The organism is Jannaschia faecimaris (assembly GCF_900107415.1).
Classification (GTDB): domain Bacteria; phylum Pseudomonadota; class Alphaproteobacteria; order Rhodobacterales; family Rhodobacteraceae; genus Jannaschia; species Jannaschia faecimaris.
Genome location: NZ_FNPX01000012.1, coordinates 1 through 55,420, shown reverse-complemented (window position 1 = coordinate 55,420; position 55,420 = coordinate 1). Strand labels below are relative to the sequence as shown.

The 55,420-nt window shown below is 61.4% G+C and carries 56 protein-coding genes and 5 tRNA genes; 30 read left to right on the top strand and 31 right to left on the bottom strand.

The features are described 5' to 3' along the window. Positions 1–31 precede the first annotated feature (31 nt). Positions 32–108 (top strand) — tRNA-Ile (locus tag BLV27_RS12945). A gap of 431 nt (positions 109–539) precedes the next feature. Here BLV27_RS12945 and BLV27_RS12940 read toward each other — a convergent pair. Then, positions 540–1,820: an ATP-binding protein gene (locus BLV27_RS12940; protein WP_092646645.1), complete on the bottom strand. Its 1,281-nt coding sequence runs from the start codon at positions 1,818–1,820 to the stop codon at positions 540–542. Here BLV27_RS12940 and BLV27_RS12935 point away from each other — a divergent pair. The 3 genes from BLV27_RS12935 to BLV27_RS12925 all read left to right on the top strand — a co-directional run bounded on the left by BLV27_RS12935 (position 1,819) and on the right by BLV27_RS12925 (position 3,675). Next, a complete protein-coding gene (locus BLV27_RS12935) occupies positions 1,819–2,706 on the top strand; it encodes an MBL fold metallo-hydrolase (RefSeq protein WP_244504657.1) in 888 nt (295 codons plus the stop codon). The genes BLV27_RS12940 and BLV27_RS12935 overlap by 2 nt on opposite strands. 59 nt (positions 2,707–2,765) lie before the next feature. After that, positions 2,766–2,840 (top strand) — tRNA-Asn (locus tag BLV27_RS12930). 352 nt (positions 2,841–3,192) lie between these two features. Continuing rightward, the gene (locus BLV27_RS12925; RefSeq protein ID WP_092646641.1) at positions 3,193–3,675 is read left to right on the top strand and encodes an acyl-CoA thioesterase; all 483 of its coding nucleotides are present in this window, start codon (positions 3,193–3,195) and stop codon (positions 3,673–3,675) included. A gap of 45 nt (positions 3,676–3,720) precedes the next feature. Here BLV27_RS12925 and pgi read toward each other — a convergent pair whose 3' ends face one another. From pgi to BLV27_RS12905, 4 genes are read right to left on the bottom strand one after another with little or no spacing between them, the layout of a single operon-like run. Continuing rightward, positions 3,721–5,310: a glucose-6-phosphate isomerase gene (gene pgi / locus BLV27_RS12920; protein WP_092646639.1), complete on the bottom strand. Its 1,590-nt coding sequence runs from the start codon at positions 5,308–5,310 to the stop codon at positions 3,721–3,723. 11 nt (positions 5,311–5,321) lie between these two features. Beyond that, a complete protein-coding gene (pgl, locus tag BLV27_RS12915; RefSeq protein ID WP_342024948.1) occupies positions 5,322–5,996 on the bottom strand; it encodes a 6-phosphogluconolactonase in 675 nt (224 codons plus the stop codon). Further along, the gene (gene zwf / locus BLV27_RS12910) at positions 5,993–7,447 is read right to left on the bottom strand and encodes a glucose-6-phosphate dehydrogenase (protein ID WP_092646637.1); all 1,455 of its coding nucleotides are present in this window, start codon (positions 7,445–7,447) and stop codon (positions 5,993–5,995) included. The genes pgl and zwf overlap by 4 nt, the downstream gene beginning before the upstream one ends. A 26-nt stretch (positions 7,448–7,473) precedes the next feature. Further along, on the bottom strand, positions 7,474–8,619 hold the full coding sequence (locus tag BLV27_RS12905; protein ID WP_092646635.1) for an anhydro-N-acetylmuramic acid kinase: 1,146 nt from the start codon (positions 8,617–8,619) through the stop codon (positions 7,474–7,476). A 66-nt stretch (positions 8,620–8,685) separates the two neighbouring features. On the opposite strand from BLV27_RS12905, the gene tyrS reads away from it, so the two are divergent. Beyond that, complete coding sequence (gene tyrS / locus BLV27_RS12900; RefSeq protein WP_092646633.1) at positions 8,686–9,939, top strand: tyrosine--tRNA ligase; 1,254 nt, start codon at positions 8,686–8,688, stop codon at positions 9,937–9,939. Positions 9,940–10,018: 79 nt separating this feature from the next. After that, the gene (locus BLV27_RS12895; RefSeq protein ID WP_092646631.1) at positions 10,019–10,228 is read left to right on the top strand and encodes a hypothetical protein; all 210 of its coding nucleotides are present in this window, start codon (positions 10,019–10,021) and stop codon (positions 10,226–10,228) included. Between the two features lie 84 nt (positions 10,229–10,312). On the opposite strand, the gene BLV27_RS12890 is transcribed toward BLV27_RS12895, so the two are convergent. The 5 genes from BLV27_RS12890 to BLV27_RS12870 all read right to left on the bottom strand — a co-directional run bounded on the left by BLV27_RS12890 (position 10,313) and on the right by BLV27_RS12870 (position 16,337). Next, positions 10,313–10,864 carry a peptidylprolyl isomerase gene (locus BLV27_RS12890; protein WP_092646629.1) on the bottom strand — a complete coding sequence of 184 codons (552 nt, stop codon included), beginning with the start codon at positions 10,862–10,864 and terminating at the stop codon, positions 10,313–10,315. Then, a complete protein-coding gene (locus BLV27_RS12885; RefSeq protein ID WP_092646627.1) occupies positions 10,857–11,357 on the bottom strand; it encodes a peptidylprolyl isomerase in 501 nt (166 codons plus the stop codon). The genes BLV27_RS12890 and BLV27_RS12885 overlap by 8 nt, the downstream gene beginning before the upstream one ends. 248 nt (positions 11,358–11,605) lie before the next feature. Then, positions 11,606–13,957: a TRAP transporter large permease gene (locus BLV27_RS12880; protein ID WP_092646625.1), complete on the bottom strand. Its 2,352-nt coding sequence runs from the start codon at positions 13,955–13,957 to the stop codon at positions 11,606–11,608. Positions 13,958–14,058: 101 nt separating this feature from the next. Then, positions 14,059–15,081 (bottom strand): TRAP transporter small permease subunit, encoded by a 1,023-nt coding sequence (locus tag BLV27_RS12875; RefSeq protein ID WP_092646623.1) that lies wholly within the window; start codon positions 15,079–15,081, stop codon positions 14,059–14,061. 170 nt (positions 15,082–15,251) lie between these two features. Further along, positions 15,252–16,337 carry a TRAP transporter substrate-binding protein gene (locus BLV27_RS12870; RefSeq protein WP_092646621.1) on the bottom strand — a complete coding sequence of 362 codons (1,086 nt, stop codon included), beginning with the start codon at positions 16,335–16,337 and terminating at the stop codon, positions 15,252–15,254. A gap of 372 nt (positions 16,338–16,709) precedes the next feature. Between BLV27_RS12870 and BLV27_RS12865 the strand changes: the two genes are divergently transcribed. The 3 genes from BLV27_RS12865 (at position 16,710) to BLV27_RS12855 (ending at position 19,568) form a co-directional block, all read left to right on the top strand. Next, entirely contained in the window at positions 16,710–16,913 is a 204-nt protein-coding gene (locus tag BLV27_RS12865) for a hypothetical protein (protein ID WP_092646619.1), read from the top strand. A gap of 141 nt (positions 16,914–17,054) precedes the next feature. Continuing rightward, positions 17,055–18,470, top strand: a complete 1,416-nt coding sequence (locus tag BLV27_RS12860; RefSeq protein ID WP_092646617.1) for a cache domain-containing protein — start codon at positions 17,055–17,057, stop codon at positions 18,468–18,470. A gap of 459 nt (positions 18,471–18,929) precedes the next feature. Further along, positions 18,930–19,568 carry a response regulator gene (locus BLV27_RS12855; RefSeq protein WP_092646615.1) on the top strand — a complete coding sequence of 213 codons (639 nt, stop codon included), beginning with the start codon at positions 18,930–18,932 and terminating at the stop codon, positions 19,566–19,568. 27 nt (positions 19,569–19,595) lie between these two features. Here BLV27_RS12855 and BLV27_RS12850 read toward each other — a convergent pair whose 3' ends face one another. Continuing rightward, complete coding sequence (locus BLV27_RS12850; protein WP_092646613.1) at positions 19,596–20,195, bottom strand: lytic transglycosylase domain-containing protein; 600 nt, start codon at positions 20,193–20,195, stop codon at positions 19,596–19,598. A gap of 192 nt (positions 20,196–20,387) precedes the next feature. Between BLV27_RS12850 and ssb the strand changes: the two genes are divergently transcribed. The 4 genes from ssb to trpE all read left to right on the top strand — a co-directional run bounded on the left by ssb (position 20,388) and on the right by trpE (position 25,721). After that, on the top strand, positions 20,388–20,894 hold the full coding sequence (ssb, locus tag BLV27_RS12845; protein WP_092646611.1) for a single-stranded DNA-binding protein: 507 nt from the start codon (positions 20,388–20,390) through the stop codon (positions 20,892–20,894). Between the two features lie 174 nt (positions 20,895–21,068). Further along, entirely contained in the window at positions 21,069–22,265 is a 1,197-nt protein-coding gene (locus BLV27_RS12840; protein WP_092646609.1) for an aminotransferase, read from the top strand. A gap of 67 nt (positions 22,266–22,332) precedes the next feature. Further along, on the top strand, positions 22,333–24,219 hold the full coding sequence (locus tag BLV27_RS12835; RefSeq protein WP_092646607.1) for a peptidylprolyl isomerase: 1,887 nt from the start codon (positions 22,333–22,335) through the stop codon (positions 24,217–24,219). Further along, positions 24,219–25,721: an anthranilate synthase component I gene (gene trpE / locus BLV27_RS12830; RefSeq protein WP_244504656.1), complete on the top strand. Its 1,503-nt coding sequence runs from the start codon at positions 24,219–24,221 to the stop codon at positions 25,719–25,721. The genes BLV27_RS12835 and trpE overlap by 1 nt, the downstream gene beginning before the upstream one ends. Before the next feature lie 75 nt (positions 25,722–25,796). Here the strand turns inward: trpE and BLV27_RS12825 are convergent, their stop codons facing one another. The 3 genes from BLV27_RS12825 to BLV27_RS12815 are packed head-to-tail and all read right to left on the bottom strand — an operon-like array spanning position 25,797 to position 27,921. Further along, complete coding sequence (locus tag BLV27_RS12825) at positions 25,797–26,261, bottom strand: YaiI/YqxD family protein (protein ID WP_092646603.1); 465 nt, start codon at positions 26,259–26,261, stop codon at positions 25,797–25,799. Beyond that, a complete protein-coding gene (locus BLV27_RS12820; RefSeq protein ID WP_092646601.1) occupies positions 26,258–27,211 on the bottom strand; it encodes an aldose epimerase family protein in 954 nt (317 codons plus the stop codon). The genes BLV27_RS12825 and BLV27_RS12820 overlap by 4 nt, the downstream gene beginning before the upstream one ends. Beyond that, on the bottom strand, positions 27,208–27,921 hold the full coding sequence (locus BLV27_RS12815; protein WP_092646737.1) for an HpcH/HpaI aldolase family protein: 714 nt from the start codon (positions 27,919–27,921) through the stop codon (positions 27,208–27,210). The genes BLV27_RS12820 and BLV27_RS12815 overlap by 4 nt, the downstream gene beginning before the upstream one ends. Positions 27,922–28,145: 224 nt before the next feature. Here BLV27_RS12815 and BLV27_RS12810 point away from each other — a divergent pair, with 224 nt between their 5' ends. The 5 genes from BLV27_RS12810 (at position 28,146) to BLV27_RS12790 (ending at position 34,078) form a co-directional block, all read left to right on the top strand. Further along, positions 28,146–29,156 (top strand): C4-dicarboxylate TRAP transporter substrate-binding protein, encoded by a 1,011-nt coding sequence (locus BLV27_RS12810; protein ID WP_092646599.1) that lies wholly within the window; start codon positions 28,146–28,148, stop codon positions 29,154–29,156. An 87-nt stretch (positions 29,157–29,243) separates the two neighbouring features. Further along, on the top strand, positions 29,244–29,873 hold the full coding sequence (locus BLV27_RS12805) for a TRAP transporter small permease subunit (RefSeq protein WP_092646597.1): 630 nt from the start codon (positions 29,244–29,246) through the stop codon (positions 29,871–29,873). Then, positions 29,873–31,288, top strand: coding sequence for a TRAP transporter large permease (locus tag BLV27_RS12800; RefSeq protein WP_092646595.1), 1,416 nt, complete (start codon positions 29,873–29,875; stop codon positions 31,286–31,288). The genes BLV27_RS12805 and BLV27_RS12800 overlap by 1 nt, the downstream gene beginning before the upstream one ends. A 320-nt stretch (positions 31,289–31,608) precedes the next feature. Then, positions 31,609–33,363 (top strand): acetolactate synthase 3 large subunit, encoded by a 1,755-nt coding sequence (locus BLV27_RS12795; RefSeq protein WP_092646593.1) that lies wholly within the window; start codon positions 31,609–31,611, stop codon positions 33,361–33,363. A gap of 100 nt (positions 33,364–33,463) precedes the next feature. After that, positions 33,464–34,078 (top strand): LysE family translocator, encoded by a 615-nt coding sequence (locus BLV27_RS12790; protein WP_092646591.1) that lies wholly within the window; start codon positions 33,464–33,466, stop codon positions 34,076–34,078. Between the two features lie 25 nt (positions 34,079–34,103). Here the strand turns inward: BLV27_RS12790 and BLV27_RS19385 are convergent, their stop codons facing one another. Beyond that, positions 34,104–34,484, bottom strand: a complete 381-nt coding sequence (locus BLV27_RS19385) for an EF-hand domain-containing protein (protein WP_092646588.1) — start codon at positions 34,482–34,484, stop codon at positions 34,104–34,106. 279 nt (positions 34,485–34,763) lie between these two features. On the opposite strand from BLV27_RS19385, the gene ilvN reads away from it, so the two are divergent. Further along, a complete protein-coding gene (ilvN, locus tag BLV27_RS12780; RefSeq protein ID WP_092646586.1) occupies positions 34,764–35,327 on the top strand; it encodes an acetolactate synthase small subunit in 564 nt (187 codons plus the stop codon). A gap of 21 nt (positions 35,328–35,348) precedes the next feature. Here ilvN and coaD read toward each other — a convergent pair whose 3' ends face one another. Both coaD and BLV27_RS12770 read right to left on the bottom strand, forming a co-directional pair. Continuing rightward, positions 35,349–35,843, bottom strand: a complete 495-nt coding sequence (gene coaD / locus BLV27_RS12775) for a pantetheine-phosphate adenylyltransferase (RefSeq protein ID WP_092646584.1) — start codon at positions 35,841–35,843, stop codon at positions 35,349–35,351. 322 nt (positions 35,844–36,165) lie between these two features. Further along, positions 36,166–36,600, bottom strand: a complete 435-nt coding sequence (locus tag BLV27_RS12770) for a CBS domain-containing protein (protein WP_092646582.1) — start codon at positions 36,598–36,600, stop codon at positions 36,166–36,168. Positions 36,601–36,713: 113 nt separating this feature from the next. On the opposite strand from BLV27_RS12770, the gene BLV27_RS19380 reads away from it, so the two are divergent. Further along, the gene (locus tag BLV27_RS19380) at positions 36,714–36,881 is read left to right on the top strand and encodes a hypothetical protein (protein WP_170831447.1); all 168 of its coding nucleotides are present in this window, start codon (positions 36,714–36,716) and stop codon (positions 36,879–36,881) included. 283 nt (positions 36,882–37,164) lie between these two features. Here the strand turns inward: BLV27_RS19380 and BLV27_RS19375 are convergent, their stop codons facing one another. Continuing rightward, the gene (locus tag BLV27_RS19375) at positions 37,165–37,512 is read right to left on the bottom strand and encodes a hypothetical protein (protein ID WP_092646580.1); all 348 of its coding nucleotides are present in this window, start codon (positions 37,510–37,512) and stop codon (positions 37,165–37,167) included. A gap of 23 nt (positions 37,513–37,535) precedes the next feature. Next, positions 37,536–38,441: a LysR family transcriptional regulator gene (locus BLV27_RS12760; RefSeq protein WP_244504655.1), complete on the bottom strand. Its 906-nt coding sequence runs from the start codon at positions 38,439–38,441 to the stop codon at positions 37,536–37,538. A 90-nt stretch (positions 38,442–38,531) separates the two neighbouring features. Between BLV27_RS12760 and BLV27_RS12755 the strand changes: the two genes are divergently transcribed. Continuing rightward, positions 38,532–40,028 (top strand): CoA-acylating methylmalonate-semialdehyde dehydrogenase, encoded by a 1,497-nt coding sequence (locus BLV27_RS12755; RefSeq protein ID WP_092646578.1) that lies wholly within the window; start codon positions 38,532–38,534, stop codon positions 40,026–40,028. Between the two features lie 37 nt (positions 40,029–40,065). On the opposite strand, the gene BLV27_RS12750 is transcribed toward BLV27_RS12755, so the two are convergent. Together BLV27_RS12750 and BLV27_RS12745 are read right to left on the bottom strand one after the other, a co-directional pair. Next, positions 40,066–40,569 (bottom strand): VOC family protein, encoded by a 504-nt coding sequence (locus tag BLV27_RS12750; protein WP_092646576.1) that lies wholly within the window; start codon positions 40,567–40,569, stop codon positions 40,066–40,068. Positions 40,570–40,770: 201 nt separating this feature from the next. Beyond that, the gene (locus tag BLV27_RS12745) at positions 40,771–41,346 is read right to left on the bottom strand and encodes a DUF805 domain-containing protein (RefSeq protein ID WP_170831446.1); all 576 of its coding nucleotides are present in this window, start codon (positions 41,344–41,346) and stop codon (positions 40,771–40,773) included. A gap of 205 nt (positions 41,347–41,551) precedes the next feature. Between BLV27_RS12745 and BLV27_RS12740 the strand changes: the two genes are divergently transcribed. The 5 genes from BLV27_RS12740 to mmsB all read left to right on the top strand — a co-directional run bounded on the left by BLV27_RS12740 (position 41,552) and on the right by mmsB (position 46,547). Then, positions 41,552–42,142: a L,D-transpeptidase gene (locus BLV27_RS12740; protein ID WP_092646572.1), complete on the top strand. Its 591-nt coding sequence runs from the start codon at positions 41,552–41,554 to the stop codon at positions 42,140–42,142. 88 nt (positions 42,143–42,230) lie between these two features. Then, entirely contained in the window at positions 42,231–43,364 is a 1,134-nt protein-coding gene (locus BLV27_RS12735) for a carboxylate-amine ligase (protein ID WP_092646570.1), read from the top strand. Positions 43,365–43,434: 70 nt separating this feature from the next. Continuing rightward, a complete protein-coding gene (locus BLV27_RS12730; protein ID WP_092646568.1) occupies positions 43,435–44,574 on the top strand; it encodes an acyl-CoA dehydrogenase family protein in 1,140 nt (379 codons plus the stop codon). A gap of 75 nt (positions 44,575–44,649) precedes the next feature. Continuing rightward, positions 44,650–45,681 carry an enoyl-CoA hydratase/isomerase family protein gene (locus BLV27_RS12725; protein ID WP_092646566.1) on the top strand — a complete coding sequence of 344 codons (1,032 nt, stop codon included), beginning with the start codon at positions 44,650–44,652 and terminating at the stop codon, positions 45,679–45,681. Then, the gene (mmsB, locus tag BLV27_RS12720; protein ID WP_092646563.1) at positions 45,678–46,547 is read left to right on the top strand and encodes a 3-hydroxyisobutyrate dehydrogenase; all 870 of its coding nucleotides are present in this window, start codon (positions 45,678–45,680) and stop codon (positions 46,545–46,547) included. Before BLV27_RS12725 ends, mmsB begins: the two co-directional genes overlap by 4 nt. A gap of 66 nt (positions 46,548–46,613) precedes the next feature. Here the strand turns inward: mmsB and BLV27_RS12715 are convergent. Continuing rightward, positions 46,614–46,690: transfer RNA gene (locus tag BLV27_RS12715), tRNA-Asp, on the bottom strand. A 58-nt stretch (positions 46,691–46,748) separates the two neighbouring features. Here BLV27_RS12715 and BLV27_RS19570 point away from each other — a divergent pair. Continuing rightward, on the top strand, positions 46,749–47,225 hold the full coding sequence (locus tag BLV27_RS19570) for a class I SAM-dependent methyltransferase (RefSeq protein ID WP_211605512.1): 477 nt from the start codon (positions 46,749–46,751) through the stop codon (positions 47,223–47,225). A gap of 17 nt (positions 47,226–47,242) precedes the next feature. Continuing rightward, a complete protein-coding gene (locus tag BLV27_RS19565) occupies positions 47,243–47,536 on the top strand; it encodes a hypothetical protein (RefSeq protein ID WP_211605511.1) in 294 nt (97 codons plus the stop codon). 82 nt (positions 47,537–47,618) lie between these two features. On the opposite strand, the gene BLV27_RS12705 is transcribed toward BLV27_RS19565, so the two are convergent. Then, positions 47,619–47,695: transfer RNA gene (locus tag BLV27_RS12705), tRNA-Asp, on the bottom strand. A gap of 120 nt (positions 47,696–47,815) precedes the next feature. Beyond that, complete coding sequence (locus BLV27_RS12700; protein WP_092646561.1) at positions 47,816–48,754, bottom strand: pirin family protein; 939 nt, start codon at positions 48,752–48,754, stop codon at positions 47,816–47,818. 159 nt (positions 48,755–48,913) lie between these two features. Between BLV27_RS12700 and BLV27_RS12695 the strand changes: the two genes are divergently transcribed. Beyond that, positions 48,914–49,663: an SDR family NAD(P)-dependent oxidoreductase gene (locus BLV27_RS12695; RefSeq protein WP_092646559.1), complete on the top strand. Its 750-nt coding sequence runs from the start codon at positions 48,914–48,916 to the stop codon at positions 49,661–49,663. A gap of 121 nt (positions 49,664–49,784) precedes the next feature. Here the strand turns inward: BLV27_RS12695 and BLV27_RS12690 are convergent. The 3 genes from BLV27_RS12690 to BLV27_RS19110 all read right to left on the bottom strand — a co-directional run bounded on the left by BLV27_RS12690 (position 49,785) and on the right by BLV27_RS19110 (position 51,694). After that, positions 49,785–49,860: transfer RNA gene (locus tag BLV27_RS12690), tRNA-Val, on the bottom strand. A 39-nt stretch (positions 49,861–49,899) separates the two neighbouring features. Continuing rightward, the gene (locus BLV27_RS12685; RefSeq protein WP_092646557.1) at positions 49,900–50,430 is read right to left on the bottom strand and encodes a histidine phosphatase family protein; all 531 of its coding nucleotides are present in this window, start codon (positions 50,428–50,430) and stop codon (positions 49,900–49,902) included. Between the two features lie 667 nt (positions 50,431–51,097). After that, positions 51,098–51,694, bottom strand: a complete 597-nt coding sequence (locus BLV27_RS19110) for a hypothetical protein (protein ID WP_139176630.1) — start codon at positions 51,692–51,694, stop codon at positions 51,098–51,100. Positions 51,695–52,091: 397 nt separating this feature from the next. Here BLV27_RS19110 and BLV27_RS19105 point away from each other — a divergent pair, with 397 nt between their 5' ends. Beyond that, on the top strand, positions 52,092–52,514 hold the full coding sequence (locus BLV27_RS19105; protein WP_139176628.1) for a hypothetical protein: 423 nt from the start codon (positions 52,092–52,094) through the stop codon (positions 52,512–52,514). Here the strand turns inward: BLV27_RS19105 and BLV27_RS12670 are convergent. The 4 genes from BLV27_RS12670 to BLV27_RS12655 are packed head-to-tail and all read right to left on the bottom strand — an operon-like array spanning position 52,474 to position 55,101. Continuing rightward, the gene (locus BLV27_RS12670; RefSeq protein ID WP_092646552.1) at positions 52,474–53,076 is read right to left on the bottom strand and encodes a DNA-3-methyladenine glycosylase I; all 603 of its coding nucleotides are present in this window, start codon (positions 53,074–53,076) and stop codon (positions 52,474–52,476) included. The genes BLV27_RS19105 and BLV27_RS12670 overlap by 41 nt on opposite strands. Next, positions 53,073–53,369 carry a YciI family protein gene (locus BLV27_RS12665; protein ID WP_092646550.1) on the bottom strand — a complete coding sequence of 99 codons (297 nt, stop codon included), beginning with the start codon at positions 53,367–53,369 and terminating at the stop codon, positions 53,073–53,075. Before BLV27_RS12665 ends, BLV27_RS12670 begins: the two co-directional genes overlap by 4 nt. 2 nt (positions 53,370–53,371) lie before the next feature. Further along, positions 53,372–53,965, bottom strand: a complete 594-nt coding sequence (locus BLV27_RS12660; RefSeq protein WP_092646548.1) for a TetR/AcrR family transcriptional regulator — start codon at positions 53,963–53,965, stop codon at positions 53,372–53,374. Positions 53,966–53,991: 26 nt separating this feature from the next. Next, positions 53,992–55,101 (bottom strand): alkene reductase, encoded by a 1,110-nt coding sequence (locus BLV27_RS12655; RefSeq protein WP_092646546.1) that lies wholly within the window; start codon positions 55,099–55,101, stop codon positions 53,992–53,994. Positions 55,102–55,420 lie beyond the last annotated feature (319 nt).

Here is a 55,420-nt window from a genome sequence, read left to right as displayed (position 1 = left end):
CGCGGCACGTCTGATACGCCCTAGCGGACGGGGGCCTGTAGCTCAATTGGTTAGAGCAGAGCGCTCATAACGCTTTGGTTGCGGGTTCGAGTCCTGCCGGGCCTACCAAAACTCCGTTTTTCCTTTATGAACAAGCATATAAGGCGGGCCATGCTTACCGCATGGGCCGCTATCCGACTCAACGGCTTACAAGGCGCGTGCCCCACGCCATTAGCCCAGAGTGCACCTGTGCAATAAGTCAACTTGCTATGACCCAAGGTCTTCCACGCCCTACAATTCCTCTCAAAACGAAGCTGTCATCCCTTTCGGAACACTGCCTTTGCAATTCCCTGCCGGGCGCTGAACCCGCGGCACCCCATGGCTCTTGGTAAGTAAGGCCGAAGCTACGCAAGCTGAGCTTCGCTCAGCCGGTACAAGTCGCTCATGTCGCGCCCCCGAAGTTGGGGACTTGAACCAGGCAACCTCGGCAGCCGTAACCAAATCGATGGGTCCTGATCCACAAAGTCCTGTTATATATATTTTTTTTGATCCTGCCGGGCCTACCATTTTCCGTCCCGCGATTGCGGCAGCACGAGTTCTGCCTTCAGGCCACCCATATCCGATTTGCCAAGACGCAGCGCACCACCATGCGCCCGGGCCACGTCACGTACGATGCTCAGGCCCAGGCCAACATTTCCGGCCGTGTTCGACCGCGCGTTGTCAAGGCGCGCGAAGGGCCGCATGGCCTCCTCCCGGTCGCTTTCGGGGATGCCGGGGCCGTCGTCCTCCACGATGATCACCACAACCGACGTCCCGGCCTGAACCGACACCTGCACCCGATTGCCATAACGCAATGCATTCTTCACCAAGTTCGTGACCGCGCGTTGCAGCCCGTCAGGATAGACGTCGGCCTGAACCGGCGCGCCATCGACGGTAATTCCCTGGCCCGGTGCCGCCATGTCTACGGCAGCCTGCACCAGAGGCAAAAGGTCAGCGTTCTTTCGTTCGTCATTTGAGCTTTCGCGCGCGAATTCCAGGAAGGTGTCGATGATCCTCTCCATCGCGGTAACGTCATCGGCCAAGGCTGACGCCTCGGGAGCATCCATCATCGACAGTTCAAGCTTCATCCGCGTGAGCGGCGTACGCAGGTCGTGGCTGACCCCTGACAAAAGCAATGTCCGCTGTTCGATGTGCCGCTCAATCCGGGCGCGCATTTCAAGGAATGCCATCCCTGCAGCGCGCACTTCCGTGGCACCCGAAGGCCGGAAATCTGCGGCTTGGCCCCGCCCAAACGCCTGTGCCGCGCGCGCCAGCCGCCGAATCGGCCGAATTTGCCCACGCATGAACAACGCCGAAACCGCAGTCATGATCAGCGCCGTCGCCATCATCAGGACCAGAAGCTGGTGCGGGTTGGCCGCCGACACGTCGGAACGCGCGAATTGCAGCCCCACGCCGTCCCCGAACCCAAGAACCACGGCCTTGTCTGATGAAACGGTATCTACGGACAGCAGGTCGGGGAACCGCTGCATTAATTCCTCGCGCATGGCGCGACCCGACAGATCCCACGCCCTCACGCGCATCGCCTCGGGCGGATCCACCAAACTGATCTGCAACTCCGACGCCAAGTCGGGGCGCGCACGGACCAATTCGATTTCCCGGCTCATGTTCGACGTCATCTGGACAGTGACATCTTCGTAATGGCGTTGCAGGAACATCACCGCCACGGCAAGTTGCAGCGTGACGACCGGCAGGATCAGGATCAGCGCCGCGCGCGCATAGAAGCTGCGCGGAAGCCAACGCCGCGATGCCGCCCGCCTGAAGGGATCATTGGAGATGGACATGGACGAAGGCTATCCTTCGGGCGAGAGCAAGGAAAGCGGGCTGATCCGCGTGCTGGCCCCGAACCCCTCGCCGATGACATACGGCGGCACGAATTCCTTTGTGTTGGGCCATGACGATGTTGCCGTGATCGACCCCGGCCCTGCAATCCCGGCGCATTTGGACGCGCTTCAGACGGCGATCGCGGGCCGCCCGGTGCGCGCGATCCTCGTTACCCATTCGCACTTGGACCACTCGCCCGGGGCCGAACCACTACGGTCGCGGCTGGGCAATATTCCGGTCTTGGCCTTCGGCGCGTCGCACACCGGGCGCTCCGCGACGATGACTCGCCTGACCCACCTTGGCGGCGGGGAGGGCCTGGACCACAGCTTTGCTCCAGATGCACTGCTGGCCCAGGGCGACGAGGTGGCAGGCGACGGCTGGACGCTGCGCGCGCACCACACGCCTGGTCACATGGCGAATCATCTGAGTTTTGAATGGTCCGAGACGCGCGCCGTCTTTACCGGTGACACGATCATGGGCTGGGCCAGCACGATGATCTCACCTCCGGATGGCGACCTTGGACAGTTCATGGCATCGCTCGACATTCTTGAGGCGCTGGACGCAGCCACCTTCCACTGCGGCCACGGCGGCCCCGTGGGTGACCCAACGGCCCGTTGCCGCGCACTGCGCGCGCACCGTCTGACACGGGAGGCCTCAATATTCGCGGCCCTGCCCGATGCCCCCACGATTCCCGAGCTGGTCGCCCGGATCTACGCCGATACCCCAGCCGCATTGCACGGCGCTGCGGCGCGTAACGTTCTGGCCCATCTGATTCACTTGGTCGAGACCAAGCGCGCCGTCGCCTTCCCAGACGTCGGCCCCGACGCCACATACGAACAATCGTGAAAAAAACACGCGACCCCCTTGCGCGGCACCGCGCCCTTGGCTAATCCCGCCCTCGGTATTCCGGCGTAGCTCAGCGGTAGAGCAGTTGACTGTTAATCAATTGGTCGTAGGTTCGATCCCTACCGCCGGAGCCAAGCATTTGAAGCACTTAGCGCATAACCGCTAAGTGCTTCTTGGTTTTGACGCTCCCCGTTCCCAAAATGGCGTGGCCTGTATGGCCCATCAACGCAGCGCACGTCGTGCTTGCCTGCAAGGCCAGATGCCGCGCTGAGAGCTACTGGGTATTTTTACTCGAGACGAATACAGTCCGGATTCTCAAAGCGAGACTGAGTGGGTTAATTTCGTTGATCCAAAAGGTCGGACTGATCCCCGGAACGATGCTCGCGCCGTTCGCTTCGATCTGCATGACCTGCCCATCGTTGCGAAGACTTGAAAGACAATCCCAATGCGGTTGCGCCGCAGGACCGCTGCGCTAGAAGCGGGGGCATGGATTTTCCACTCCTGACTCCGTTGTCAATCGCGCATCTGCGCGACCAAGGCATCCCCGCGCCGTTCGCTTTCGGCATGGGCGACCGCGTGCGGTTTCATGAACTCGACGTCCTCGAACACGTAAACAACGCCCGATACCTTAGCTGGTTCGAGACAGCCCGCATCGCCTACCTACGCGCCTATGGCATCGGCGATTACTCCCGTACCGGGGAGCGGCCGGTGCTCGTCCTGAAATCCGTGGCCGTCGACTACAAGGTTCCCTTGCACCTTGAGGATGTCTACATCGTGGCCGGCCGCACACGCGCCTTCCGCAACACATCGTGGACGATGGAGTATGGCGTTTGGCACGATAAAAAACTCTGCGCGACAAGCACAGCGGTGATCGTCTTGATGGAGGCGGATTTCGTGACCCGAAAACGGCTGCCCGACAGCTATACGCGCGCATTCAAGGAACGGGATGGTTCGATCTTCGAGGGTTGAGCCGGGGGCAGCCGTGAACCCCGGCATATCATCAAGTCAACGGCGTTAAGTCCGCCATGCCAAAAGCTGGCCAAGCAGAGCTTGCGTCGACGCATCCTTATCCGACGCATCGCCGCCATCCACCAGCGGACCGAGCGAGGTTGCCAGTTCCTTGCCTAACTCCACGCCCCACTGGTCAAAACTGTTGATGTCTAGCATCACGCCCTCGACGAAGACCCGATGTTCATAAAGCGCTATGATCCCGCCAAGCACGTCGGGGGTAAGGCGTGGATAGATAAGCGTGGTGGACGGGCGGTTGCCCTCGAAAACGCGATGTGCTGCCTGACGCTCCAGTTCATCGCCCGAGAACCGGTCGGCGATCAGCGCACGGGCCTCGGCATGACTCCGCCCCTTGAGCAAGGCCTCCGATTGCGCCAGGCAATTCGCAATGAGCAATTTGTGGTGATGGTCCAACCCCGGTTCCGCCCCCATGGCGGCGACCATGAATTCGCATGGTACGGGCGTCTTCCCTTGGTGGATCAACTGGTAGAAGGCGTGCTGCCCGTTCGTTCCCGGCTCTCCCCAGACGACGGGGCCGGCGGGGCCGGGCAGCGGATCGCCGGCCATTGTCACGCTTTTGCCGTTGCTCTCCATCTCCAGTTGCTGAAGATAGGCTGGCAGACGCGACAGCCGGTTATCATATGGCAGAACGGCGCGTGTCGGGTAGCCGCAGACCTGGTGGTGCCAGATCCCCTGAAGTGCCAATAGCACCGGCAGGTTTTCGGCCAAGGGGGCAGTGCGGAAGTGGTCGTCCATCTCCCTTGCGCCCTTGAGAAAAGCGTCGAAATTGCCCGGCCCGATCGCCAGCATCAACGACAGGCCGATCGGCCCCCAGACGGAGTAGCGTCCGCCGACCCAATCCTCGAATCCAAACACCCGCGACGGGTCGATACCAAAGGCACCGGTCTTGTCCTGCGCGGTCGACAGCGCGGCGAATTGTGCGGTCGGATCATCCACCGTATCAGCCATCCAATCGCGCGCGGTATTGGCGTTCGTCAGCGTCTCTATGGTGGTGAATGTCTTGGAGGCCACGATCACAAGCGTTGTGGCCGGGTCAAGCGTCTTGGCCGTATCCTCCCAGTCGGCCCCATCCACGTTCGAAACGAAATGACAACGGGGGCCATCGTGGAACGGGGCGAGCGCCAGAACCGCCATCGCCGGACCCAGGTCCGAGCCGCCGATGCCGATGTTCACCACATCCGTGATGCGCCCGCCCTGCCCCTGAAAGGTGCCGTCCCGCACGTCGGCGGCGAAGTCCCGCATCCGCTCCAGGGTGGCATGCACGCCCGGCATCACGTCCTGCCCATCGACCACCACGGGACGGTTGCCGCGCAACGCGGTGTGCAGGACGGCCCTGTCTTCAGTCGCGTTGATCCTGTCGCCCGCAAACATCGCGTCGCGCCGGCCCGGCACCCCTGAGGCCATATTCAAGAGCGCATCGAGCGCCTCGGCAGTCAGCGCCGTCTTGGACATATCGAACATAAAAGGCCCGAATTCAGCCTTCATTCTCGCAGTTCTGTTATAATTAGCCAATAAATCGGAAATGCGCGCCTTGGGCTGCGCGCGGAGGGTTTCGATCCCGGTCCAGAAATCCATCGTGTCTCTCCTCAGGGGGCCCAGTGAACCACGGCATCCTTCAGGAAGGCCGCAATCGGGGCATCCATCGGGTCTTGGTTGCGCGCGCGCTCCAACACGGTTCGTTTTTCGTCACCCATGATCAGGACATGGGTTTCCATTGCATCGGCCAGCACGCGGCGCGACAGAGTGATCCGCGGCTCTCCGGCCCTCTCGGCGCGCATCGGCACAAGGATCGGCGCATCGGCCGACATGGCAAGGTCGAGTTTGTCGGCACCGGGGAAAAGGCTGGCGGTGTGCATGTCCGCGCCCATACCGAGAAGCAGCACTGAAATCGGCAGTTCGGACGCAAACCCGGCCTCCAGCGCGGGGATGCCTTCCTCAGGCGTATCGGCATCGTTCACCATCGGCACCAGCTTTGCCTTAGATGCCCGATCAGTCAGCAACGTCGCCCGGAGCAGGCTGGTATTTGAGCGGTCGTGGCCCTCGGGAACCCAACGTTCGTCGTTCAGGAACACGTGCACGCGATCCCAGTCGAGCGCGACGCCAGAAAGCATGCGGAACGTATCTCCCGGCGATGTGCCGCCTGGGACACAGAGGCTAACCCAGTCATGCGTCAGCAGACAGTTTTTGAGGTCGCTGGCCAGTGCGTCGGCCAGCCCCATCGCCAGGAGTTCACGGTCAGGATAGCTTCGAAATTCCATCATCCAGTCTCCAGATCACGCCAGCGACGCCCGTCGCGCAACATCATGGCCAAGGCCTCCTCGGGCCCAGACGAGCCTTGCGCATAGGGTTGCGGCTTATCCCCCCGCGCCTCCCAGGCATCGATGATCGGATCGGTCCAAGCCCAAGCGGCCTCGACCTCGTCACCGCGCATGAACAAGGTCTGGTTGCCGCGGATCACATCCATGATCAGCCGCTCATATGCGTCAGGGATTTCTTCCCCGTCCGGGCCAAGAGCGTCGGCAAAACTCATGTCCAACGGCACATTAACCAGCCGCATGCCGCCCGGCCCCGGCTCTTTGATGGTAACCGACAGGTCCATACCCTCGTCCGGCTGGAGCCGAATCGTCAAGGCATTCGCGGTCGAACCTTCGTCACGATCAAAAATGGAATGCGGGGTTTCCTTGAACTGCACCACGATCTCGGACATGCGCTTGCTCATCCGCTTGCCGGTGCGAAGGTAGAACGGCGTGTGTTTCCAGCGCCAGTTCGAAATGCAGACTTTCATCGCGATGTAGCATTCGGTCTTGCTGTCGGGGTTTTCCGCATCTTCGAGGTATGACGGATCCGGCCCCGCCTTGTACTGTCCGCGCACGATATTCTTGGGCGCGACAGGATCCAGCGCGCGGATCACCTTGAGCTTTTCGTCGCGCAGGCGGTCCGGATCAAAGGCCGCAGGCGGCTCCATCGCCGTCAGGCACAGCAGCTGCATCAGGTGGTTCTGCACCATATCGCGCATCGCGCCCGACTTGTCATAGTACGATCCGCGCCCACCGACGCCAACAGTCTCGGCCACCGTGATCTGCACGTGATCGATATACCGTTCGTTCCAAAGCGGCTCGAACAGAACGTTGGCAAAGCGGACGGCCATCAGGTTCTGCACCGTTTCCTTACCCAGAAAATGGTCGATACGGTAGATTTGTGTCTCGTGGAAACTGGCAGCCAGGTCATCGTTGAGCTTTTTGGCCGTCTCCAAGTCGATGCCGAACGGCTTCTCGACCACCAGGCGGCTGTTTTCGCAGGCAATTCCATGGCTTCGAAGCTTTTCGGCCAAGGGCCCGAAAATCGCTGGCGCGACCGAAAAATAAAACGCTTTCACCACTTCGTCGCGGACGCTGGTCTTCAGTTCTTCCCATCCACCTTCGCCCTTCGCGTCGATCGCGATATAGGAGCACTGCGCAATGAAAGCGTCGATCGTGGCGGCGTCCTTCATGGTGTCAGATACGTAGGCCTCGATCGCGTCGCGCACCAGCGTGTGAAATTCGTCTTGCGACAATTCCGACCGGGCCGCCCCGATGACGCGCGCGTCGGTCGGCATCTGCCCGGCAGTGAACCGTCGGTAGAGTGACGGCAGGATCTTGCGCTTGGCGAGATCGCCGGTCGCCCCGAACAGGACCAGGTCAAAGGGATCTACGGGGATCGTGCGGGAGACCATGGATGCTTCTCCGAATTGTGTTACCGCTAACGGGGTTTCGTTACCTGTCGCGTCCCCGCGTGTCTAGCGCTGTTGGGCAGGCTGTCCAAGATGCCAGCCCGGCGGCTGACCTCGCCGCCGCCGACATTTGCCGATACACCGGTCGTTCCGGGAAAACTGGTTGGAAGGCCGCGCAGCACACGCACTGCGAGAAAGGCAAAGGCCTGCGCCTCCAGCATGTCGCCGTTCAAGCCCGCCGCCTCGATAGGGTCGACCCGGGTTGGCAAACCCGCAAGTGCCTCCATGATCGCCGGGTTCAACCGCCCCCCGCCCGTCACCAGCAGGCGTGTCGGCACCGTTGGGCATTGATCGAGGGCGTGGGCCACGCTTGCGGCGATGACAGCCACCCACGTCGCCGCTGCGTGACTTGGCGGCAAAGCGTCTATCGCGGCCCCCGCCTGCCGAAAAGAGTCGCGGTCGAGGGACTTGGGCGGCATTCGAAAAAAATACCCGTTTTCCATCAATTGCGAGACAAGGTCCGCATCAGCCACGCCTTCGCGCGCCAGCGCCCCATCGCGGTCGAACGGTTGGCCAAGCCAATCCATGCAAAGGTCGTTGATCGGCGCGTTCGCGGGCCCGGTGTCGAAGGCCAAAAGCGCGCCCTCGGCCTCCATCGGCTTACCGGGATCAATCCAAGTCAGATTGCCCACGCCTCCGAGGTTCAGAATGGCAAGCGGCTCCGTTGCACCGATCCAACGCGCGCAGGCATGGTGATACGCCGGGGCCAGGGGTGCCCCCTCCCCACCCAAAGTGACATCGGTCGTGCGAAAATCCCAGACAACGGGAATTTCCAGAACTTCGGCCAAGACCGCACCATCGCCCGCCTGATGGGTGCGCCGGTTCGCGGGGTCGTGGGCCAGCGTTTGACCGTGAAACCCCACGACATCCGCGTCAAACCGCGACAACAGCCGCGCATGGCATGTTTCCACTACCTCGGCTGCGGCGGCCACGTCCGGATCTCCCTGCCACTGTCCCACGGCGCGGGCGATGGCGGCGCGGTCATCGGTAGAATATTCCAAGTATCCGTGCGGGCCGAACCCGGCGATGCTCTCGCCGTCGGTCATAACAACGGCAGCATCCACGCCGTCCATCGACGTTCCGGACATCGCCCCTAGCGCACGGATCTGCTCCATCTGGGTTCCCCTCGGCCCTTGCCCGCGCTAAGGCGGGTCACCGCATAGAAATGGACCGAAAGACCCATGACCTACCACCCCAAATCAGACTTCATGCGCGTGATGATGGAGCGCGGCTTCCTGGCCGACTGCACCGACTATCAGGCGTTGGACGAGGCCTTGGTCGCTGGTGTGGTGCCGGGATATATCGGCTTTGACGCGACTGCGACGTCGCTGCACGTAGGATCGCTCATCCAGATCATGATGCTGCGCTGGCTGCAAAAGACAGGGCACAAGCCGATCGTCCTTATGGGCGGCGGCACCACCAAGGTAGGTGACCCCAGCTTTCGCGCAGACGAACGCCCCCTACTGACGCCCGAGCAGATCGACAGCAACATCGAAGGGATCAAGGCGGCGTTCGCCCCTTATGTCACCTTTGGAGATGCACCGACCGACGCGGTAATGGTGAACAACGCCGAGTGGCTGGACGGATTGAACTATTTGGAGTTCCTGCGCGACGTGGGGCGGCATTTTTCGGTCAACCGGATGCTGGCATTCGAGAGCGTGAAATCCCGTCTGGACCGCGAGCAATCACTGTCGTTCCTGGAATTCAACTACATGATCCTTCAGGCCTACGACTTCATGGAACTGCATCGCCGCTACGGTTGCCTGCTCCAGATGGGCGGCAGCGATCAGTGGGGCAACATCGTCAACGGTATAGACCTGACCCGGCGCATTCTGGATGATCAGGTCTTCGGCCTGACCTCCCCGCTGCTGACCACGTCGGACGGCAAGAAAATGGGCAAATCGCAGCACGGCGCGATCTGGCTGAACTCCGATCTGCTGTCGCCCTATGAGTTCTGGCAATTCTGGCGCAACACGACTGACGCGGACGTGGGACGGTTCCTGAAGCTCTATACTGAACTGGATATTGCCGAGTGCGACCGATTGGGCGCGCTTGAAGGGTCCACCATAAACGACGCCAAGATCCGGCTTGCCAACGAGGTGACGACCCTCTTGCACGGGGCCGAAGCCGCCGCAGCCGCCGAGGCCACGGCGCGCGAAGTCTTCGAAAAGGGCGGCGCAGGCGATGATCTGCCGACTGCCACGGTCACGACGGCAGAGGCGGCTGATGGTATCTCCGTGGTGCAACTGATCGTGCGCGCGGGGCTTGCCAAGTCGGGCAAGGAAGCCAAGCGCCTGATCGCGGAGGGCGGTGCCAGACTGAACGACGACACCGTGACGGACGCCGGTCTGGTGCTGGACGCCGCCACACTGTCTGGTCAAGTGAAGCTTTCGGCGGGGCGCAAACGCCACGCCCTCGTAAAAGTTCAAGACTGATCGGAACAAAAACCGGGGTCATCGGTTTTACTATTTGGACGCGCAACACTCACGTACAAAAATTCGAAGGAGGATCGCCATGAGCGCCCCCGACACAAATCTTGAGAAACAAGCGAAAAACCACTTCGGCCCGATCATTGGTATCGCGGCTGGCGTGGTGTTCGTAGGCATACTCCTGATCGCCTATCTGTTCTTCATCGTCTCGCCCGAAGAAAACATGTCGACCGGAGCCGCAGTGCAGACCGACGGCGATGTCACAATCACCGAAAGCGCCGCAGCCACGGAGTAGAACCTAGCAGCGATTGATCCGCTTCATCGAATCATGAAAAAGGCCGCCTCTCAGGGCGGCCTTATGCTTTGTCTGTTGACGAGATCAGTCGGTGACGCGCACGTCCGACATTACGTCCGGCGCGCCGACGACCGCGCCATTGCGACCTTCTCCACGCTTGATGCTGTCGACAACGTCCTGCCCGCCCGTGACGCGGCCAACGACCGTATACTGCCCGTTCAGGTGCGGCGCGGGTCCGAACATGATGAAGAACTGGCTGTTGGCCGAATTCGGGTTCGACGACCGGGCCATGCCGACCACGCCTTGCTCGAACGAAACATCCGAGAATTCTGCCTGCAGGTCGGGACGATCGCTCGCCCCCGTCCCAGCCAGCGACATGTCACCGCCGACGCGCCCATGCTGAACATCGCCGGTCTGGGCCATGAACCCGTCGATAACGCGGTGAAAGACGACGCCGTCATAGGCTCCCGCCTCGGCCAGTGCGGTGATCTGGTCGACGTGACCCGGGGCCACGTCTTCCAGCAAGTCGATGGTGATGGTGCCGTTTGCCTCGCCGGTGACGTCGATTTCCAGCCCAGTCGCGCCGGCCTGACCGGCAAGCGCGACCAGGACGATCGATGCGAGCGTCTTACGCATCGGCGGCGACTTTCACCGAGATCATCTTGTCGGGATTTGCGGGCGGCTCGCCACGGGCGATCTTGTCCACGTGCTCCATCCCCTCGATCACGCGACCATAGACAGTATACTGGCGGTTCAGGAAATGGTTGTCGCCGAAGTTGATGAAGAATTGCGAGTTGGCCGAATCGGGGCTGGCCGATCGCGCCGCGCCAAGCGTTCCGCGATCGTGCGGCACGCCAGAGAACTCCGCCTTCAGGTCCGGCTTGTCCGAGCCGCCGGTGCCGGCGCGCGATGTGTTGCCACCGCCCTTGCCATGTTCTACGTCGCCGGTCTGGGCCATGAAGCCCTCGATCACGCGGTGAAAGACGACGTCGTCGTAGGCACCTTCACGGGCCAATTCCTTCATCCGCGCGCAATGGCCGGGGGCCACGTCGGGCAGCAACTCGATATGGACCAAGCCGTCCTTTAGTTCGATGATAATGGTATTTTCGGGATCTTTGATGTCGGCCATCAGAGCCTCCTGGTGTTGAGTCCGCGCGACATTAATGCGGCGACACGGGATATGAAAGCCGATGTATTTCATTCCCCGCGTCAGGCCCGAACATGCCTGGGCCCGCGCGTCCTGACACGTGCCAACACCGTTTCGTGCGCCAGCATTCACCCCGCTGGACGCAGGAAAGCCCCCATTGCCCAAAGGCCAATCAGCAACGCAGGCACCAGCCGGCCCCTGAAAGAGCCGGTCCGATCAGGAAATCACCTTTAGGGTAAAAGATTCGGCACGATCGTCACGATCGACGGGAACATCCACAGAATCGCCAAGCCAAGCCCTTGGATCATGACAAAGGGAACGACACCACGATAGATGTGCCGGGTTGTCACCTCCGCCGGAGCGACGCCCCGCAGATAAAACAGCGCGAACCCGAAGGGCGGCGTCAGGAACGACGTCTGCAGGTTCACGGCAATCATGATCGTAACCCATTTCGGATCGAAGGTGCCGCCGTAAATAACAGGACCGACAATCGGAATGACGATGTAAATGATCTCCAGGAAATCCAGGACGAAGCCCAGGATGAACAGGACCAGCATGACGATCAGGAACACCTTCAGCTCGCTGTCGAAGCTTTGCAGGAACTGCTGGATGTAATGCTCCCCCCCAAAGGAGATCAGCACAAGGTTCAGCAACTGCGAGCCGATCAAGATGGTAAAGACCATCGACGTTACCTTGGCCGTTTCCCGCACGACCGGCCCCAGGACGCCCGACCGCAACAGAACCCAACTGGCAAAAAGAAGGCCGAGGAACGCCCCGTGAAAGGCCGCCTGCGCGATGAGCAGGGCGATCCAGTCGGCGACCGTTGTCGTATCGAGGCCGGTTCGAAGGTCAAAGTTCACCCCAAAAAGCAGCATCACCACGATGGCGAGCGAGGCCAGCAGGATCGGCGTACCCGCGCGCCCTTCTTCTTGCAGTTTGCGGTAGGCGGCCAACATGATTGCGCCGCCGGCCCCCAAGGCCGCGGCGGGCGTCGGGTTGGTGATGCCCCCAAGGATGGAACCAAGAACAGCCACGATCAGAACCAAGGGCGGAAAGACGACCCGGATCAGATCGTTCTGCGCCAAACGCTTGAACGCGGGCCAGACGCCAACCAGCGTGATCGCAAGCGGCACGGCCATAAGGACGAACGTCGTCCCAGCGGAAGTCGTGGGCGTGATCAGCAACGCGTCGATCACGAAGGCAAGGACGACGCCGCCGGCCCCGATCAGCAAAGGCTTCTCGTCGGCCAGTGGGTTGATACCCTGCGCGGCAGCCAGAACCATTCCCATGCCGATGAACAGTATGGCGATGCCGGTGCCGATGGGCGCGGCCACTGAAACGGCGAGGTTACGGGCTTCGATCAACTCCTCCGCAGTCAACTCGCGGGCCAGCTGTGCACCGCCCGAGGCGTCGATCGCAGCCTGCTGCGCGATGGCCGCGTCCCATGCGCCCTGCCCGTGCAACTCGATCATGGCCGCCTGGCACATCTGGGAGACATTGGTCCGCAGCGACGACGCCTCACCCGCCTCGCTGTACGTGCTTACGGCCACATCCTGTGTACCGATGACCCCGACCATGCCGAGAACGATCCCCCCGATGACCAGGGCCACGGGAACCGCCACGAGCCAGGTCAAGGCATCCCGCTTGGTCGTTGTCGAAACTTGCCCGTCGCCCAACTGCACCGCGGGTGCCTTCGATGGATTCAGAAGCGCAAAGCCGAAGGCATAGGCCCCATAAAGGAATGCGAGAAAGATACCCGGCAGCAGCGCCGCCTGGAACAGAGTGCCGACCGAAACGACCGCCGGTTCGCCCAGGTAGGTCAGAGCATCTGAACAGCCGACGGCGGCGGCACGGTTTTCCTGCGCAGTGGAATAGATATCTCCCGCCAGCGTCCCCAGCAGAACGATCACGATCGAGGGCGGAATGATCTGGCCCAGCGTACCCGAGGCGGCGATCACGCCCGTCGCAAGCTCCGGTGAGTAGTTGTTGCGCAACATCGTGGGCAAGGCCAGCAGGCCCATGGTCACAACGGTCGCGCCGACGATACCGGTGGAAGCAGCAAGGAAGGCCCCCACGATCACGATCGAAACGGCCAAGCCGCCCGGCAGCGGGCCGAAGACGCGCGCCATCGTGGTCAAAAGGTCGTTCGCGATCTTGGAGCGCTCCAACGTGATGCCCATCATCACGAACATCAGCACGGCCAGCAGGGTCTCAATAGAAGCACCGGCGATCACACGCTCGTTCATGCGGTTGACGATAAAGCCGATGTTGCGATCAAGCGCGGTTTCCCATCCCTGCGGGAACAGGGCAACGGCTTCGCGCGGCAATTCGGGATACCTGAAGACAGAGATACTTTCGCGCGCCACGCCCTCGGCAACGAGGGCCGCATACTCGGCACTGCCCGTATCGATCGTCTGGTGGATCAGGATCCCCGCAGAATCAAGCGCGGCGATGATGGCGAAACTGATTGTGCCCGCACCAGCGATGGCAAAGGCCACCGGGAAACCCGACATGATCCCGCCGAACAGGCACAGGAAGACGATGATCAGGCCGATTTCGACCCCGTCCAATCCGAAAAGCATCTCGTCTCTCCCTGCGCGCCCGGCGCGCCCTTGTGTCGTGGGGGGCATTCCGCCCCGCTTGTCGTCGGACCGTTCGGCCCCTGCATTGCCCGACCTTCAGGTCAGTGAATGTTGGCGGCCAATTCGGCGTCTTCGTCGCCCAATATGTCCTTGTCGTGATAGCGGCCGGCGCTCAGCTCGCCCTCCCTCATTTCCAGCCAGCTGCGCCAGAAGAAAACGTAGGCCTGCGCAAAGGCGGTCGCCACGAAGAGCAGGATCAAGATCTTGAACAGGAAGTATGCGTCGAAACCGTTTGGACTGAACCCGATTGTCTCCACATTCCAGCGCATCGCGCGGGACTTGAGCAACAACCGGTCCAAACCATCCGACGCGGACGTGGCGGGTGTAATCAAGCTGCGCCAAAGGAAGAACCAGCTATAGAGCCAGATCAGGATAAGGGCGGGCATCATGAACACGATGCTGCCAACCATGTCGATGATCCGCTTAGTGCGATGTCCAACGGCGGAATAGACGAGATCGACGCGCACGTGCCCGCCCTGGATGAAGGTCCAGGCCACGCAAAGGCAAACGATGATCGCATTGTAGAGCTTAAGCTCTTCCGAATACCACGACAGATCACGGGTGAAGACGGTGCCGAAGGGGCCGGCGCTAATTTCCGAAACGCGGAAAATGCGTTGCAGGAAGACGATAAGTATTTGCTGCATCACCATAAGAAAACCGGCCCAGGCGGCGATCCGGCCCGTCCAGTTCAGCACAAATTCCGACCCGCGCACGACGCCCCACCCAAAGCCACGAGACAGGCCAATGCCGATCGTGACCGCCGCCAGAGTAGTGAAAATGACGAAGAACAGCTCCTCGCTGGCCCCGTAGTACACAAAGCGCATGACCGCTTCCTTGTCGCTCCAATCGAGCCACATGGACGGGTGCGAGACGGCGTAGAAGACGTTGTAGAACGCCTCCAGAACATTACCGATCAGATAGCCCAACGCCCCCAGAAGACCGGACACTAAGCCCATAGCCTCGGCTTCGGTGCCTTCGGGCACGGGGGAATTACCCTGAAGTTTTTCAAGAAACGCCTGCAGCCCGTTTTCATAGGGCCAGAGCGGTGCGGCTTCGTTTTCCATGGATACCCCCCGGTATCGCGACCCTCAGGTCCGCGTCTGACCCGACCGGCGCAAAGCCGGACGGGTCGGTTATTTCGTCGATTTAAGTCGACCGGCTACACGCTTTTAGGCGTCGACCTGGCCGCACCGCAAGCGCCGGGAAAGGGACCACGGCCCCTTCCCCAAGCGCTTTACCCCATCACGCGGTCGCGTTGGGCGCGGTAAGCCCCTTCCGAACGAGTGAGCCAGTTTGACGAAGCGCGCATGCTTTCCGTCGCCGAGTTGTGGACCTTGGCGAACAGTTCATCGTACATGTTCTCTTCGGTGACAGCCATGGACGCCGCCCCCATCGCATCCCAGACGCTCTCCGGGAACTCGGCCAGCTGAACACCACCGGCCTGCAGACGCTGCAGCGCGGTACCGTTGTTGGTGAGGAATTGCGCTAGGTTCCACTGGTGCCCTTCGCCGGAAGCGATCTCGATCATCTTCTGATGCGCCGGCGACAGGTCCTCGAACACGTCGCGGTTCGTGGCGACCGAAAGACCGGCACCCGGCTCGTGGAAACCAGCGGTGTAGTAGGTCTTGGTGATCTCTTGGAAACCAGCCTTCTCGTCCGCCCAGGGGCCAATCCACTCTGTGCCGTCGATCGCACCCGAGGCAAGCGCCTGGTAGACTTCGGAGCCCGGCAGGTTTTGGACCGAGGCACCCATCTTGCCCAGTGCCTGGCCGCCAAGACCCGGCATGCGGAACTTCAGACCCTGGAAATCCTCGGGGCCGGAAACGGGGTTACGGAACCAGCCACCGGCCTGCGCGCCGGTGTTGCCGCCCAGGAAAGACTTCAGGCCGAATATCGAACCCAACTCGTCATGGAGTTCCATGCCACCGGCGTGGTAGTACCAGTTGGCCAGTTCTTGCGCCGTCATGCCGAAGGGCACTGCGGTGAAGTAGGCATAGGCCGGATGCTGGCCCACGAAGTAGTAATCGGCACCGTGGTACATGTCGGCCTGGCCGGACGTGACGGCGTCGAAAACCTCGAATGCGCCGACCAGTTCGCCGGCGGCCTTCAAATCGACGGTCAGGTCGCCATCGGACATGGCGGTGATGCTGTCGGCGACGCGCTGCGCGCTGTCGTGCACACCGGCCAGGCCGCGGCCCCAGGTGGTTACCATGGTCAGAGTGCGCTTGCCCTGCGCGTAAGCGGGCGCGGCCAGAGCGGCGGCACCAACGGTGGCGGCACCACCAAGTGTGGAATTCTTAAGGAATGAACGACGGTCCATTAAACCCTCCCATATATTCTGTATCGCCCACCCTCCCGGTGAAGCGACATGCCCCTTGCGAAGCGTGGCCGGACGATAGGGGCGGTGGCGGCGGTGTCAAATACCGGAAAACCCGTAGACGGCAGCAGACCCGACTGCGACGGCGGCGATGTACGGGACCGGCTGTTGCATTTGTCACGACGCGATATTTCCTAGGAAGTCGGGTAAATATGCTAGAATGACTTGTCCCGGACGATCACGAGCGGGGGGGGATGGACGCGGACCGACCGCGTCCAGATATTTAGAATTGTACAATGTTTGCTCGCGTCACACCCTACCGGATGAAACTAGGCCGCAGCGACGAAGATCGCGGATTCCCTTCGCGACAAGATCATGGCCCTGCCGGGCCAGCAGATGTTTCTCAACGTCTTCAACGATGACACTGGAACCGGCTACGTTGTCTCGACCACGGACATCGGAGAAGTCACCGATGAGACGAGCGCCAAGGTCAAGGCGCTCTGGTCCGCGTTCTCCGAATACCTGCTGGATGACCCGACCCCGCAGACAGACGACGTGATGCAGAACTGGTCCAAGTAACAGGCGCTCGGATCCTTTACGCTTTTCGAAGGCGCGCGACGCGGTTCGGCTCCATGCCACTGCCGGGGCCGGGGCGGCATTTGCGTCTGACCTTCGGGACAGCCCAGTTGCCCCTGCGCCGCGTCTGCGCTTAGGTCAGGCATGCGTCTGCTCCGCCCCTCGTATGGCCAATCGCTTTTCCTGCTGGCCACGCTGCCGCTGATCCTTGCGATCAGCGCGATTGCGATTCTGGTCGCCGTCCAATCGGAACGGACCGCGCGGCAGGAAATTGCGGCGCTGGAACAGACGATGATCGACGCCAAACGTCGCGAGCTGCGCAATTACCTGCAACTGGCGCGAACCTCCTTCATCACGATCTACGGCAACGCGGCCCCCGACGACGAGGCTGCCAAGCTGCGGGTCACGCAGATTCTTTCGGCGATGGTCTATGGCACCGATGGGTTCTTTTTCGTCTACGATTACGACGGCAACAACCTGGTGGCACCGCGCCAAACCTGGCTGATCGGACGCAACTGGTCGGGTATGACGGACGCCAACGGCACCTCCGTCACCGACACGCTTATCGACCAGGCGCGGCAAGGCACCGGCTACCACAGCTTCGAATGGCGCAAGCCATCTACGGGTCAGGAAGCGACGATCCTGACCTACGTCATCGGCTTGCAGGATTGGCAATGGGCCATCGGCACAGGCGTCTGGCTCGACGATGTGCTGGCCCAGGGGGACGCCGCGCGCACCGACGTGCGCAGCCGCGTGACCGAGCAGTTTCGCTGGATCGGGGCTATCGCCCTCGGGGCGCTGCTGTTGGTCTTTGCAAGCGGGTTTCTTATCACCGTCCGCGAACGCCGTCTGGCCGATGCCAAGCTGAAGCAACTGACGCAGCGCGTTCTGGACACACAGGAGGAAGAACGCGGTCGCATCGCGCGCGAGCTTCACGATTCCATCAGCCAGATGCTGGTCGGCGTCCGCTACAAACTGGAATTGGCGCGCCGCATGACCGCGATAGGCGACTCCAAGGCCGAAGCGGCTGTCGATGGCGCGATCACCGGATTGCAGGGTGCCCTTGGCGAAGTGCGCCGCATCAGTCACGATCTTCGCCCCGGTGTGTTGGACGACCTCGGTCTTGGCCCAGCACTGAAATCGCTCTGCGAAGCCTTCGAAGCGCGCACCGGACTGACCGTGAAGTTCCAGACAGTCGTCTTCCGCAATCGGCTGGACATCGACGCCAAGACCGCGCTTTTCCGCATCGCTCAAGAGGCATTGACCAATATCGAGCGCCACGCCGGGGCCAGCACCGTTTCAGTCCGAGTGTTCGGCCACCGGCACGGGGCCACCTTGCGCATCGAAGACGACGGCCGCGGCATACCCGAAGAGGCGGTCGGCACCGGTATGGGCCTGCGCAACATGGCAGAACGGATTGAGCAGTTGGACGGCACCCTGACCGTCAAGGCCGGTCCCGCCGGGCGCGGCACGATTATCGAGGCCAGCGTCCCCCTGACCCACCTGCTGATGCCCGGCACGAAGTCCGGCGGCCCGACCCTGCCGCAGGCCGCCGAATAGCTCTTCGGCCTTCCATGCAGGTCCACGCATGAAACTCTGTCCCGATTGAGAAAGACGCCCCGCAGGGAGTCGGCCCGTCTACGATGCCCAAGCGGATCTTGAGCATCCGTCTGCTCAACTGGCGAACGCGGCTTGGGAGTACTCCACGTCCAAGTGCGCGTACCTGGTTTCCAAATTCGGGTAATCCAATTCGGCTCAACTCGACTTGGAAATTTCCGGCCGCCCGCTGTGACGCCGTGGAATCCGAAGGCCTCTCAAAGAATTTCGGCGCACAAAGGAAACCGTGTCCCCGAAACGACGATCATTGAATCCGTCGTCCTTGGTCGAACCCTGATCCGCGTGGCTGAATGCACGCCGTCGGCACACGGGGGATAGCGGGGTGATCCCCTTGCCCCAGCGCACGTGCTCGCCTATCCCGAACGCATGTCATCCCGAGGCACACAGGCGCGGAGCGGTTTCATGGCTATCATTCGCGTTATGATCGTCGACGATCACCCAATGGTGGCCGATGGCATCCGCGCGCTTCTTGAAACCTACGATGATCTGACCGTGGTCGGAACTGTCAGCAACGGGCGCGCCGCTATCGAACAAGCCGCCGAACTGGACCCTGACGTGATCCTTCTGGATCTAAACATGCCCGAAATGAACGGCCTTGCCGCGACTGAAATCCTGCGGGACGCCCTTCCGCAGATTGCGATCCTGATCCTGTCGATGCACGATTCCCCCGAATACGTGGCCACGGCACTGCGCCACGGGGCCAATGGATATTGCCTCAAAGACCAGCCGACCGAGGAGATTCGTCGCGCCATCGACACCGTCATGGCCGGCGAGCGCTATCTCTGCCCCGGAGCCGAAACCACCCTTGTGCCGACCGCTGACGGATCGGAACCGCTGACGTCTCGTGAACAGACGATCCTGCTGCTGCTGGCGCAGGGGCAATCGAACAAGCAGGTTGCGGGTGAGCTGGATATTTCGGTCCGTACGGTCGAGACGCACCGCAAGAACCTTAAGCGCAAGCTGGGCATCGCTACTACCGCCGGCCTGACGCGCTACGCGATGGAACATGGTGTGCTCCAAGGCACGGGCCTGAGGCCTTAAACTCGCCGCATAAGCGCTCGAGAACGCCTAGCTGCGGCCCATGATGATGCGAACGTAATTCCGGGTCTCGCGGTAGGGCGGGATGCCACCGTGCCGTTCGACCGCTCCGGGGCCCGCATTGTACGCGGCCAGGGCAAGGCGCCAGCTGCCGAATGTGCGGTATTGCATCGCCAAATAGCGTGCCCCCCCGTCCAAATTCTGCGCGGGGTTGCGCGGGTCGACACCCAGACCGCGCGCGGTGCCCGGCATCAACTGCGCCAGTCCCATCGCGCCCTTGTGCGATCGTGCATTCGGGTTCCAGCCCGACTCCTGCCGCACCAGACGTAGGAATAGGTCTTCCGGAACGCCATTGCGCCGGGCAGCCGCGCGGGCGGTATCGATCCAGGCTGATCGCTGGCTGCCGTCGTATCGCGGGATTGTCTCGGCCCCGGGCACGCGGACGGGCGTGGGGGCCGTGGGGATCAGGCGTTTGGAATGGGCGTATTGCGATGCCAAACGGTTGTCGATCAGCGCGGTCTGGTTGGAGAAGAGGTCATTGCGGGACCGGGTGGAAAGGGTCTGCGCCTCCGCGGCGGTCACTCCAAAGAATATCACCGAAGTGACGGCGATCGTGGCAAAACGAAACACATAAACCCCCTGACTGTCCCAAGTCGGCCCGTCGCCCCTGTAGCCGGATGCGTTCGAGCATTCCGACCCTAGCGCAATCTTGCCTTGAATGAAAGCCTTCGACCCACCGCAATCCTCCGGGGGCAATGGACCTTTAGACTTAACGGTGGTCAAAAGGCGGGGTTTAGATTCGATCAGACGGGGGACAGCGGCATGGCCGGAAGCGTGAACAAGGTGATCATCATCGGCAACCTGGGGCGTGATCCCGAAGTGCGCAGCTTCGCGAACGGGGGCAAGGTCTGCAACCTGCGGATCGCCACATCCGAAACGTGGCGCGACAAGGCCAGCGGGGAGCGCAAAGAGAAGACGGAGTGGCACAGCGTGGCCATCTTCTCCGAAGGTTTGGTTCGGATCGCGGAGCAATATCTAAGGAAAGGCTCCAAGGTGTATATCGAGGGGCAGCTGGAAACCCGCAAATGGCAGGACCAGTCGGGGCAGGACAAGTATTCGACGGAAGTCGTCCTGCGGAACTTCGGAAGCACGCTCACCATGCTAGATGGCCGCAACGAGGGCGGCGGCGGTAGGGATGGCGGCTATGGCGGTGGCGGCGGTTACGATGACCGTGGCGGAAATCAGGGTGGTGGCAACCAGGGCGGCGGAAATCACGGCGGCGGCTACGGCGGCGGGTCATCTGACATGGACGACGAAATTCCGTTCTGATCCCCGATCAAGTCACGACAACAGCGGCCTCCGATCCGGGGGCCGTTTTGCTTTCCAGCACCAGTGCTTCATGAATATGCGAATAGCCGACCTGCCACATCGACACAGCCCCGAGCGATTGCAGCGACGCGACGCGCCCGCTACCCGTGATCGCGCAAGTTTCAGAGGTCCCTCATGTCCACGTTCAACCCCCATCTCGTCGCCACCTTCCCGCCCCCGGTGATGGAGGCACGCCGCTGGATCGAGGGGGCGACCTTCCCAGCGGAGCGCCCGCTGCTGAATCTCAGCCAGGCGGCCCCCGCCGATCCGCCGCCCGAACCGATGCGCCGGGCCATGGCCGAGATCGTGCTGACCGAACCGGCGGCGCATATGTACGGTGCCGTGCTTGGCCTGCCCGAGCTGCGCGCCCGTGTCGCCGACGACTGGGCCAAGGACTACGGCGGACAGGTCAACGCCGATCAGGTTGCGATCACGTCGGGGTGTAATCAGGCCTTCTCGGCCGCCGTCTCCACCCTGGCGCGGGACGGGGACAATGTGATCCTGCCGATCCCATATTACTTTAATCACAAAATGTGGCTCGACATGAACGGGATCGAAGCGCGCACCGTTGATACCGACGACAGCCTGCTGCCTGACCCGCAGGCGGCAGCACACCTGATCGACGGGCGCACCCGCGCCATCGTCCTGGTCAGCCCGAACAATCCGGGCGGGGTCGAATATCCGCCTGCGCTGCTGGCCGAATTCCGCGACCTGTGCCGGGCGCGGAATATCGCCCTGATCGTGGACGAGACCTACCGCGATTTCCATGCCGTCGACGGCGCACCGCATGACCTGTTTTCCGACCCCGACTGGGGCGACACGCTGATACAGCTCTACTCGTTCTCCAAGGCGTACCGCCTGACGGGACATCGCGTCGGCGCAATCGTCGCCTCGCCGCAGCGGCTGGCCGAGGTGGAGAAATGGCTCGATTCGGTCGCGATTTGCCCAACTGGATTGGGACAACGCGCTGCCCTCTGGGGAATGGAGAATCTGGGCGACTGGCTGGCGGGGGAACGACAGGAAATCCTGCGCCGCCGAGCCGCGATGGACGCAGGCTTCGCAGGGCGAAACGACTGGGGGCTTCTGGGCTGCGGGGCCTATTTCGCGTACACTTCGCACCCCTTCGACATGCCCTCCGACCAAGTCGCCAAGGCGCTGGTCGAACGCGCGTCACTCCTGGTGCTGCCGGGCACAATGTTCGGCCCCCTGCGCACGCAGGGCGGAACCGGGCGCGCCGAAGCCACGCTTCGTATCGCCTTTGCCAATGCCGATCTGCCTGGAATCGCCACCCTGTTCGAGCGCTTGGACGAGGTGACGCGATCCGGCCTCTGACGCTGCCTTCGGGGCAGCGCGCCGCACCTGCTTGCCCCTGCCCCGCGCCCGCCCTATCAACGGCTCGATGAATTCGGGGGGCAGCCAGATGGCCGAAGAAACACGCCGCAGGAAGAAGAAGACGAACGCCATTGTCTGGGTGATCCTCGGCCTGCTGATCCTGGCAATGGGCGGCTTTGGTGTTGGCGGCTTCGGCAGCAGCCTATCGACCGTCGCCAGTGTCGGTGATCGCGATATTACGGTTCAGGAATACGCAGATGCGATCCAGGCAGAGCAAGCCCGCGTCGGTCAGCAATTCGGCCAACGCCTGACGATGTCCCAGATGCAGGCCCTCGGCCTTGATCGCCGCGTGATGGAGCGCCTGCTTGCCGACGCCGCGCTGAAGGAGGAGGCCGACCGCGTGGGTCTGTCCATCGGCGACGCCGAGATCGCCCGCCGTATCCGCGAAAACCCTGCCTTTGGCGGCGTCTCCGGCGGGTTTGACCGGGAGGGATATGCCTTTGCCCTCGACCGCGCAGGCCTGACGGAACGCGCTTACGAAGAGCAGATCCGCGACGAAATTGCGCGCGAACTGCTCCAGGCCGCCGTCGTCGGCGGCACCGAGGCCCCCGCCGTCTATGTCGATACGCTGACCCGCTATGTCGCTGAAACCCGCGACGTGACCCTCACCCCGGTCACCGTTGCCGACCTGCCCGGCGGCGCGCTGGCTCCGACACAGGACCAGATCCAGAAATTCTACGACGAGAACCCCACACTTTTCGAGACACCGGAGTTGCGCCAGATCACCTACGCGTGGGTCACCCCGGACCAGATCGTCGAGACAATCGAGATCGACGACGCACAACTGCGCCAAGCCTATGAAGACCGCATTGACGACTACAGCCAGCCCGCTCGTGTTCTGGCCGAACGTCTGGCATTTGCCGATAACGCCGCAGCCGAGGCCGCCCTTGCCGCGATCGAGGCAAACGAGACGACTTTCGATGCTTTCGTGGAGGAACGTGGCCTTACGCTGGACGATTTGGACCAAGGCGAAATCGCCCGATCGGACGTGGACAAGACAATTGCCGACGCGCTCTTCGCTCTGGAAGAGCCCGGCATCGTCGGACCCTTGGAAACTTCGCTGGGCCCGGCCCTCTACCGCGTGAACGCCATCCTGAATGCGACCGAAGTGCCGTTCGAAGATGCACGCGATGACCTGGCCGCAGAAGTCGGCATCGATACCGCGCGCCGTCGAATCGACGCCGAACGCGAAATGATGGACGACCTGCTTGCCGGTGGTGCTACGCTGGAGGAATTGGCCGCCGAGACCGACATGACCGTCGACACCATCCGCTGGGACGCAGGGAGCACCGAACAGGGAGCGGACATCGCCGCCTATGACGCATTTCGAAGCTTCGCCCGCACGGCGCAGATCGGCGATTTTCCCACGTTGGAAACCCTGTCCGACGGCGGGCTGTTCGCCCTTCGCCTGGACGAGATCATCGCGCCAACCGTGCCACCCCTTGCCGAGGTGCAGGCCGAGGTCGAGGCCGCTTGGCGTACGCAGACCCTCACGCGACAGCTGACCGAACGCGCTGCCGCGATTGCCGAGAATGACGCCCTTGCCGCAGCCGCGCAATCCGAAGCAATCACCAGACTGGCCCGTGATGCCACGTTGGAGGGCACGCCCGCATCGCTGGTGCGCGAAATCTTCGAGGCCGAGGAAGGCACGACCCTTGCGGTCGAGGGCGACGATCAGCGCGCCTACATCGTCAGCATTGACGCCGTGAATGTGCCCGACCTCGACGCGGGCCAGGCCGCAGACGTCCGCGCTGCCGTTGAACAGCAGGCCGGCAACGGCATCGCCGCCGACATCTTCGATGGTTATGGTCAGGCAATCCGCAACTCCGCGGGCTTCACGGTGAACCAGCAGGCCGTGCAACAGATCCAGGTTCAGTTGGGCGGGGCCGGCTGATGATCGCGCCCGACTTCTCCGCCTTCCAAGCGGCGTTCGACCAGGGCGAGAACCAAGTGCTCTGGATCCGCCTGCCCGCCGACCTCGACACACCGGTGTCCCTGATGCTCAAGCTGGCTGAGGCTCAGCCGCACTCCTTCGTGCTGGAATCTGTCACAGGGGGCGAGGTGCGGGGCCGCTATTCCATCGTCGGCATGAAACCCGACCTGATCTGGGAATGCCACGGCACCACCAGCCGCGTGAACCGCGCTGCACGCTATGACCCGAGCTCTTGGGAAGACGCAGGTGCGCCGCTCGACGCGATCCGGGCGCTGCTCGACGAATCCCGCATCGCGCTGCCCGACGGCCTGCCCGCCGCCAGCGCGGGCCTGTTTGGCTATCTGGGCTACGACATGATCCGGTTGGTTGAACACCTGCCCGACGTGAATCCCGACAAGTTGGAGCTGCCCGATGCGGTGCTGATGCGGCCCTCGGTCGTCGCGGTCCTTGACGGGGTGAAGGGCGAGGTGATTCTGGTCGCGCCGAGCTGGCGCGCCGGGGCAACTACTGCCCGCGCCGCCTACGCGCAGGCCGCCGAACGCTTGCAGGACGCGCTGGCCGCGCTCAGCCGCGCGGTGCCCACGCCGCACGACATGGCAGAGCCGTTCGACCTGTCTGAACCTGTGTCGAACTTCACTAAGGACGACTACAAAAAGGCCGTAGAGATCGCGCGGGACTACATAACCGCCGGCGATATCTTTCAAGTCGTGCCGTCCCAACGCTGGACCTACGATTTTCCGTTGCCACCCTTTTCGCTCTACCGCGCGCTGCGCCGCACCAATCCGTCGCCGTTCATGTTCCACTTCGACATGGGCGATTTTCAGATCGTCGGGGCCAGCCCCGAAATCCTTGTCCGCGTATTCGGCAACGAAGTGACCATCCGCCCGATCGCGGGTACCCGCCCGCGCGGCAAGACCCCGGCCGAAGATCTCGCGCTGGAGGAGGACCTGCTGTCGGACAAGAAGGAACTGGCCGAACACCTGATGCTGCTCGACTTGGGGCGCAACGATACGGCCAAGGTATCCCGCATCGGCACCGTGCGCCCGACCGAAAAATTCGTGATCGAACGCTACAGCCACGTCATGCATATCGTGTCGAACGTCGTCGGTGAGCTTTCGGCGGACCACGACGCGCTGTCGGCCCTGTTGTCCGGTCTGCCCGCAGGCACGGTGTCCGGGGCCCCCAAAGTCCGCGCGATGGAAATCATCGACGAACTGGAACCGGAAAAGCGCGGCGTCTATGGCGGTGGCGTCGGCTACTTCTCAGCCGGTGGCGACATGGACATGTGCATCGCGCTCCGCACCGGCGTGGTGAAGGACGGCAAGCTCTACGTTCAGGCGGGCGGTGGCGTGGTCTACGACAGCGACCCCGAGGCCGAGTGGCAGGAAACCGTCAACAAATCCCGCGCCCTGAAGATGGCCGCGCAGGAGGCGGGCCGCTTCGTCACACAGGGCAACCGCTAACCCGCCTTCCTTGCTTTATAAATACTCCACGGGGGTCCGGGGCTGTGAGACCCCCGGACCTCTCCGCCAGTTCCGTCATTTTCGCGACAGCACGCGATCCAACGCATTCTTGAAAGCAGCGCGGTCTTTCGAGCCAAACGGGGCCTGTCCCCCGCCCTGCCCGCCGGTCATGCCCTCCATCCCCGGACGAAGTTCGTGCATCAGGTTGCGGCTGGCGACCGTCTCCCCGATCGAGGTTTCAGTGTATTCCCGTCCTCGCGGGTCCAATGCCGCCCCGCCGGACTTCAGTACTCTTTCGGCCAACAGGATATCGGCGGTGATCGTGACCGACCCGGGCCTTGCCACTTCAGCGATAGCGTCGTCGGCGGCGTCGAACTTGTCGCCTGCCGCGAATATTTTGACGAGCGGATGCTCGGTCAGGCGAAGGTAGGTTGCGGCAACAAAAATCGCCTGAATGTTCCGACGAAGCGCCGCCTCGATGATTTCGGATTTAACCGGACAGGCGTCGGCGTCGATCAGGATCAGGTTGATGCGGGTCATGCGAAGTGTGTCTCGTCAAAGGGCACGGTCAGAGTTTCGACCCCGGTTTGAAGGCGCAGCGCACCGGGGGCAAGCACCACGCCGCTGATGCGATGACACCCCGCTATCCGCACGATCGCATGTGGGATGACATGGCGACCGGGCGGCAGGGCCGTCGGCACACCGTCGGCTGCGACCCGATTGTCGGACAAGGCGGCGGCGAACCCCTCGGCCCCGGCGCAGATCGCGCCCTCGACCCCGATCAGCCCACGCGCGTTCCGCCACATCCCCCCGCGCGCACCATCTGAAAACCAGAGGTTTGTAACAGGAAGCTGATCCGTCTGCCGCAGCGTGACGATTGTGTCGCCTTCTGCCAGTCGCGCCAGCGCGGTCCAGCCCAGTCCCGTCGCACCGGTCAGCGTTGCAAAGTCTTCGTGTGGCCCCGTGGGGATTTCCGTCGGCAGCTTTGTCAGACGCCGTCCCTGAAGCAGAAACGGCGCTTCGGCGTCGAACGTCAGGATTGCCCGTGCGTTCGCACTCAGCCACGCGCCGGCAGCGGCATGGATGATGGGGTGGTGCGCAAAGGTGCAACGCCGGTCGAGGTCCAGCGTATGCGTCTGATAAAGAACCGGGTGATCGTGCCTCACGGCAATCCGCGCAGTCAGATGTCCCCGCCCGATCCGCCGCGTTGCACTGACGCTGGACGGGCTGCTGCGCGTCACCTGCCACGGTGCGTTCGCCGCCAACCCATGCGGCGGGCCACCGTCCAGATCGTCCTGTCCGAAGGGCGCGCAGGTGAATGTGCCGCCCAGCCGCCGGTCAACCACCGGAATCGCCGTGTCCGACTGCACCGCCGGATCGTCGCGCCACGGGGCGGCCCAAAGGACGGATGCACCCCCGATCTCCAGCCGAGGCAAGTGACCGCAGCTTGCCTCCCACTCGGCCAGAATACCGCGCGCATGCAGGATCACGCCAGCGACCGCAGCCCCTGCGCCAGAACCATCGCATCCGACCCCATCGAAACGACCCGTGCCCCCGCCGCGATCCAGCGCTCGGGGTCGGCGGCGAAGATGCCCGGCGGAATACCGCACGCGGCAATACGGGCGATGGCATCTTCCAGAGCGGCATGAACTGCTGCGTCGTACGCATCCGTTCCCATATCGGCGGCAAGATCGGCGGGGCCGAGAAACACGCAGTCCACGCCCGGCACCGCGCAGATCGCCTCAAGGTTCTCCAGCGCGGTACGGCTTTCGGCCTGCACCCAGACCGACACCTCTGAATTCGCGCGCGCGACATAGCCGGGGTCCAGCGAGTACATTGCCGCCCGCGCCACGAACGCCCCCATACCGCGCACGCCCTCGGGCGGATAGCGACAGGCGGAGACGGCACGAACAGCATCTTCCGGGGTGTCGACCATGGGAACGAGGACCGTATTCGCGCCCAGGTCCAGCGCCTGCTTGAGCAGCCAATCCTCGTTCGCAGGCACGCGGACCACCGCGTCGGGAGCCGCGATCAGGCGGGCACGGATGTCGGCCACATCCCAACCACCGTGCTCACCGTCTATGCAGATCCAGTCGAATCCGGCCCGTGCCGCCAGTTCCGCCAGCTCCGGCCCCGGCAGGTTTTGCCATATGCCGCGCGTCACGGCACCGGCGAGAAGTTTGTGTCCAAGTGTGTTCATGGCGTCGGGCGTGCCACGGGCAGCCCAATGCAGGCAAGGTACCAAACAGGGCAACTATCCGTGCGGTTTTCCGCACATGGGCGCACCGCCCTGCCCCCTATCTTTTGTAACCCATTGTCGAAGCTCGAAATCGCAGAAACTCAATTCCGCGGTTGAACACCTTTGGGTGCCTGTTAGGATTTCGCAATGACGCGGGAAGGGAGTCCTGCGCACAGGGAGTACACATGATGAAGATTCTTACTACGGCGTCGGTCGCCGCGCTGACGCTTGCCTTCGCCACCGAGGCCATGGCCGTTGAATGGAATGCCTCACTCTGGGGCAAGCGCCGTGCGTTCACCGAGCATGTCGAAAAGCTGGCCGAGTTGGTTGCCGAACGGTCCGGCGGCGATTTCACCATTGCCGTGAGCTATGGCGGCCTGTCGAACAATACCGAAAACCTTGATGGCATCAGCATCGGCGCGTTCGAGATGGCGCAGTTCTGCGCAGGGTATCACCGTGACAAGAACCGCGCGATCACCGTTCTGGAGTTGCCGTTCCTGGGCGTCGAAAACCTGGATCAGGAAGTCGCCGTCAGCCACGCCGTCTATGACCACCCCGCCGTGGCCGCCGAAATGGCGCAGTGGAACGCGCAATTGCTGATGACCTCGCCCATGCCACAGTACAACCTGGTCGGCACCGGCGAACCCCGCGTCACCGTCGATAGCTTTGAGGGCATGCGCGTCCGCGCCACAGGCGGAATCGGTGCCATGTTTGAAAGCGTGGGGGCCGTTCCGACCTCCGTGACCTCATCCGAGGCATACAACGCGATGGAATCCGGCGTCGTCGACTCGGTTGCCTTCGCACAGCACGCGCACCTGTCGTTCGGCACGCTCGACATCGCGGACTGGTGGACCGCAAACCTGAACCCCGGCACAGTCAACTGCCCGGTCGTCGTCAATATCGACGCCTATAACGACCTGTCGGAAGAGCACCGTGCGATTCTGGATCAGGCCGTAGAAGATAGCATCGACTACTATCTTGAGAACTACGCGGCACTGCTCGAAGGCTGGGAGTCCACGCTGGTCGAGAAGGGCGTCGCTAAAGTATCGGTGGATCCCGCCGAGATCGCCAAGCTGGCCGAGGGCGCGCAGCCCATCCACCAGACCTGGATCGAAGAGGCCAATGCCAACGGTCTGCCGGGCCAGGAACTCTATGACTTGGCAATCGCCGAGATCGCAAAGGCCAAGGGACAGTAAGTCCCGCTCGGGCGGGACCAATACGGTCCCGCCCTTTCCAAAAGCAAGAAGAACGGGCGGCCCTGCGGGCGCGCCTCGGGGGTCAAGATGTCCACACCATCCTCCGTCCAGACGGACGACACAGTGCTGTCGCGGCTCGACCTGAGATTGCTGAAGGTCGAATCCTTCCTCAACCTTTTGTCGGGCATCACGATCTTTGCGCTTGTCGTTCTGGCGATCGCGAACGTCCTTTTGCGCAAATTTTTCAACGCGCCGGTGCCCGGATACATCGACTGGACTCAGACCTTCATGGCGATTTTCGCGTTTCTCGGTCTGGCCTATGTGCAGCGCGAGGGCGGACATATCCGCATGGACCTGTTGGTGGGCAAACTAAAGGGTCGGGTGCTCTGGGTGTTCGAATTCGTCTCAACCCTCTTCATGCTGCTGGTGGTGACCGCGCTGATCTACGGCACATGGTTTCACTTCCTGCGGTCGTTCAGCTTCGATGCCCCGAACTGGTCGACCGACAGCACGATCGACATCGCGCTTCCCATTTGGCCCGCGAAGCTGGCTGTTCCGATTGCCTTTGCATTGCTTTGGGTGCGGCTTGCACTCCAACTCTGGGCCTACGCGCGGGCCATCCGCACGGGCGAGGAAAAACCTGTCGCCGTCCCGCTCGTGGAAGACCCGGCTGAACAGGCCAACAAGGAAGCCGCGACCGTGGCGGGGGCAGATTGATGGATTCCATTATCGACATGAAGGCGCTGCTGGACGGCGTCGATGTTTTCACCACGTCCCTCTGGCTGTCGGGTCTGCTGCTGCTGCTTGTCATCATCGGCGTGCGCGTGGCATTTGCCGCCGCCTTCATCGGATTTCTTGGCCTCGCGCTCTTCTTCATGCAGAAACAGGGCTTTGATCGCGGCCTGATCACGGCGATGAAGACTGTTGGTCAGATCCCGCACTCCAAGGCCACGCAATACGCACTTTCGCTTATCCCGACGTTCATCCTGATCGGTTACTTGGCATATTATGCAGGCCTGACGCGTTACCTGTTCGAAATGGCGAAACGTTGGGTCGGCTGGGTGCCGGGCGGTCTGGGCGTGGCGACGGTCTTCGCGACCGCGGGCTTTGCCGCCGTATCGGGCGCATCGGTTGCGACGTCGGCAGTCTTCGCACGCATCGCCATCCCCGAGATGCTGCGTGAAGGGTATGACAAGCGTTTCGCTGCGGGCGTCGTGGCGGCCGGCGGCACGCTGGCATCTCTGATCCCGCCCTCGGCGATCCTGGTGATCTATGCGATCATCGTAGAGCAAAGCGTCGGCAAACTGCTGCTTGCAGGGTTCCTGCCGGGTATGGTCTCGGCACTGATCTATGGCCTTTTGGTTGTCGGCCTTGCCCGCTTGCGGCCTTCGCTGGGCCCCGCGGTCGGCGGCTATACGTGGAAGCAGCGGTTCGAATCCCTGCCTGGTGCGATGCCTATCTTCCTCGTGGTCTTCATCATCGTCTACTCGATCTACTTCGGCTGGGCGACGCCGACCGAAGCGGGCGCGTTGGGTGCCGGCGTCGTCCTTGTCATGGCCCTCTGGCAAGGGATGCGCTGGAAGCAGTTGCATGGCGCGCTGATGGAGGCCGCCAAGCTGACGGTCATGATCTTCGCGATGATCTGGGGCGTGCTTATCTACGTGCGCTACCTCGGCTTTGCCAAGCTACCCGAAGCCTTTGCCAATTTTATCACCGGTCTGGACTATCCGCCGTATGCAATCCTGCTGGCAATCCTGTTGGCCTATGTCGTGCTGGGCATGTTCATGGATGCGATTGGAATGCTCATCCTGACGCTGCCGGTCACGTTCCCGGCGGTGATGGCGCTGAACGGTGGCGTCGGGAACGAGCCGGGTTCTCTGGGCATGACGCAGGATGAGGCGGCGATCTGGTTCGGCATCATCGTCGTCAAGATGGCGGAGCTTTGTCTGATAACGCCGCCCATTGGCCTGAACTGCTTTGTTGTGGCGGGTGTGGCGCAGGATGCGAAGATGGATATCTCGGTGTCCGACGTGTTCCGCGGTGCCTCCCCCTTCTTCGTGGCGGATGTGATTACGGTCGCGGTGCTTGTGGCCTTTCCGGGGATCGTCCTTTTCCTGCCGGGATTGCTTTGATCGTTCGGTGGCCGGTCCGATCATGACCGGCCACTGGCTCCTACCGCTCTTTCAGGACAGACTCCTGCGGCCTTCTGGCGCAATAAATGCAAACTAATCTTGCCAATTGGGCAATTTTCTCCACACAGCCTGTTGACCCCCCCGCCTGACGCGGTATGGATGGTGACCTCTAAGGACACGGATATGAACACGCTTCTCGTAATTGTCGGAACAGGGTGCATGGGCTGAATATTCAGCAACCATAACGGTAACCATGTGCCCCCGGAGCTGAAACCTCCGGGGGTTTTTCGTGAAGGCGGGTCGAAAGAAGGATAGATGAGATGAGCAAACAGATGACCGGGGCGCAGATGGTGGTGAAAGCGCTGCGCGATCAGGGGGTCGACACGATCTTCGGGTATCCCGGCGGGGCAGTGCTGCCGATCTATGACGAGATCTTTCAGCAATCTGAGATCAAGCACATTCTTGTTCGTCACGAACAGGCAGCCGTCCACGCCGCCGAAGGGTATGCTCGCTCGACAGGCAAGCCCGGCGTGGCATTGGTGACCTCCGGCCCAGGCGCGACGAACGCCGTCACCGGCCTGACCGACGCGCTGATGGACAGCATTCCGATCGTCGTCCTGTCGGGTCAGGTGCCCACGTTCATGATCGGCTCCGATGCCTTTCAGGAGGCCGACACCGTTGGCATTACGCGCCCCTGCACCAAGCACAACTGGTTGGTGAAGGAAACGGATACGCTGTCCCCTGCCCTGCACGAAGCATTTCATGTCGCCACGTCAGGTCGCCCCGGCCCGGTTCTGATCGACATCCCCAAGGATATCCAATTTGCCACCGGCCATTATACCGGCCCCAAGCAGATCGAGACCTCGCACTACCAACCCCGCCTCAAGGGCGACCCGGAGGCCATCGAACAGTTGGTCGACCTGATCGAACGTGCCGAGCGTCCGGTGTTCTATACCGGCGGCGGCGTGATCAATTCCGGCCCTGCAGCCAGCCAGTTGTTGCGCGAACTGGTGGACGCGACCGGCTTCCCGATCACCTCGACACTGATGGGTCTGGGCAGCTATCCTGCGTCCGGATCCAAGTGGCTGGGCATGTTGGGGATGCACGGCCTCTACGAGGCGAACATGGCGATGCACGGGTGCGACCTGATGATCAACATCGGCGCGCGCTTCGACGACCGCATCACCGGCGTGTTGGCCGAGTTCAGCCCCAAGTCGACCAAGGTCCACATCGATATCGATCCGTCGTCCATAAACAAGGTGGTCAAGGCCGATGTCCCGATCCTGGGCGACGTCGGACACGTGCTGGAAGACGCGTTGCGCCTCTGGAAGGCGCGCGGGCGCAAGACCAATGCCGGGGCCATCCAGAAATGGTGGGGCCAGATCGAGAGTTGGCGCGCGGTCGATTGCTTGAAATTCAAGCAGGAAGGCAAAATCATCAAGCCGCAGTACGCGCTGTCGCGACTGGAGGCGCTGACCAAGGATCACGACCGCTACATCTGCACCGAGGTAGGTCAGCATCAGATGTGGGCCGCGCAATACCTCGGGTTCGAGGATCCGAACCGCTGGATGACGTCCGGCGGTCTCGGGACGATGGGCTATGGCTTCCCCGCGTCTATCGGCACACAGGTCGCGCACCCCGACGCGCTGGTCATAAATGTCGCCGGAGAGGCGTCGTGGCTGATGAACATGCAGGAGATGGGCACCGCCGCGCAGTACCGCCTTCCGGTCAAGCAGTTCATCCTCAACAACGAGCGTCTGGGCATGGTCCGTCAGTGGCAGGAGCTTCTGCATGGAGAGCGTTACTCCCATAGCTGGTCCGAGTCGCTGCCCGATTTCGTCATGCTGGCCGAGGCATTTGGGGCCAAGGGTATCCGCTGCTCCGACCCCGACGACCTGGACGAGGCGATCAAGGAAATGTTGGCCTATGACGGCCCCGTGGTCTTTGACTGCCTGGTGGAAAAGCATGAAAACTGCTTCCCCATGATCCCCTCGGGCAAGGCACACAACGACATGCTGCTGGGCGATGCCGACACCCAAGGCGTTATCGACGCCAAAGGGTCGGTTCTGGTCTGATCGCGATCCCATGACTATTCGACGGGCGCGCTTCGGTGCGCCCGTTTTGGCTTGCTGATCGGCGCATCAAATGGTCAGTAGGCGCACAAAGGATCCGCCCATGCCAAGCCCCGAGTTTCTGGCAGTGATTGCCATCACCTGCCTCGCCGTCATCTCGCCCGGCCCCGATTTTATCGTTACATCCCGCAATACGCTGGTCGCGGGCCGGATCACCGGACTGGCCACGGCGTTTGGTGTCGGATTTGGCCTGACGGTCCACGTCGCGGCGGCGATCATCGGCGTGGGCGTGTTGCTTACCGGCTCGGCCATGGCCTTTACCGTGGCCAAAACCCTTGGCGGTGCCTACCTTATCTGGCTCGGCATCCGCACATTTCGCGGCGCAACCAACGACATCCCCGAAGGGGGGCGAACAGCCATGACCCCGGTACAGGGCATGTTCTGGGGCTTTGTGACCAACGCGACGAACCCCAAGACGGCGATTTTCGTGGTCTCTTTGTTTCTGACCGTCATCTCGCCCGGTACACCGCTCATGACGCAGTTGGGGTATGGTGTCTTTATCGCGATGGCCCATGTCATCTGGTTCGCAACGGTCGCGCTGCTGCTCTCGGCCCCGGCGGTCCGCGCCGGTCTTTTGTCGGTGAAGAAATCGATGGAGCGGGCCTTCGGCGCGGCACTCGTCTTTTTCGGCGGTGCTCTCCTGACCGGATCGCGCTGACGCGAATGCAAAGCCGTGCCTGACGCTAATGCGCCAGCAGCCCGTCTTTCGCTAGGTCCGCTTTGACCCTTGCGATCTCTGCCGGTTCGATCCTGCCCGATCCGTTGTCGTCATAGCGGTTGAACAACAACGCGTTGAACTCCAACTCGTCCACGCCGCCATCGGCGTTCAGATCCATGTTGACGTACTCACCCACAAACCAGGGGCCATTCTGCCACTCGGACGCATCCAGCATAGCGTCACCGTTCCGGTCAAAGATGCGAAACGTCCCTAATTTGCCGAAACCATCGAAGAATTCATCGGGGTTCAGCCGCGCATCGGCGTCCAAGTCCCAATTGGCCTGCGCCGTAGCGAAGGTCGCGGTGGCAACCGTCAAGGCAGCGAACACCAGGGCCGATCGTATCATGGACTCTCCTTTCATAGGTCTGCTCCGCGCGGCCACCGTCGGCACTACGGAGCCCCTGCCTGACCGGGAGAACGCTTCGGGACCAGCGCCAGCGACCCGTTTCTGCCGTTCCGGATTGCCTCCGCCGAGCGACCGGCAAATCCGCGCCGAAAGATCGGCGGATCGCCGTCCCCCCGGCTTGCACCGGCCAGAGGTCGCCGATGTGCGCACCTTGTTGCCGATGCTTTCCATCGCGCGCAAAACACGTCAGAACGGGGCAACTGTATTGGGGAGGGACGGATGTCCGCGCTGAAACTCAAGAAGGGCTCTACAAGCCATTCCGCCTACAACCTGCGCCCGAATTTCTCGGACGTTCAGGAACGGCACACTCTGGCCGTTCTGGTCGAAAACGAAGCGGGCGTTCTTGCGCGTGTGATCGGCCTTTTTTCTGGTCGGGGCTACAATATCGAAAGCCTGACAGTCGCCGAAGTCGACCACGAGGGGCACACCTCGCGCATTACGGTCGTCACCGTCGGCACGCCGCAAGTGATCGAACAGATCAAGGCGCAGTTGGGCCGGATCGTATCGGTCCGCGACGTCCACGACCTGACAGTCGAAGGCAAACCAGTGGAACGCGAACTGGCGCTCTTCAAGGTCGCAGGAACCGGGGACAAGCGGATCGAGGCCCTGCGCCTAGCCGAGATTTTCCGCGCCAACGTTGTGGACTCGACGCTGGACAGCTTCGTCTTCGAGATCACCGGCGACGTCGGCAAAATCGAGGCCTTCGCCGAACTGATGCGTCCAATTGGTCTGATCGAGATGGCGCGCACCGGCGTCGCCGCCCTTTCGCGCGGATCGGAGTGACCTCAATTCCCCCGCAGCACCTCAGGAATCAAACCGCGCCCTGAGTGCCGCGTTCACCGGCGGCGTCACGAAGGAAGACACATCCCCCCCTAGCCGAGCGATTTCCTTGACCAATTTGGACGCGATCGCCTGATGCTGGGCTTCGGCCATCAGGAAGACTGTTTCTATCTGATTGTTCAGAACACGGTTCATTCCGACCATCTGGTATTCGTACTCGAAATCGGCCACCGCGCGCAGGCCACGGATGATCATCTGCGCACCGACGTCTTGCGCACAGTCAATCAGCAGATTCTCGAACGGATGGGCCACGATCTCGGTGCCGGTCCGTTCAGACCAGAAGGCGCATTCGGCCTCCACCATGGCCACCCGCTCCTCCAAGTCGAACAAGGGACCTTTGTCCCGGTTGATGGCGACACCGATAACCAGCTTGTCGACCAGCGTGCAGGCCCGCTTGATGATGTCGATATGGCCCTTTGTGATCGGATCAAAGGTGCCGGGGTAAAGGGCCGTGCGCATAGAACGCCTCCCGCAAGAAAGTTGCGCCACGACTGCCACGGCCCGCGCCGGGGTTCAAGCGCGCTGCGTAAGTCCGCGTCTTGCCCGCGGCTCCTGCTCCTGACGAAAAGCGCGCGATGACCGACATTCCGCAGGGGCACAGCCGACCCGGTTGCATCTTCGAACGCGTTTGGCGGCGGTAAGGTTTCGCCAGATCACCCAAGGCAAGCAAACCGGGGGTCGCCGCAGCGCGCAGCACAGGATTGGTCACAGAGGCTTCGCACCGTTCCGCGGCTTTCATTACCCTACGAGATGCAGCGCACCGAACAGGTCGGGCGCGTCGTCAAAACCCGGTTATCATGGCTTGCAACGCGTCCTTTTCCATCGAAACCTCGCTCAACCGGGCCTTGACCACGTCACCAAGGGAAATCATCCCGATCAGCAGCCCGTCTTCTTCGACCGGCATGTGACGGAAGCGGCCTTCGGTCATGGCCTCCAAAATAGCTTGGGCGTCATCGCCCGGTGCGCAGGTCTTCAGATCGCGCGTCATCATATCACCGACGGTGCGTGTCAGGATATCCGCGCCGTCACGCCCCAATTCCCGTACAATATCGCGTTCCGACAAGATGCCCTGCGCGCGACGTCCGTCACCGCTGACGACCAACGCACCGATGCGACGTGCGGCCAATTCGGCCACCGCGTCGGCGATACTGGCGGCTGGATCGATTGTAAGGACACCCTGCGTCTGCTTGGATTTAAGTATCTGTGTGACGAACATGATAGACCTCCCTTGATCGCTGCCGTCCTCAAAAGGTCGTCCCGCAAGCCCCCTCGAGTCAAGAAATTCCGTAACCAAGCGACACTCATGTGGCTTTCCGGCAGGTGTTGCGAATGGACCAATTGACCAATTCCGATCTTGCCGTTCTGGGTGGGCTGCGCCGGAAATTTCACGCGCACCCCGAAGTATCGGGAGACGAATGCCGCACTGGCACTCGCATCTCGCAGGCTCTCACCACCATTGGCGCGGACGCGATCTTGCCGGCCTGCCCCCAAGATTGAGCTTTCGCGCTGCACAACGAACCGGGCATCCCGCGCGGCGTCGCCTAGGTGCCGATCGGACTTGCCAGCACGCCATCAGTCAGGTTGCGGCTGGCCTTCACGGGGGTCGAGGCCCGCCCCGAGCGCGCCTCGGAGGATTTCGGCCCTTTCGGCCACGATCGCCCTGCGGCGATGCTCCTCCTAGGGGCGGGTCCGGCCCGACTCTGAAATATCCCGGCTGCGATTCTAGCGACGACCTGATCCCGCCACGTGTGGCCCTGTTGCTGAGCGCCGCGCGCCGCCGTCACGGGATGAGCCGCCCTTGCAAAGCCTGTGCCGGGCGATTGATGCATCGCGCCTCCGCTGCCTGTGCCGTGGTCGCGGACAGGATCAGCCAATCGCCGGGCGTCGTGGGGCGCGGCCAGTCGTAGACGCTTTCGACCATCGCCCGGTGGACGGCGGCATAAGGTTCGGCATCGTTCACCAGCAAACGCTGCTCCATCCGTGATTGCCCGCGCCAGCGTCCGTCGACCACCGCCTGCGACAGGGCCACGTAATCCACGCAACGCGGACCGAAGCGGATTACCTCAGGTTCCGGCTGAAACCAGGCACAACCGGGCAGCATCAGGATCAGAAAAAGCGCGCGCGTCATACCGTATGTCTGCGCCCGAAAGGTTAGGATTCCGTTGCCGCCGCCTCTAGTCGGGCCACTTCGGCGCGCACCCCTTCAGCCAACAGGTCAGCGGCGCGCGTGATCAGCGGCCCGCCCGCGTCCGAATGACGGCTGAGGTGAAATGCGCGGGTAAGACGGACGTCGCCCGGCAGTACGCGGATGAGGTCGGGCGCGCCCGCCAGCATGAAGTCATGCACCACGCCGATGCCGCCGCCCGCCCGGATCAGCCCCAGTTGCACGGCAGCCGAATTGGAGGCGAGGCCCGGTGCGACAGCCCCCACCTCACCCAGATAATCGAGGTCGGCGTCGAAGATCATGTCCGGGATATAGCCAACGATCGCGTGATCCTTAAGGTCTGCGCGCGATTTCACGATTGCAGATTTGGCAAGGTAATCACGGTGCGCGGCTAGGCTCAGGTGATAATCGCAAAGCCGCCGCACCCGCAGTCGTCCGGCCTTTGGTGCGCTGACGGTGATGGCAAGGTCCGCCTCCCGGCGGCCCAAGTCGAACACGCGCGGCAGAGCCACGAGGTCCAGGCCAAGGTCCGGGTTCGACGCGCGGATACGTGTCAGGACCGCAGGCAGAACGTGGTTTGCCACCCCGTCGGGCGCACCGATGCGCACACGGCCCCGCAGGCTGTCATCACCGGCTAACGCCGCGACGCCTGCCCGCGCCCGCGCCTCCATTCCCTCGGCATGGGGCAGCAAGCGATGTCCCGCTTCGGTCAGCGCATAGCCACGCGGTGACTTCAGGAACAGCACGGCCCCGGCCTGCGCCTCAAGTCGGGCGATCCTGCGGCTGAGCGTCGCGGGATCCAAACGCAGGCCCTTCCCCGCCTCGGCCAGCGATCCACCGCGCGCAACGCCAAGGAAAATCCGCAGGTCATCCCAGTCCACTTCCCACTCCATGCCAACATTTCTGCAAGATCACCCTGCCCGCCTGCCCCTGTCGCGGCAAGAGCAGGAGCGCTATTGTCCGCCCAACTCAAGGAGGTTCTCATGGAAAACATCGGACATTGGATCGACGGCAGCCACGTTGCCGGATCGGGACGTACCGCGGACGTCTTCAACCCGGCCACGGGCGAGGTGCAGGCCAAACTGTCGCTGGCCTCCGCATCCGAACTGGACCGCGCAGTGGAAATCGCCGCCGCCGCCCAACCCGCTTGGGAAAAAACCAATCCCCAGCGGCGCGCCCGCGTGCTGATGAAATTCGTGGACCTTCTGAACCGCGACATGGGCAAGCTGGCCGAGGCGCTGTCGCGCGAGCACGGCAAGACCCTGCCCGACGCGGCCGGGGACGTGCAGCGCGGCCTGGAGGTCGTGGAGTTCTGCATCGGTGCCCCGCATCACCTGAAGGGCGAATTCACTGATTCCGCCGGTCCCGGCATCGACATGTACTCCATGCGTCAGGCCCTTGGCGTCACGGCGGGCATCACGCCATTTAACTTCCCGGCCATGATCCCGATGTGGATGTTCGCGCCTGCGATCGCCTGCGGCAACGCTTTCATCCTAAAGCCGTCCGAGCGTGATCCCTCGGTCCCGATGATGTTGGTGAAACTGTTGGAGGAAGCCGGTCTTCCCAAGGGCATCCTGCAGGTCGTGAACGGCGACAAGGAAGTGGTCGACGCGATTCTCGACCACCCGGTGATCCAGTCGGTCGGCTTCGTCGGCTCGACCCCGATCGCGGCGTATATCTACGAGCGGGCCAGCGCGACCGGCAAGCGCGCGCAGTGTTTCGGCGGGGCCAAGAACCACATGATCATCATGCCGGACGCCGACATGGAGCAGGCTGCCGATGCGCTGGTCGGCGCGGGCTACGGCGCGGCGGGGGAACGCTGCATGGCGATTTCTGTGGCCGTGCCCGTCGGAGACGAGACCGCCGACCGCCTGATTTCCGCCCTTGCCCCCAAGGTCGAGGCGCTCAAGGTCGGCCCCTATTCTTCGGGCAAGGACGTGGATTTCGGTCCAGTGGTCACGGCAGCGGCCAAGCAGAACATCCTTGGTCTGATCCAGTCGGGTAAGGACGCGGGTGCCACGGCCGTCGTCGATGGCAGCCAGATGTCGGTACAGGGCTACGAAGATGGATTTTTCGTCGGCCCGGTCCTCTTTGACCACGTCACCAAGGACATGGATATCTACACCAAAGAGATTTTCGGCCCGGTCCTGTCGTGCGTGCGCGCGCAGACCTACGAAGACGCACTCGGCCTTGCCATGGACCATGAGTACGGCAACGGCACCGCGATTTTCACGCGCGACGGCGACGCCGCCCGTGACTTCGCCAAGCGTGTGAACGTCGGTATGGTCGGTGTGAACGTGCCGATCCCGGTTCCGCTGGCCTACCACACCTTCGGGGGCTGGAAGAAATCGATGTTCGGCGATTTGAACCAGCACGGCCCAGACGCCTTCAAGTTCTACACTCGCACCAAGACGGTCACCGCGCGCTGGCCCTCGGGCATCAAGGAAGGCGGCGAATTCTCCATTCCCGTAATGGAGTGACCCACCACCCCTGCGCGGCCATCGCGCCGCGCAGGGGTCAGGTTTCGGGCGGCGCTTCCGACAAAAGCGCGTCGAGGTCGAGCGGCGTATTCGAGACGAGGATCTTTCCATCTGCGTCGCGCGGCCAGTCCGTCGTCGCGCGATCACGGTAAAGTTCGACCCCGTTGCCGTCGGGATCGTCGAGATACACCGCCTCGCTGACCCCGTGATCGGCTTTTCCGGTCAGGACGTGCCCCGCCGCCAGCGCCCGCCGCACCGCCTGCGCCAGAGTGGCGCGGTCAGGATAAAGCCATGCCGAATGATATAGGCCTGCCCGCCGCTTGTCGGGCGCGGCACCGCCCGCGCTGTCCCATGTGTTGAGGCCCAGATAATGGTGATAGCCCTGCGACGACAGGAAGGCGGCCTGCGTGCCATAGAGCGTCATCAGGTCTAGCCCAACAACATCGCGGTAGAACGCAATCGCGCGGTTCAGGTCGGATACGCGAAGATGCACATGGCCAAGAACCGGCGCACTGTCGCTCGCAAGAGTTTCCGCTGTCATGGGTATCCTCGTAAGGTCAAAGCGATGCGGTGACCTTACGTCAAGTTCACTCCCGTTGTCACGGCAGTCCATCCGATCGACCGGCCTGTGCGCAACGAGTGCGCTGCGTCACGTCCGGTCATAAACCCGGGAACGGCACGTGAGAGAGGCGAAACGACTTTCGGCGAGGCAGCCGCTACCCGTTCAGATCGCGCGCACCGCTTAGACCTGCATCCGTGACTGTCGCAGGGCGCGGAGGGCCTCCGATCCGCTGACGGCGTGAAGTGGGTCTTCCGGCTCCTCCGGCAGGCCGCGCTTGACCACCTGCGGTGCCTTGCCCTTGGGCGGCGGACCAAAGGAGTTGCGCCCCCTGTCGCTGTCGATCACCATCAGGATCAGAAGGATGATGTATCCGACGATGGGAATCACAGAAACCCAGAACCACCAGCCGCTTCGATCTGTGTCGTGCAATCGGCGCACCATCACTGAAAGATGTGCGAACATTGGCCACAGGAGCGCCAGCGATGCCCACCACAGTTTGGCATTGAAACCATCCATGCGCGGCGCGATGAACTCCGTCTCCAACATCGTGCTCAGATCGCCTCCAGCGCCGCGAACCCCGATTTCGGCGACCATCCCAAGGAAAGGGAGCATCATCCAGATCGACGCGGCAAAGGACAACACCACATAAAATAGTGTAAACCACCAAAACTCACTGCGCGTCGCGCGGCCACGAAACCGGAACGGATTGAACATGCAGTGAATTGTCGCCGAAATCGGTCCCATTGTATCGTCCATTCCCATGATGCCCGTATCTACCAACTGCTGGCGAAATCGGGCAATGCGCGGGCGCGGATCAGGCCGACATCGGAAAATTCCCCTCAAATTTTATCGGCTGCAATTTGCCGCCGGGAACATAGGGTGGCGCGATTGTGAATACCGCCCCCTTTCCTGACCAATCGGACTTTGGTACTTCTTACCAAACGCATTAGGAGATCATGACATGAGTGATCATACCCGCCGCCGTCTGCTTCTTGGAGCGGCCGCGACATTGGCAACCCCTTCCATCCTGCGCGCGCAGGAATACACAGCCGAGTCGTTCGGCGGCGTAACCGGCCCGAGCGAGACCCGACGCAACATCTCCAGCTTCGAGCGGATCGACTGGCGAGACCACTTCGAGACGCTGGGCGTCGGCACGATCATCGCCGACACGACGTCCCGTGCGCTGCACTACTGGGATGCAACGGGTACTGACTACCGGCTCTACCCAACGTCAGTTCCGATGACAGATGAGCTGACCCGCCGCGGTTATTCCGAGATCGTCCGCAAGAAAGTCGGGCCCAGCTGGACCCCGACCACCAACATGCGGGAGCGGAATCCGGAATTGCCGATCCGAATGGAAGGCGGCGAGCCGGGCAACCCGCTCGGCACCCACGCGCTTTACCTCGACTGGCCCGCCTACCTGATCCATGGCACACACGACACGCGGAAGATCGGGCGTCGATCTTCGTCCGGCTGCATCGGCCTCTACAACGAAAAGATTGCCGAGCTGTTTTCACTCACGGCCGTCGGTACCCAAGTCCGCCTGATCTGAGCATCACGGGTCGCATTGGCCCCGCCAACCCAACGAATACGCTTGAACGCCATTGCCCCTCCGCTACGCTTCCTTAGCGGAGGTTTTTATGTCGATTAAGCGGGATAGCCCGGATTTCACCATCGGGATCGAGGAGGAATACCTGCTCACCGATGCGCAGACCGGCGCGCTGGTCCGCGCACCCGATGCCCTGATGAAGGCCTGTCGCGACGTTCTGGGCGATCAGGTCAGTCCTGAATTCCTTCAATGCCAGATTGAGGTCGGCACCGGCGTTTGCGCCAACATCGCCGAAGCACGATCAGACCTGTCGCACTTGCGCCGCACCGTTGCAGGCATCGCGGATGAACACGGCCTGAAACCGATCGCAGCCTCCTGCCACCCGTTTTCGGATTGGAGAGACCAGAGCTTTACCGACAAGGACCGCTACCGCGATCTGGAGCGTGATCTGCGCGGGGTGGCCCACCGGATGCTGATCTGCGGGATGCACGTCCATGTGGGCATCGCCGACCGCGACACGCGTATCGACCTTTGCAACCGCTTGACCGTCTACCTGCCACACCTTCTGGCCCTGTCCGCCTCCTCCCCGTTTTGGTCGGGCGCGGACACCGGGCTGTCATCCTACCGGTTAAGTGTGTTCGACAACATGCCGCGCACCGGCCTTCCGCCGCACCTTGACGATTGGGCCGACTGGCGGCGCAAGGTTGCCATGCTGACCGACATGGGGGTGATCGAGGATGCCTCCAAGATCTGGTGGGATCTGCGCCCGTCCGAAGCCTATCCGACGCTGGAGACGCGAATCTGCGACGTCTGCCCCCGGTTGGAAGATACATTGACCCTGGTCGCGCTGGTTCAGTCGCTGCTGCGGATGCTCTGGCGGACGGGGGGCGGCGCGCCAACGAACGACGACCTGTTTCTGACGCAGGAGAACCGCTGGCGTGCGCAGCGGTTCGGCCTGCGCGAAGGGCTGATCGACATGGAAACGCGGCGAATCCGCCCCGTAAGCGACGCCATGGACGACCTTATCGCCCTTGTAGCCCAGGATGCCGCACACTTGGGTGCCACAACGGAAGTCGCCCGCACGACCCAGATCGTCAAACGGGGTACCGCGGCGGCGCAACAACGCGCGATCCGCGACCGCGCGTTGCAAGACGGAGCCGACCGAACCGAAGCGATGCGGGCTGTGGTCCGTCACCTTGCCCGCGAGTTCACCGCCGATCTGTGACAGCTTGCCACCGGCAGCTACGCGGCCCATAATTGAACAGGCGTTCGATTAAGACACGGGAGGGTCTTGCATGGACTTCGCACTATCCGAGGAATCCGAAGCGATCTTCGACATGGCCCGCGACGTAGGTATGGCCGAAATCGCACCCAATGCCCGTGAATGGGAATTGCAGGGCACCATCCCCAAAGAGCTCTGGCCCAAGCTGGCACAGCTGGGGTTCGGTGCGCTCTACGTTTCGGAAGATCGGGGCGGCTCTGACCTTTCCCGCCTCGACGCGACGCTGGTGTTCGAAGCGCTGTCGATGGCATGCCCGTCCGTGGCAGCCTTCCTGTCAATCCACAACATGTGCGCCAAGATGATCGACACCTTCGGCTCCGACGACCTGAAGGCGCGGTATTTGCCCGACGCCGTCACAATGGAAAAGGTCTTCAGCTATTGCCTGACCGAACCGGGCAGCGGGTCGGATGCAGCGGCCCTGAAAACGAGAGCCGAACGCACAAACGACGGATACCGCCTGACCGGCACCAAGGCGTTCATCTCTGGCGGGGGGTACTCCGATGCGTATATCGTCATGGCCCGAACGGGCGAGGATGGCCCGAAGGGCGTGAGCGCCCTGATCGTCGAAGACGGAGCGGAAGGCCTGTCGTTCGGCGGACTGGAAGACAAGATGGGCTGGCGCTCCCAACCGACACGGCAGGTGCAGTTGGACGACTGCCCCGTGGATGCGGGAGATTTGCTGGGCGATGAGGGGCATGGGTTCACATACGCGATGATGGGCCTCGATGGCGGTCGGCTGAACATCGCCGCCTGTAGCCTTGGGGCCGCGCAACAGGCGCTGGACATGACCCTCGATTACATGCGCGAGCGCAAGGCTTTCGGAAAGCCGATCGCCGAATTCCAGGCCCTCCAATTTCGTCTGGCGGATATGGAAATCGAGCTTCAGGCGGCACGCACCTTCCTGCGCCAAGCGGCATGGAAGCTCGACACCGGGGCCCACGACGCCACCAAATTCTGCGCCATGGCCAAGAAGATGGTTACAGAAGTCGGCAGCCGCACCGTCGATCAATGCCTGCAACTTCATGGCGGTTATGGCTACCTTGCTGACTACGGGATCGAGAAACTGGTCCGCGACCTGCGGGTGCACCAGATCTTGGAAGGTACCAACGAGATCATGCGCATGATCGTCGCACGCGATATGCTGCGGGCATGAGACCCTGACATTACGGGCGGCAACGAGGGGCCAGCCCCTCGCGCTCCCCGGGATATTTCCGGCAAGAGGAAAGCCATGACTGACATCCTGATCCGCACCGAAGGACGTGCCGGGCGCATGACGCTGAACCGGCCCGATGTTCTAAACGCGCTGTCTTGGGACATGTGCCTTGAAATCGAAAAAGCTCTGCGAATCTGGGAATTGGATGACGACGTTCATGTAGTTTTGATCGACGGCGCGCCGGGGCGGGCCTTTTGCGCGGGCGGCGACATCCAGGCGATGCACACAGCGGGTAAGGAGCAACGGTGGGAATACGGCCAGCGCTTCTGGGCAGATGAATATCGCATGAACGCATTGCTGTTCCACTTTCCGAAACCTGTCGTTGCCTTCCTTCACGGCTTTACAATGGGCGGCGGAGTGGGGGTCGGGTGCCATGGGTCGCACCGCGTCGTCGACGACAGCAGCCGCATCGCAATGCCCGAATGTGGCATCGGGCTTGTACCCGACGTGGGCGGGTCGCTTCTGCTGGCACGTGCACCGGGGCGATTGGGCGAATATCTAGGCATCACGGGGGCCCGGATGGATGCTGGCGACGCGATTTATGCGGGGTTCGCGGATTACTACATCCCCGAAGACTGGGACGCGTTGAAGGCCGAGCTTTGCGAAACCGGCGACGTCAACGCGGTCGACGCCGCTGCCACCGTGGCACCCGCGTCGTCCTTTTCGGACCGGCAGGAAGAGATAGACGCGCTCTTCTCCGGTGAGACGCTGGCCGACATCGCCCGCGCACTGGACACCTCGAACAGTCCCCTGGCGCAAGACGCGCGCAAGGCGCTGGCCCGCAATTCGCCCCTCTCCATGGCCGCCTGCGTCGAGATTTTGCATCGTCTGGGCGACGACCCGACAATCGAACAGGCGATGGGCCTGGAATACCGCTTCACCGCCCGCGCCAGCGAAAAGGGCGACTTCATTGAGGGCATCCGCGCCCAGATCATCGACAAGGACCGGCAGCCCAAGTGGGCGCACCCCGGCCCGAAAGACGTGCCGCTGGCGGATGTTTCCGCGATGCTGCGCCCCTTCCCCCTGAACCTGGAGGCCCCGAAATGAAGATCTCGTTCATCGGACTTGGAAACATGGGCGGCCCGATGGCCGCGAATCTGGCCGGTGCGGGCCACACCGTCACCGGCTATGACATGGCCGCCCCCGCGCCCGAGGGCGTGACCATGGCCGAGAGCAGTGCCGCCGCCGCCAAGGGGGCCGAGGTAGTCATCACAATGCTACCCAATGGTGCGATCCTGCGCTCCGTCGCGGCCGAAGTTATCCCGGCCATGGACCCCGGTGCCATCCTGCTCGATTGCTCGACTGTCGACGTGGACAGCGCGCGCGCCGTGGCGGAAATGGCGGCCGAGAGCGGGTGCAGCGCGCTGGATGCGCCGGTTTCGGGCGGTATCGGCGGGGCCGCCGCCGGGACGTTGACCTTTATGGTGGGCGGGTCCGAGGATGCGCTGGCCCGCGCCATGCCGCTCTTCGAGGTCATGGGCGGGCGGACTGTTCATTGCGGTCCCTCGGGGAACGGACAGGCGGCAAAGATCTGCAACAACATGATCCTGGGCGCGACGATGGCGGTAACCTGCGAGGCCTTTGCGCTGGCCGACAAACTGGGCCTGGATCGGCAGGCGATGTACGATGTCGCCTCAACGTCCTCGGGCCAGTCTTGGTCTCTGACGACCTACTGCCCCGCGCCGGGCGTCGGGCCACAGTCGCCGTCGGACAATGACTACAAGCCAGGGTTCGCCGCCGAGCTTATGCAGAAGGACCTCGGCCTTGCCCTACAAGCCGCCGAGGCCGTCGACAGCCCCACGCCGCTGGGCACCGAGGCCTTGCGCCAATACGCGCAGTTCGTCGATGAGGAAAACGGCCGAGGCAAGGACTTCAGCGCCCTGCTGCCCCGCCTGGCGGCGCGCGGGCGTTAACGCGGTTTCCACCCATGCGAAAAGCCGCCCCGTGGGGCGGCTTTTCGCATGTCCGCAAGGGACAAGTGGCGCGGTTGACGGGGCTCGAACCCGCGACCCCCGGCGTGACAGGCCGGTACTCTAACCAACTGAGCTACAACCGCGTTGATGGCGGGATAACGGCGGCGCGCGGGGCGGTCAATGGGCTTTCGGGGACTTTGAGTGAGACACCGCATAACGACAGGTTACGGCGTCAACACACTTTGCTATCCGTTTTCCATGACCGTCCTCTACAACACCATCGGGATCGATTACGCCAACCTGCGACGCGCTGATCCTCGCATCGCGAAGCAGATCGATGCTGCATTGGGCGATGCCTGGAGTGTCCTGAATATCGGAGCAGGTGCAGGCAGTTACGAACCGACGGGCCGACAGGTCACCGCGATTGAACCGTCGGTCGAAATGATACGCCAGCGGCACGCGTCAAACGTTCGCGTGATGCTGGCAGCGGCCGAAGACCTGCCGTTCAGGGACCACACATTCGGTGCAGCCATGGCCGTGCTGACGATCCATCATTGGTCCGACAAGGTGGCAGGCATACGGAAGATGCGCCGGGTGACCCGGGGCGGCTTGTCCTTCTTACCTATGATCCGGAGTATCAGGGATTCTGGCTGGCCGATTACGTTCCTGCGCTGGTGACATCGGATCGCGGACAAATGCCGACGCTGGCGGAACTGGAATCCTGGCTTGGCCCGATAAGAGTGACTCCGGCCCCTATCCCGCATGATTGCAGCGATGGCTTCCTCGCCGCGTATTGGCGTTGCCCCACCGCCTATCTGGATAACCGCCTGCGCGCTGCGATGTCGCCCTTCCAAATGCTGGGCGATGTGTCGGAAGGACTGACAAAGTTGAACGACGACCTGCGCAGCGGGGACTGGACGCGTCGATACGGGCACCTGGCAGACCTGATCGAACTGGACTGCGGGTATCGCTTTGTGACAGCTGGTTGACCCAGACCAATAAGAGCCATCTGGAACACCGCAAAAGCCCCACGACATGCGCCATGAACACACAGCTTTGAAATCGGGAGAGTGGCGCGGTTGACGGGGCTCGAACCCGCGACCCCCGGCGTGACAGGCCGGTACTCTAACCAACTGAGCTACAACCGCGCATCCGCCGGCTGCCCGGCGTGTTGGGTGTCTATGGCGCGGTCCGGTGGGCGTCAAGCGACGAAACGCAGCGTTCTTCACCTTTTCTACGAGTGAGCGGACCCGCCCCGACCGACAAGCTCATCGTGGCGGAAGCGGGATGTGCTCTGCATCATCGCCCGGCGGCAGCCTGAACCGACCGTGCGCCCAATCACCGGCACGCCAGGCTTCCTTGGCGGCCTCGATCTTGTCCTTGGACGATGCAACGAAATTCCACCAGATATGGCGCGGCCCTTCCAAGGTGTCCCCCCCCAAAAGCAGGATGCGCGCGCCCTGCCCCCCGGCCTTCAGCGAGAGGGCATCACCAGGGCGAAACACCATCATGCGGCCCGCTTCAAAGCGTTGACCGCCCACCGAAACCTCACCCGAGAGAACATAGACGCCCCGATCCTCGTGATCGTCCGGAAGCGGGATCATTGCGTGCGCTTCCAACGCGGCATCGGCGTAGAACATGCGGCTCGCCGTCTCGACCGGAGCCGTCTCGCCCCAGGCATCGCCGAGGATCAGCCGGACTTGCTTGCCTTCAGCCTCCAACATGGGCAGCGTAGATTTGGCAGCATGGATGAAATCGGCTGGTCGGTCCTCTTGGTCTTCCGGCAAGGCCACCCAGGTCTGGATCCCGAAAAGCGACTTCTCCGTCTTGCGATAATCGCCGTCCATCCGTTCCGAATGGGTGATGCCGTTGCCGGCGACCATCCAGTTGACCGCACCGGGTTCGATCCACTGGTCCGTGCCAAGGGAATCGCGGTGATGAATGCGCCCCTTGAGCAAATATGTCACCGTCGCCAACCCGATGTGCGGGTGTGGCCGAACGTCGATTCCCTGCCCCGTCAGGAATTCCGCAGGGCCCATCTGATCAAAGAAAATGAAGGGACCAACCATTTGGCGTCGAGGCGCAGGCAGGGCCCGGCGCACCTCGAAACCGCCGATGTCGCGGGCCCTTGGCACGATTACGGTCTCGATCGCGTCAACGGCGTCGCCAATCGGCACGTGGGTATCGAGGATCGGGTTCCAACTCATATCCTGCCTCCTTTATCTGTACGAAACAGAATGTAGCATCGTTCCCATTTGAACATAATAATGATGACCGAACGATTTCTGCGCTTAAACGCACATATATTCTCTCTCATAACCAAATACCCTAGCGTCGCACAGAACGAGGTGAGGAGCCGAAAGACCATGACCAAAACCGCAGTTGTAACAGGGGCCGCACGTGGCATCGGCCTTGCGACGACGAAACTGTTCCTGGCCGAGGGCAGGACGGTCGTGATGATCGATAACGACACGGAGGAGTTGGCCCGCGCCGCAGAAGGCCTGACGGGCGCGGTCGCCCTGCCGGGTGATGTCAGCGACCCGACCGGCATCGATGCGCTGGTCAACGTAACGATTGAAGCCTTGGGACGTGTCGATGCGCTTGTGAACAATGCCGGATTGGCAGACTTCGGCCCGATCGAGGGAACGACCTTTGAGCGGTGGCGCACAGTCATGGCGACCAATCTGGACGGCGTGTTCCTAATGTCGCAGGCATTTACGCCGGCGCTGAAGGCCACGCGCGGGGCAATCGTTAATATCGCGTCGATCAGCGCCTTGCGCGCCTCGACCCTGCGCGTGGCCTACGGCACGTCCAAGGCGGGTGTGGCCCATCTGACGCAACAGCAAGCCGTGGAACTGGGCGAATACGGCATTCGCGCCAACTGCGTCTGCCCTGGCCCGGTGCGCACCAAGCTGGCGATGGCTGTTCACACGCAGGACATTATCGACGCCTATCACGACGCCATTCCGCTCAATCGCTATGGGTCGGAAAACGAAATCGCCGAGGCCATCGTCTGGCTGTGTTCAGACAAGGCGAGCTTCGTCACGGGACAACGGTTGGCCGTGGACGGCGGATTCGAAGCGTCTGGAATCGGCTTGCCGTCGCTCAGGGTCTGACGCGGCGGAGCAAATCTTCGATCGGAGGATGCTGAGTTCCGCTCACCCATCACACGGGCTGCCGTTGACCCAATTCGGAACGTGACAGTCCAAGAAAACGGAACGAACGTGACGGGCTTCATGGTGGGTGGTGAGGGGCTCGAACCCCCGACATCCTCGGTGTAAACGAGACGCTCTACCAACTGAGCTAACCACCCGTGAGCGCTGCCATAGCGCGCTGCGCGCGGCGCATCAAGTCAGCGCAGCAATGTTTCGCGACCATTCTCGATCCAGTGTACCACGCCCTGCGGATCATCCATCGCATCCCAACCCGACCGAGGAGTGCCCAAGGTGCGCGCGCGCAGAAGAATCGAGGTGACGCCATGCGTCACAACGATCGTGGGTCCGGTCAATTCAGCCAGAAAATGCGCGACCCGTGCCTCGGCGGACGCGGCATCTTCGCCACCGGGGGCCGTGAATTTCCACAAGACGCCCGGCGGTGGCTCAAGCTCGGAGATCAGGCGACCTTCCCAGTCCCCCAGCCCGATTTCGCGCAATCCTTCCTTCATACGCCCGGTCAGCCCGGCCAGCGCCGCTGTCTGTCTTGCGCGACCTTGCGGACTAATCTGCACATTGCAGCGCAAACTGACAATTCGGCGTAGGATCGCGCCCTGCCGCGCTGCCTGCACCTGCCCCAAGGCAGTCAGCGGCGAATTCAGCGTGCCCTGCAAGCGACCCGACCGGTTCCAGACGGTCTCACCGTGCCGCAGAATATAGAGAGGCGGCATTGGCGGACCAGGCAATGGAAAAATGGAAACGGTGGTGGGTGATAAGGGATTTGAACCCCTGACATCTTCGATGTGAACGAAGCGGCCATCAGTCAAGCTATTGATGTTTCGTCAGCCGAACACTTCATATTCACGGCATGTTCCCTGTTTATCCAGCCGAGTTCCGGTTCGCAAGGTTCACTGAACCACCAACCACTTCGTAGGAGACGATGACATGAGCGAACTGAAACCGATTGAGACTGCACCGAAGGAAGGGGCCCGATTCCTGGGCGTTTGAAATCGACCAATTCGATGGGGCGGAAGGGTATCGCGTTGCGTGGCGGCAAGACGATGGCCCGGAATGGTCGGAGCGCCCTATCGCATTGATGGCGAAGCCCCCTTCGATGCACATTCTCGAAAGAATGGGTTTCTGTTGATAAATTATTAAGACTTTCGAACCAATGACTTCCTTGACCAAACGCCCGGTCAGCAATGAAACCCTATTGAGTTGGATCGCTTTACTGACGATCCATCCCCACGCGGCGAAGATAACGTTGATTTTATAAATTCGAAGGGCAAAATCGAATTCTCATCCCAAAGAGGAAGGCCAAAACTATAAATCAAGCTATCACCTTCCTTAAATCGGGATTTAACACGATAATTTTTTAAATTATCTCGTGTAGTAGCCCTACCTCTCACCACACATACCTAGGATAGAGGCGTCTTCAAGGGCAGCTTCTATTCGGTCTCCGTTCGGACCACGAGCAAACAGAAAGTAAAAAATTCTATTTTTCTCTTTACCTACAGTCCCATCACAGTAGTAGTTAATTTCGGTATTTCCAGGTTGCGGAAACTGTATTTCCGATTGACACTCATGTAGATCGGCGGGCTCGATAAAATAATTATTTCCTAATGCAGTAGCACCAGAAACTGCTGTACCAATAGCAAACGGAAGCAAATCCCCTGACCTCCGCTTGATATCATAAGTAGCCAAGTCAATCTGCAAGACCGACCTTACGCGCTGCCTATCATTAACACACTTTTCGACTGAATGAGTTGTATCAATAATTACGCCGCACTCCTGAATACTTACGGTTATATTATCGTATATCGACATCCCTCCACTCCGCAATGCGGTCAAGATTTCCTCAGTAATATCTGAGTAATTTCTGTCGACATCTTTGCCGTTTTCGACATCCTTGCCGATATAGACATGCTGATTCTGCACCATCCACAACCCACTTAGAAAAAGGCAGCCGACACAAATGACACGTATAGAATTCACGGATATTTCCCCCCTGACGCCTCTGATGTTGATTGATATGATTATTCCATGCCGAGCCCATAGGGGCCATAAGCTACATGCAAGGTGTCAAGATTAAATTCGAAAACACGGAAGGGATCTATGCATATGTGGATGACGTAGCTCAATTCGTTGACGCTATCCCGAATAAAGCCGTTGGTCCGATTAGGAAGTTATTCATCGATATGGTGAATGGATCAAAGGATGTCATGGATATCTATAACGAGCATCCTTATTCATCTGAATGGCGGGCAGCCGTTACTGACACGGGAAACCTATTGGATAATGCTACTTGGGAGTTAAATAGCGTCAGAGCCCATCAGACCCGGATAGGGATGGGGATCCTTATAATGCCTCATTTCATTCACCCAATAGGTTCGTGGAGGAATTTTTCCCCGGAACACTCGTAACTCAGGAGGAAAACCATAGTTTATGGTATTATTTATACAGCGTTCTTGAGAACCCGCCAACTTCCCCGCTTGTCTTAGATCTCGATGGTGATGGGATCGAGCTAACGTCGGTCAATGGTGCTACGGCGTTCTTCGACGTCGGCGCAGACGGCTTTGCTGAAGCTACAGGTTGGGTTGCGGCCGATGACGGGATGCTGGCACTGGACGTGGACGGCAACGGGATCATCGACGACGGCTCGGAGCGGTACGGCGAGCGGACTTTCGCTGTAGCAGCGATGAACGACGGCTTTGCGGACTTTGCTGCCGTTCGCCGCAACTTAACCAATGACTGCTTCGCTGTGCCAGATGGGTTCATGGGCGCTGAAACTTTCGACGCGCATCATCAGCCATAGTGCGCATGGCGCAGCCTTCACTATGATCGTTAATCAGCCCCATTGCTTGCATGAAAGCAAATGCTGTTGTTGGCCCAAGAAATTTCCACCCACGACGCTTCAGTTCTCGCGCGAGCGCGATCGAACTTTCGCTCGTGGATTGCGTTTGTGGCGCACCAAGTTCTTCTGGCTTTGGCTCAAAACCCCAGAAGAAGGCTGCGAGTGATCCTTCTGTACCGGTCATCTCCACCGCGCGCGCTGCGTTGTTAATGACCGCCGTGATCTTGCCCCGGTGACGTACGATGTTCTCGTCGCTCAGCAGACGATCTATGTCACTTGCATCGTAGCGCGCGATCTTGTGAAAATCGAAGCCATCGAATGCGGCGCGAAACCCATCCCGCTTGTTGAGGATCGTTCGCCAGCTCAGCCCGGATTGAAAGCTCTCCAGACAAAGCTTTTCAAACAAGCGAATATCGTCCGAGACCGGAAAACCCCACTCGCGGTCGTGGTAGTCAAGAAACTCAGGCGCTGCACCACACCATTTGCAGCGGGGCTCCCCATCTGGCCCAACGAATTCAGTCATACCGTGCAATCTCCCAAAAACGACAGGCGAGTGTCGGTTTGGCCGAGAGAGAATTCTTGGATATGCGGCACAACGATGCCTTCGCGCACAAACGGATCATCCGTGACACGTAGCTCCAACAATGCCCGGTCGATGCTTGCAGTCAGAAGGACACCACCCGGTTGCGGCTTCAGGCTGCCAACCAAAAGAAACACACCATCTTCGAAGCCACTGGCAATCCAGTCGTTATGAGCGGCCATGAAGTCCGGCGCTTTTGACTTCTGCTCCGTCAGAGTCATCGTGATAATGTACATGGTCAATCCTCTTCATCATTTTTATCTTGCCGCCCTGCGACAGCGTCGAGCCAAGCCAGCATTTGCTCGACCTCTGTTTCGAGAAACGGCTCATCGGGGTAGGCATTTGCCAATGTCGCAGCGCCTTGGCTGCGCGCCAGAATGTGCATGGCCAGTGCGTCGGCGTCGTCCGACCGACCCATCTCCTCGAAGCGACGGCGCAGCCAGATGCGAAACAAATCAAACAACGCGCGCGCACTCGATCCGCTGGGATGTTTCAATTTAGCCAGTTCCAAGAAGAGGGTGCCAACCGGGCATCCATACGAGCGAATTTTTTCGCTATTCGTCATCAAGATGCGAATGAAACTCGCGACGCATTGCTTTGGTGTCTGGTCGCTGCCGATCCACCCCTCAAGCATTGCATGACGATCCCTGATGCGACGTTCGATCACCGCATCAAGGATCTCGTCCTTTGTCTTAAAGTGGTAGTAGAAATTGCCGCGCGAGATTCCGACGACCTCGGCAATATTTGCAAAGGAGGTGACATCAAAGCCACTTTCATAGAATAGCCGATCGGCCGTGGTGACAATCTTTTCACGCGTCGCGGATGCTGCCATTTTGGAGCCTTTCGAGGGAATTAGAGTCAGGCTGCCGACACCAGATTTTGGTCAGCAAAGGGGTAGTCGTTGTAGCCAGTTTCCCCTCCAATATAGAATGTTGTCTTGTCGACGGTATTCAGAGGAAGATTATCGCGGAAACGCCTTACAAGGTCGGGGTTTGCAAGAAACGGTGTGCCGAACGCCACCAAATCAGCATGACCAGACAGAATTGCGAATTCGGCATCAGCCTTGCTGTATCCGTTATTCGCAATGTACGTTCCTGGAAACAAGCTTCGTAGCTTGCCGTAGTCTACGTTTCTTGCCGACCCTTCAATATGGCCTGTGAAACCCATGCTGGCTTCAGTCACATGAAGATACCCCAAACCACGGTCTGAGATAGCTTCTACGACGCTCTCGAAATGACCCTGCGGATTTGAGTCGCTCATCCCGTTGAAACTGTTTTCCGGGGACAGTTTCAGGCCGACGCGCTCCGCAGGGAAAACATCCAAAACTGCATCAAGGACTTCCTGAAGAAACCGCATCCTGTTTTCGATTGTTCCGCCGTAGGCGTCTGTTCGATTGTTCGTCCCGTCTCGGAGGAACTGATCAATCAGGTAGCCATTTGCACCATGAACTTCGACGCCATCTAGACCCGCATCGAGCGCATTTTGCGCGGCCTGACGGAACTGATCGACCACATCGACGATTTCCGATGTTTCAAGTTGCCTTGGTGTCTCAAAATCCTGGTAGCCTCTGGCCGTGAATGCAGAACCAGTCGGCTTGATAGCCGATGGAGCAACCGGCAGAGCATTCTCTTCCTGATGGGATGGATGCGAAATACGGCCGCAATGTTGAAGCTGTGCAAACATGCGTCCGCCTTTTGAGCGAACTGAATTCATGACCCGCAACCAGCCTGCGGTTTGCTGCTGGGTGAAAATGCAAGGTGTATTTGGATAACCGACACCCTGTTGAGATACTGGTGCGGATTCTGAAATGATCAGCCCCGCAGTCGCCCGATGTCCGTAGTGGTCAACCATCAGCTGGCTAGGAACGCCGCTCTCCATTGCCCTGCTGCGAGACATAGGTGCCATCACCATTCGGTTTGGAAGTTTAAGGCTCCCTAAGGAGGTCGGGGAGAGAAGGTCTTTTGTCATTTGGTTTTCCTATCTGCACTTATAGGTCATTTGCCCTAACAGCGGTTTTAGGACGCTTGCCCTAATACGTCAAGCATGTTCTTTTGGACGAGCCCAGTTTTACCGTGAGAACGTGCGGGCACTGGAAGTGGTACGCGACTGCAATCTCAAAATGCAAAAAGGGTATTGTCCAACTCGTTTGTCGAATAGCGGCCATTCGTGCACGCAGCAGCATCCGGATTTCTGGGCTCGAAGCTGCCCTTCGCTGCTACAAACGCAAAGGTCCGCTCTGGGCCGCAAGCGCACCCAAAGAAGCCCCCCAAACGCAAAAATCCCCCAA

Bases quoted from the DNA above. Each gene is read 5' to 3' on its own strand.
- BLV27_RS12935 (WP_244504657.1), top strand. From the start codon at position 1,819: ATGGACGAAGGCTATCCTTCGGGCGAGAGCAAGGAAAGCGGGCTGATC.
- BLV27_RS12940 (WP_092646645.1), bottom strand. From the start codon at position 1,820: ATGTCCATCTCCAATGATCCCTTCAGGCGGGCGGCATCGCGGCGTTGG.
- BLV27_RS12925 (WP_092646641.1), top strand. From the start codon at position 3,193: ATGGATTTTCCACTCCTGACTCCGTTGTCAATCGCGCATCTGCGCGAC.
- pgi (WP_092646639.1), bottom strand. From the start codon at position 5,310: ATGGATTTCTGGACCGGGATCGAAACCCTCCGCGCGCAGCCCAAGGCG.
- pgl (WP_342024948.1), bottom strand. From the start codon at position 5,996: ATGATGGAATTTCGAAGCTATCCTGACCGTGAACTCCTGGCGATGGGG.
- zwf (WP_092646637.1), bottom strand. From the start codon at position 7,447: ATGGTCTCCCGCACGATCCCCGTAGATCCCTTTGACCTGGTCCTGTTC.
- BLV27_RS12905 (WP_092646635.1), bottom strand. From the start codon at position 8,619: ATGGAGCAGATCCGTGCGCTAGGGGCGATGTCCGGAACGTCGATGGAC.
- tyrS (WP_092646633.1), top strand. From the start codon at position 8,686: ATGACCTACCACCCCAAATCAGACTTCATGCGCGTGATGATGGAGCGC.
- BLV27_RS12895 (WP_092646631.1), top strand. From the start codon at position 10,019: ATGAGCGCCCCCGACACAAATCTTGAGAAACAAGCGAAAAACCACTTC.
- BLV27_RS12890 (WP_092646629.1), bottom strand. From the start codon at position 10,864: ATGCGTAAGACGCTCGCATCGATCGTCCTGGTCGCGCTTGCCGGTCAG.
- BLV27_RS12885 (WP_092646627.1), bottom strand. From the start codon at position 11,357: ATGGCCGACATCAAAGATCCCGAAAATACCATTATCATCGAACTAAAG.
- BLV27_RS12880 (WP_092646625.1), bottom strand. From the start codon at position 13,957: ATGCTTTTCGGATTGGACGGGGTCGAAATCGGCCTGATCATCGTCTTC.
- BLV27_RS12875 (WP_092646623.1), bottom strand. From the start codon at position 15,081: ATGGAAAACGAAGCCGCACCGCTCTGGCCCTATGAAAACGGGCTGCAG.
- BLV27_RS12870 (WP_092646621.1), bottom strand. From the start codon at position 16,337: ATGGACCGTCGTTCATTCCTTAAGAATTCCACACTTGGTGGTGCCGCC.
- BLV27_RS12865 (WP_092646619.1), top strand. From the start codon at position 16,710: ATGGCCCTGCCGGGCCAGCAGATGTTTCTCAACGTCTTCAACGATGAC.
- BLV27_RS12860 (WP_092646617.1), top strand. From the start codon at position 17,055: ATGCGTCTGCTCCGCCCCTCGTATGGCCAATCGCTTTTCCTGCTGGCC.
- BLV27_RS12855 (WP_092646615.1), top strand. From the start codon at position 18,930: ATGGCTATCATTCGCGTTATGATCGTCGACGATCACCCAATGGTGGCC.
- ssb (WP_092646611.1), top strand. From the start codon at position 20,388: ATGGCCGGAAGCGTGAACAAGGTGATCATCATCGGCAACCTGGGGCGT.
- BLV27_RS12840 (WP_092646609.1), top strand. From the start codon at position 21,069: ATGTCCACGTTCAACCCCCATCTCGTCGCCACCTTCCCGCCCCCGGTG.
- BLV27_RS12835 (WP_092646607.1), top strand. From the start codon at position 22,333: ATGAATTCGGGGGGCAGCCAGATGGCCGAAGAAACACGCCGCAGGAAG.
- trpE (WP_244504656.1), top strand. From the start codon at position 24,219: ATGATCGCGCCCGACTTCTCCGCCTTCCAAGCGGCGTTCGACCAGGGC.
- BLV27_RS12825 (WP_092646603.1), bottom strand. From the start codon at position 26,261: ATGACCCGCATCAACCTGATCCTGATCGACGCCGACGCCTGTCCGGTT.
- BLV27_RS12815 (WP_092646737.1), bottom strand. From the start codon at position 27,921: ATGAACACACTTGGACACAAACTTCTCGCCGGTGCCGTGACGCGCGGC.
- BLV27_RS12810 (WP_092646599.1), top strand. From the start codon at position 28,146: ATGATGAAGATTCTTACTACGGCGTCGGTCGCCGCGCTGACGCTTGCC.
- BLV27_RS12805 (WP_092646597.1), top strand. From the start codon at position 29,244: ATGTCCACACCATCCTCCGTCCAGACGGACGACACAGTGCTGTCGCGG.
- BLV27_RS12800 (WP_092646595.1), top strand. From the start codon at position 29,873: ATGGATTCCATTATCGACATGAAGGCGCTGCTGGACGGCGTCGATGTT.
- BLV27_RS12795 (WP_092646593.1), top strand. From the start codon at position 31,609: ATGAGCAAACAGATGACCGGGGCGCAGATGGTGGTGAAAGCGCTGCGC.
- BLV27_RS12790 (WP_092646591.1), top strand. From the start codon at position 33,464: ATGCCAAGCCCCGAGTTTCTGGCAGTGATTGCCATCACCTGCCTCGCC.
- BLV27_RS19385 (WP_092646588.1), bottom strand. From the start codon at position 34,484: ATGATACGATCGGCCCTGGTGTTCGCTGCCTTGACGGTTGCCACCGCG.
- ilvN (WP_092646586.1), top strand. From the start codon at position 34,764: ATGTCCGCGCTGAAACTCAAGAAGGGCTCTACAAGCCATTCCGCCTAC.
- coaD (WP_092646584.1), bottom strand. From the start codon at position 35,843: ATGCGCACGGCCCTTTACCCCGGCACCTTTGATCCGATCACAAAGGGC.
- BLV27_RS12770 (WP_092646582.1), bottom strand. From the start codon at position 36,600: ATGTTCGTCACACAGATACTTAAATCCAAGCAGACGCAGGGTGTCCTT.
- BLV27_RS19380 (WP_170831447.1), top strand. From the start codon at position 36,714: ATGGACCAATTGACCAATTCCGATCTTGCCGTTCTGGGTGGGCTGCGC.
- BLV27_RS19375 (WP_092646580.1), bottom strand. From the start codon at position 37,512: ATGACGCGCGCGCTTTTTCTGATCCTGATGCTGCCCGGTTGTGCCTGG.
- BLV27_RS12760 (WP_244504655.1), bottom strand. From the start codon at position 38,441: ATGGAGTGGGAAGTGGACTGGGATGACCTGCGGATTTTCCTTGGCGTT.
- BLV27_RS12755 (WP_092646578.1), top strand. From the start codon at position 38,532: ATGGAAAACATCGGACATTGGATCGACGGCAGCCACGTTGCCGGATCG.
- BLV27_RS12750 (WP_092646576.1), bottom strand. From the start codon at position 40,569: ATGACAGCGGAAACTCTTGCGAGCGACAGTGCGCCGGTTCTTGGCCAT.
- BLV27_RS12745 (WP_170831446.1), bottom strand. From the start codon at position 41,346: ATGGACGATACAATGGGACCGATTTCGGCGACAATTCACTGCATGTTC.
- BLV27_RS12740 (WP_092646572.1), top strand. From the start codon at position 41,552: ATGAGTGATCATACCCGCCGCCGTCTGCTTCTTGGAGCGGCCGCGACA.
- BLV27_RS12735 (WP_092646570.1), top strand. From the start codon at position 42,231: ATGTCGATTAAGCGGGATAGCCCGGATTTCACCATCGGGATCGAGGAG.
- BLV27_RS12730 (WP_092646568.1), top strand. From the start codon at position 43,435: ATGGACTTCGCACTATCCGAGGAATCCGAAGCGATCTTCGACATGGCC.
- BLV27_RS12725 (WP_092646566.1), top strand. From the start codon at position 44,650: ATGACTGACATCCTGATCCGCACCGAAGGACGTGCCGGGCGCATGACG.
- mmsB (WP_092646563.1), top strand. From the start codon at position 45,678: ATGAAGATCTCGTTCATCGGACTTGGAAACATGGGCGGCCCGATGGCC.
- BLV27_RS19565 (WP_211605511.1), top strand. From the start codon at position 47,243: ATGCCGACGCTGGCGGAACTGGAATCCTGGCTTGGCCCGATAAGAGTG.
- BLV27_RS12700 (WP_092646561.1), bottom strand. From the start codon at position 48,754: ATGAGTTGGAACCCGATCCTCGATACCCACGTGCCGATTGGCGACGCC.
- BLV27_RS12695 (WP_092646559.1), top strand. From the start codon at position 48,914: ATGACCAAAACCGCAGTTGTAACAGGGGCCGCACGTGGCATCGGCCTT.
- BLV27_RS12685 (WP_092646557.1), bottom strand. From the start codon at position 50,430: ATGCCGCCTCTCTATATTCTGCGGCACGGTGAGACCGTCTGGAACCGG.
- BLV27_RS12670 (WP_092646552.1), bottom strand. From the start codon at position 53,076: ATGACTGAATTCGTTGGGCCAGATGGGGAGCCCCGCTGCAAATGGTGT.
- BLV27_RS12665 (WP_092646550.1), bottom strand. From the start codon at position 53,369: ATGTACATTATCACGATGACTCTGACGGAGCAGAAGTCAAAAGCGCCG.
- BLV27_RS12660 (WP_092646548.1), bottom strand. From the start codon at position 53,965: ATGGCAGCATCCGCGACGCGTGAAAAGATTGTCACCACGGCCGATCGG.
- BLV27_RS12655 (WP_092646546.1), bottom strand. From the start codon at position 55,101: ATGACAAAAGACCTTCTCTCCCCGACCTCCTTAGGGAGCCTTAAACTT.